Origin of the sequence: Bordetella flabilis (assembly GCF_001676725.1) — a bacterium.
Classification (GTDB): Bacteria; Pseudomonadota; Gammaproteobacteria; order Burkholderiales; family Burkholderiaceae_B; genus Bordetella_C; species Bordetella_C flabilis.
In genome coordinates this window covers 2,284,596-2,341,745 of record NZ_CP016172.1, presented here as the reverse complement: position 1 = coordinate 2,341,745, position 57,150 = coordinate 2,284,596, and the positions used below count along the sequence as shown (strand labels likewise).

The following is a 57,150-nucleotide window of genomic DNA, read 5'->3' as shown; positions in this document are numbered from 1 at the left end:
GGAACTGGTACACGAAACCGAGGCTGCGATTGCGCAGCTCGCTTTTGGCTGACTCGGCCAGGCCCGATGCCGGTACGCCGTCCACCACCACGGTGCCCTCGGTGGGCACGTCCAGCAGACCCAGGATATGCAGCAAAGTACTCTTGCCGGAACCGGACGCCCCGATAATGGCGAGCATTTCGCCGCGGTGTATCGAGACGCTGACGTCGCGCAAGACGTCGATCCGGGCGGGACCCTCGTCGTACACCTTGGTCAGGTTCTCCGCATGCAGCACGTAATCAGTCATGGCGCAACACCTGAGCCGGTTGCAGACGCGAAGCACGCCAGCTGGGATACAGGGTCGCCAGCAAGGACAGCACCAGCGAGGTCACGCCCACCGTGAGGATGTCGGTCATCTCGGGATCCGAGGGCAGTTCGCTGATGAAGTAAATCTGCCGAGGCAGGAAATGGATGCCCAGCAGGCGCTCGATGAAAGGCACGATGGTTTCGATGTTGTAGGCGATCAGCATGCCTCCCAGCACGCCGAGCAGCGTACCGACGATGCCGATCAGCGCTCCTTGCACCAGGAAGATCCGGGCGACCTCGCCCGGGCTCGCGCCCAGCGTGCGCAGAATAGCGATATCGGACTGCTTGTCCTTCACCGCCATCACCAGCGAAGAAAGCAGATTGAAGGCGGCCACGGCCACGATCAGGGCCAGGATCAGGAACATCATGCGCTTCTCGGTCTGCACGGCGGCAAACCACGTGCGATTGTTGCGCGTCCAGTCGCTGGCCATCACATAAGGTGGCAGTTCCCGGGATAAGGCCGCGGCGACCTGCGGGGCTCTCTGCATGTCCTCGATTCGCAGCCGTACTCCCGCCGTGCCGCTGTCGCGGAACACCTTGGCGGCATCCTCGTCGTCGACAAAGGCGAGCGAGGAGTCGTATTCGTAGTGGCCGGAGGAAAAGATGCCCACGACGGTGAACTGGCGCATGCGCGGGGCAAACCCGGCCGGGCTGATGGATGCCTGCGGCGCCAGCATCAAGGCGGTATCGCCCACCGACAAGCCCATATCCGACGCAAGGTCGCGACCCAGCACCACACCGAACGAACCGGCTTTCAGGTCGTCCAGCTTGCCGGCCACCATCTGCTTGGGAATGTCCGAGACACGGCCTTCCATTCGCGGGTCGATGCCGCGTACCTGGACGCCGCGCAGCGCCTCGCCGCGCACCAGCATCCCCTGGGCGGCGACGAACGGTGCGGCGGCTTGAACTTCCTTGTTCCGTTCGGCCGCTTTGGCCAGTTCCTGCCATTGCGAGAGGATGCGGTCGGGGTTGGCACCCGGCACGTACAGCTCGATATGAGGCAGCACGGACAGCATGCGGTCACGCACGTCCTTCTGGAAGCCGTTCATGACCGACAGCACGACAATCAGCGCGGCAACGCCCAGCGCGATGCCGGCCATCGAACTGGCGGCAATGAAGGAGATGAAACGGTCGCGGCGGCCGCGACGCTGGCGGATGCGGGCCATGCCCGCATAGCGGGCGCCGATCCAGAGTTCATAGGGTATTTTCAGCACCCGCGCATTATGGCATCAACGGCGCACAGCCATGCGCGCCCACCCCCCCGACGGGCGCCGGCGGCCCCGCACTACAATCCCGCCATGCAAATCGTCCTTCCCGGCGCCCTGCCCCCTGCCGAGCCCGTTGCTGCTGAACTGGCCAAGCGCCTGCCGACGGTCGCGCCCGCCTTGCACGCCCTGATGCGTCACGGCGTGGGCAAGCAATGGCCGTTCGATCCGCGGGAGCAGGGCTGTACCCCCTATGAAGGCTGGCAACTCGAGCAAGCCGGATTCCACCCAAACCCCGGCCAGCCTATGGGCGCCGGCCTGGGGCCGCTGCGTGCCGGCAACAGCGCGGCCGGAACGGAACGCGTCTGGGTCGCCGACCTGGCCCATGTGGCCCTGGGCACCGATCGCGCCAGCCTTGTTCCCGCCGAGGCGCTGGATCTGGAGCCGGCCGAAGGCCTGGCGCTGTACGAGGCCGTCCGCCCCCTCTTCGCCGACACCCCGTTCGAGGCCGAGACCCTTCAGCCTCATCGTTGGCGCGTGCGCCTGCCGCAGGACCTGGCCCCGCCAAGCGCCAGTCCGGCGGCGGTGATGGGTCAGCCGCTGAACACGTGGTGGACCCAGGACGCGGCCACGCGCCCCTGGCGGCGCCTGCTCAATGAAATCCAGATGGTCTGGTACGACCATCCGGTGAACGCGGAACGGTCGGCGCGCGGCCAGTTGCCGGTCAATGCCGTGTGGCTGTACGGCGGCGCTTCGGCCTGGCCCCGCGAGGCCGCCGTCACGCCCGGGCCGCAGGTACTGGAAGACCTGCACGCCCCTTTCATGGCCGAGGACTGGGCCGCCTGGCTACAGGCGATGGAACGGCTCGATGGCACGGCATTCAAGCCCTACATCGACGCGGCCGGACGCCCATCCCGGCGCTTGGGCCTGACACTGCTGGGGCGGGATCGCCGCGTCACGCTTACCGTCCAACCCCGCAGTCCGCTCCTGCGCTGGCTGCCCATACACGAAAACGCCTGGAGGACCTGGTGGTCTCCCCCCGTCTGACCATACGCAACGGCGATCCTGCCGTCTGCCGTGCACTCGAAGCCGCCGGCATCCACCCTCTGCTGGCGCGCCTGTGGGCGGCTCGCGGCGTCGTGCACCCCGACCAGACGCGTCTGGCATGGCCGTCCATGCTGCCGCCCGCCGGGCTGACGCGTTGCGGCCATGCCGCGGCCATCCTGGCTGATGCCATCGCACGCGGCTTGCGCCTGCTCGTTGTCGCCGACTACGACTGCGATGGCGCGACGGCGTGCGCAGTGGCGTTGCGCGCATTGAGGGCCATGGGCGCGGTGGTGGATTTCCTGGTGCCGAACCGCTTCGAGACCGGCTACGGACTCTCGCCAGCCGTCGTTGAACTGGCATGCAGCCACCACGCCGGCAAGCCGGACCTGATCGTCACCGTCGACAACGGCATCGCCAGCGTCGACGGTGTAGCCGCGGCCAACGCCGCCGGCATCGGGGTGGTGATCACGGATCACCACTTGCCGGGGGACCGCCTGCCCGACGCCCTGGCTATCGTCAACCCCAACCAGCCTGGCTGCGGCTTCCCGTCCAAGAACCTGGCCGGCGTCGGTGTCGTGTTCTACCTGATGCTGGCGTTGCGAGCCGAACTGCGGCGACGTGGCGTCTATGCCGCCGACGGCGGGCCCCGGCTGGATGCCTTAGCCGACCTCGTCGCCCTGGGCACGGTGGCCGATGTCGTCCGTCTCGATGCCAACAACCGGCTGCTGGTGACGCAGGGTTTGCAGCGCATCCGCACGGGCCGCATGCAGCCTGGCGTGCGTGCGCTGTTCGCCGTGGCGGCGCGAGAACCGCGCGCCGCCAGCGCCTTCGACCTCGGCTTCGCGCTCGGGCCACGCATCAACGCGGCGGGCCGCCTGTCCGACATGAGCCTGGGCATTGCATGCCTGACCACCGACGATGAGTCCCGTGCGCTGGAGATTGCCCGCGAATTGGATGCCATCAATCGCGACCGGCGCAGCATCGAGGCGACCATGCGCGAACAGGCCATGACGGCGATGGAAGATCCCGCCACCGTGGTCGGCGCAACCGTATGCGTGTACGAAGAGACCTGGCATCAAGGCGTGGTGGGACTTGTGGCGTCGCGCCTGAAGGACCGCTACTGGCGGCCCACCCTGGCGTTCGCGCCGGCCGGCGAGGAGGAACTACGGGGTTCCGGCCGCTCCATCCCGGACGTCCACCTGCGCGATGCGCTCGACCTCGTGTCCAAGCGCGACCCCACCCTGATCCGCAAATTCGGCGGCCATGCCATGGCCGCCGGGCTGACCGTCGGGCGCGCGGACTTCCCCCGTTTCGCCCCCGCTTTCGATGCGGCCGTGCGCGAGCTGACCGGCCGCGACAATTTCGAGCCGGTGCTGGAAACCGATGGATCGCTGGAATCGGGCTATGCCAACGCCGACGTCGCCGGCCTGCTGCAGCAGCAGGTATGGGGGGCAGGCTTCGCCGCCCCGCTCTTCCTGGACAGATTCCAGGTGCGTAGCCAGCGTCTGCTGGGCGACAAGCACCTGAAGCTGTCTCTGGAGCGCGGCCATCAGCGTTTCGATGCCATCTGGTTCGGACAGACGCGCCTGCTGCCCGAGACGGTGGACATGGCTTACCGGCTGGAACAGAACGTCTGGAATGGCCGCGTTTCGGTGCAACTGGTGGTGGAGCACGCCGGGTAGCACCCGGCGAGTGACGACAATGCGGACGACGGACGGCGCCTTACCGTTTCACCGCCTTTACCGGTTCACCAGTTTCGCGGGCTGCGCCAGCGCCACGAGCGCGCCCACGCACAGGCATGCGGCCAGCACGTAGATCCCGCTGCTGGTGGAGCCGGTCGTGTCCTTCAGCCAGCCGACCAGGTAAGGGCTGATAAAGCCGGCCAGGTTGCTGACCGAGTTGATCAGCGCGATGCCGGCCGCCGCCGCGGTACCGCCCAGCACGGCGGTAGGCAAGCTCCAGAACAAAGGCAGCACCGTGCATATCCCCACGTTCGCCACGGTGAGGGCGATCATCGCGATCCAGGTGTTGCCGCTCCACAAGGCCGACGCCACCAGGCCGGCCGCACCGATGAAGGCGGGAATGGCCAGATGCCACCGACGCTCGTGCCGGCGATCCGAGTTGCGAGCGATCAGGATCATGCCGATCACGGCGAACAGGTTCGGTATCGCGGTGAGCAAGCCGATGATCAGCGGATCCTGCACGCCGGTGTTGCGGATGAGCGTCGGCATCCAGAATCCCACGCCGTACAACCCCATCACGAAAGAGAAATAAATGCTGGCCATGGCCCAAACCCGCGGCTTGGTCATGGCCTGCCGCAAGGGCGGATCTTCCTTGGTCTTTTCTTCCGCCTCGATGTTGCGGGCAAGCGTGGCTCGCTCGCTTTCTGTCAGCCACTTCGCCCGGCTAACGCGGTCATCCAGCCACAGCAGCACGATCAGGCCGATGATGACCGAAGGCACACCTTCCAGGATGAACAGCCACTGCCAGCCCGCCATGCCGTGATCGCCATGGAAGGTGTGCATGATCCAGCCGGAGATCGGCCCGCCGATCAGGCCGGACAACGGCACGGCGGTCATGAAGAAGGTCGTGATGCGGCCGCGCCGGGCATGCGGGAACCAGTAGGTCAGGTACAGGATGATGCCCGGGAAGAACCCGGCCTCCGCCACGCCCAGGAGGAAACGCAGCAGGTAGAACATGCCGGGCGTGTTCACGAAGATCATGGCGGATGAGATCAATCCCCACGTAATCATGATGCGGGCGATCCAGCGCCGCGCACCCACCCGGTGCAGGATGATGTTGCTGGGCACCTCGAATATGAAATAACCCAGGAAGAAAATACCGGCACCCAGGCCATAGACCGTATCGCTGAAGTTCAGGTCCTGCAGCATCTGCAGCTTGGCAAAGCCGACATTGACGCGATCCAGATAGGCCACCACATAGCAAAGCACCAGAAACGGCACCAGGCGCAGGGTGACCTTGCGGTACAGCCGGTCTTCCTCGCTCGCGGATGACGCCGCGGCGTCCGGGATAATGACGTTTTCCATCTGTCTCCTCCAACGGGACGGTTTCCTGCCTGGCGGCAGCGTGTTTCGTCGCCCGCGCCGCGGGGCGGTGCGGGCCGCAGCCGCTTTCTGCGCCGGCTTGCGAAACCCGGAGGCTAGTCGCCCAAAACTGACTTAAACCTGAATCTCCGGCTCGCCATGGGTTGGCGGTGTGCCGGCCTCCCATGACGGGGGCGGGGGCCCCGCCCGCCGATGCACGGTAAAATGCCAGGTTTTCGAAAATCAGCCAGGACACGCCATGGAAGCCGAACGTCAGAACCAGCTCGCAGCCCGCCTCGCCGACTACGCGGAGCGCGAACAGGCTCTACGGAGGTATCTTTGACTACGATGCCAAAGCGGAACGCCTGCAAGTCGTAAATGCCGAGCTGGAAAACCCGGAAGTCTGGAACGATCCCAAGCACGCCCAGGACCTGGGTCGGGAAAAGAAAAGCCTTGAAGACGTCGTGGGGACGCTTTCCGCGCTGAGCAGCGGCGTGGCCGACGCCCGCGAACTGTTCGAGCTGGCCGCCGGCGACGAGGACGACGCCACGCTGTTCTCCATCGAGGGCGACGCCGACGAGTTCCAGAAGAAGCTCGAAGGGCTGGAGTTCCGGCGCATGTTTTCCAACCCCGCCGATCCGCTGAACTGCTTCCTGGACATCCAGGCGGGCGCCGGCGGTACCGAGGCCCAGGACTGGGCCTCCATGCTGCTGCGCCAGTACCTGAAGTACTGCGAACGCAAGGGCTTCAAGGCCGAAGTCCTGGAAGAATCCGAAGGCGAAGTCGCGGGCCTGAAGTCCGCCACCATCAAGATCGAAGGCGAATACGCCTTCGGCTACCTGCGCACGGAGACGGGGGTGCACCGCCTGGTACGCAAGAGTCCCTTCGACTCCTCCGGCGGCCGGCATACCTCATTTGCGAGCGTATTCGTCTACCCGGAGGTGGACGAGTCCTTTGAAATCGAGGTCAACCCGGCGGACCTGCGCGTGGACACCTACCGTGCCAGCGGCGCAGGCGGACAGCACATCAACAAAACCGACTCCGCGGTCCGCATCACGCACATTCCCACGGGCATCGTCGTGCAATGCCAGAACGACCGCTCCCAGCATCGCAACAGGGCCGAGGCCATGCAGATGCTGAAATCACGGCTGTACGAGCTGGAGATGCGCAACCGGATGGCCGAACAGCAGAAGCTGGAAGATTCGAAAACCGACGTGGGCTGGGGCCATCAGATCCGCTCCTATGTGCTCGACCAGAGCCGCATCAAGGACCTGCGCACCAACGTGGAAATCTCCAACACCCAGAAAGTCCTGGATGGCGACCTCGATCCCTTCATCGAAGCCAGCCTCAAACAGGGCGTCTGATCCATAGCGCTTGCCCTCTTACACGCTTTCGCACAAAGGCCCCACCATGACCCACACCGTAGTCGTCCTCACCGGCGCTTCCCGCGGTATCGGCGCAGCCCTGGCACGTCAGCTTGCCAAGCCCGGCACGCACCTGTTCACGCTGGCACGTCGGCAGGATCCCGAACTGGCTGCGCATGCCAGCGCCCAGGGCAGCACGCTGGAACAGATCGCGGTGGACCTGTCGGACCCCACGGCAGCCGCGCAAACCGCTGCCCGCGTCATGGGCGGATTGCCGCGCGACGCCAAACGCTATGTGCTGGTCAACAATGCCGGCACGGTAAGCCCGGTAGCGCCTGTGGACGGCCTGGATGACCCCGCCGCGATCAACCAGGCGCTGAATCTGAACGTCGTGGCCGTCATGCTGCTGACTTCGCGCTTCCTGGCCGCCACCCGTGGCCTGCAGGGCGATCGCCGCGTGCTGAACATTTCCTCCGGCGCGGGCCGCAACCCGACCGCGGGCTGGGGGGTCTATTGCGCGACCAAGGCCGCCCTGGACATGTACACCCGTGTCGCCATGCAGGAGCAGGACGCCCACGGCGCACGCTTCGTCTCCCTTGCACCTGGCGTAGTGGACACCGATATGCAATCGGCCATCCGTTCCAGCGATCCGGCCGCCTTCCCGGCCCTCTCGCGTTTCCAGGACCTGCACGCGAGCGGCAAGCTGGCCACGCCGCAGGGCGTGGCGGCCCGCATCGCCGCCTATCTCGAACGCGACGACTTCGGCACGACCGAGGTCGACGACATCCGCAATTACAACTGATCCATGATGACCGATACTTCGAGCGCCCCCCTCACGCAGGACGAGAACCGGCTGATCGCCGAACGGCGCGCCAAGCTGGCCAAGCTGCGGGAAAGCGGCATTGCTTACCCCAACGATTTCAGCCCGGACGCCCGCGCGGCCGACCTGCATGCCGAGCACGACGAGTCGGACCAGGACACGCTGGCGGCGCTGGGCAAGGTCGTCAAGGTCGCCGGCCGCATGATGCTCAAGCGCGTCATGGGCAAGGCCAGTTTCGCCACGCTGCAGGATGCCAGCGGACGCATCCAGATCTACCTGGATCGCGGAGTCCTGGGCGAAGACGCCTACACGGCCTTCAAGCAATGGGACATCGGCGACATCATCGGCGTCGAAGGAACGGTCTTCAAGACCAACAAGGGTGAACTGTCTGTCCATGCGACCCAGGCGCGGCTGCTGTCCAAGTCGCTGCGACCGCTGCCGGACAAGTTCCATGGCGTGGCGGACCAGGAGCTGCGCTATCGCCAGCGCTACGTCGATCTGATCATGACCGACGCTACGCGCCGCACCTTCGAGGCGCGCAGCAAGGCGGTCGGCGCGATCCGCCAGTACATGCTGGATGCGGGCTTCCTGGAAGTGGAAACGCCCATGCTGCACCCCATACCCGGGGGCGCGGCGGCCAAGCCTTTCGTCACACATCACAACGCGCTCGACATGGAAATGTTCCTGCGCATCGCGCCCGAGCTGTATCTGAAGCGCCTGATCGTGGGCGGCTTCGATCGCGTATTCGAGGTGAACCGGAATTTCCGCAACGAAGGGGTCAGTCCGCGGCACAATCCCGAATTCACGATGATGGAGTTCTACGCCGCGTACACGGACTACCGCTGGCTGATGGACTTTACCGAGCAGCTGCTTCGACAGGCCGCCATCGCCGCCACGGGCAGCGCGGTCCTCACCTACCAGGGGCGCGAGGTCGACCTATCCCGCCCCTTCGACCGCCTGACGATTTGCGATGCCATCCTGAAGTACGCGCCCCACTACACCCGTGAACAGCTGGAAGACACCGCGCTGCTGCGCGCGGAGCTGAAGAAGCTGGGCGTGGACGTCGATGCGCCGCCGCTTGCAAGGGCAGGCCGCGGCGCGCTGCAACTGGCGCTTTTCGAGGAAACGGCGGAAGCATTGTTGTGGGAGCCCACCTACATCGTCGATTACCCGGTAGAGGTATCGCCCCTGGCCCGCGCCTCCGACACCCGGACCGGCATTACGGAGCGATTCGAACTCTTCATCACCGGTCGCGAAATCGCCAACGGCTTCTCCGAACTCAATGATCCGGAAGACCAGGCGGAACGCTTTCGCGCACAGGTCGAAGCCAAGGACGCGGGCGACGAAGAAGCCATGTATTACGACGCGGACTACATCCGTGCGCTGGAATACGGCATGCCGCCCACCGGCGGCTGCGGCATCGGCATCGATCGACTGGTCATGTTGTTGACCGACAGTCCCAGCATCCGCGACGTCATCCTCTTCCCGCACCTGCGCCGCGAGGACTGACGCCTTTGGCCGGGGGCTTGCATTGCGGCTGCCCCCCGCTAACTGGCCGCCAATCGCGCAAGGTATGCAGCCATCCTTGTATGGCACGCCGGCATCCTTGCGTGGGGCGCCGAGGACTGGCTCAGTGTCGATCGCGCAAGACTGCGGCATTTGCCCAACGTCGCGCCACGGCCGGCGAAGTGGCGCAAGAGGCCGTGCGCGTCACGACGCGGACCGCCCGCTCCAGCAATTGGATATCCGCCTCGTGCTGCCGGGCGACGTGGGGATCTTCGAAGAAAATGACGCGCTGGCACTGGCGCTCGAGCACCAATTCCGCGATCTGGGCATCGCCGCCCAGCGGCCCGCTCAGATAGCGGTGCACCCAGGACTGGTCCTTGGGCCAGCCGCGCGACCACGCCAGCTCATTGAGCCGGCCGCCGGTCGTGCCCGTCGCCACGCGGCGCCGGAATCGCGACAGAACGTCGAAATGGGCGTCGGCAAACGCAACCATTTCGTCCTTCAGGGCGTCATGGGCAATCAGCGCCAGTGTCTGGCCGGAGAAGTCGAACATGCCCCCCAGGCCCGGATCGGGCGCCAGACCGGCATGCAGCCGCTCCACCTCTACCCATTCCAGCGCCCCAGCAAGCGTGGAAATGAAAGGCTTGCCGTGCGTCACGCACTGCCGCTTCAAAGCCAGCGCCTCGGGAAAGATTGAGGATGGGTCGACGGGGTCGATCAGGTAGATCGCGCCATCGAAAGGCGGCGTGCCGTCCCGCGCCTCCGTGATCCGGGCCACGAGCTTCATCAAACCGCCCTCGCGGCCGTACGGATATCGGATCAGCCCGGCATAGCCCTGCAGCATGCCTTCACGCGAAATCGCGTCATGCGTGCGGCCCACCGTGTACAGATGGATGCCAAGTTCGCGAATACTGCTTGAGCACGCCCGAAGCCAGTCGAACAACACCGCATCAGGCGTCTCGTGATGCATGCGATTGGCGGCCAAGCCGAAGCGCAGGATGGGGAGCGGCATGTCGATAGAGGTCGAGTGGCAACAACTGGCGATGATACTGCTACCGCCGGTATTGAAACGCGCCGTTATGCCGACAGGCAGGGCCTTCGGATGTGGTGGTGCGGCGTCATGCTGCCATGCCGGGCCAGCCGGACAGAAATGGCCGGTAAGGGACGAGCCATGCAGGATGGCCGCTGGGACTGGCCGGGGACGGAGCTCTGTCTCTAGGCCGCCTCGTCAATCCAGGCTTGCTGGATGGCTTCCAGGATTTTCTCGCCGCAGCGCTGCGGATCGTCATCGAAGTCCGGCAGCGCCAGCACCATCTCGCGCAGCGCCGTGAACCGCACCTGTGCCGGATCGATATCGGGATGCCGGTCCGCAAGGGCAGCGGCGATATCGTAAGTATCAGTCCACTTCATCAGTGGCTCTCCTTGGCGTGGTTGATGGTGTAGCGCGGAATTTCGACCGTCAGGTCCTCGTCCGCCACTTTGGCCTGGCAGGAGAGCCGGGACGTCGACGTCAGGCCCCACGCCTTGTCGAGCAGGTCCTCTTCCATGTCGCTGGCTTCGTCCAACGATTGAAAGCCTGCCCGCACGATGACATGGCACGTGGTACAGGCACATGACAGCTCGCAGGCATGCTCGATCTCGACGTGGTTGTCGAGCAGGATGCGGCAGATCGACACGCCGACGGGCGCGTCCTCGATCACTTTTCCCTCGGGACAGACGTCAGGGTGCGGCAATACGGTCAGTTTCGGCATGGTCTGTAAGGAGAGGAAATTGGCGACTGCTCAGGTCAAATCGTCCAGCTTGCGGCCAGACAGCGCGGTGCGGATGCTGCGGTCCATGCGGCGCGCGGCGAACGATGCCGTGGCGTCGGACAGCGCTTGCACCGCCGCCCGCACGGCCTCGACGTCCTCGCGGTGCTGGGCCGTATCGGCGGCCTGCAGCGCGCCATCGATCTCGGCACGTTCTCGTGGATCGAGCAAATCGGCATCGGCGGCCAGCGCTGCGCGCACCGACTCTACCAATTGCCGCGCCTCGACCTGCTGTTCGCGCAACATCCGGGCTCGCGCATCGGCATCGGCCTGGCTGATGCTGTCGGCGAGCATGCGGGTGATTTCGTCGTCGGACAGCCCATACGAGGGTTTGACGACCACCGAAGCCTCGATGCCGGAACTTTGCTCCCGAGCCGTCACGCCCAGCAGCCCATCGGCATCCACCTGGAAGGTTACGCGGATGCGCGCGGCGCCCGCCACCATCGGTGGAATCCCGCGCAGTTCGAATCGCGCGAGCGAACGGCAGGCGGAGACCAGCTCGCGCTCACCCTGCACCACGTGGATGCTCATGGCGCTCTGGCCATCCTTGAAGGTGGTGAACTCCTGCGCCCGCGCCACCGGAATAGTGCTATTGCGCGGGATGATGCGTTCCACCAGCCCGCCCATGGTCTCCAGGCCGAGCGACAACGGAATAACATCAAGCAGCAGCCAATCCTCGCCCGGAAGCCGGTTGCCGGCCAGCAGATTCGCCTGCAAGGCCGCGCCCAAAGCGACCACCTGGTCCGGATCGAGATCGGTCAACGGCGTCTGTCCGAACAGTTCGCCCACCGCTCGGCGCACGATGGGCATGCGCGTCGCGCCCCCCACCATCACGACTCCTTTGACGTCAGCAGGCTGCAGCGCGGCATCACGCAATGCGCGGCGCGCGCACGCCAGCGTACGTTCGATCAAGGGCTCGGCCAGTACTTCGAACTGGGCCCGGCTCAGCGGTGAATCCACCTGCGTGCCGTCCTGCAGTTGGAAGGTGATGGCGGTATGGGTCTCGGCCGACAGCCTTTCACGCGCCGCGCGGGCCGCGACCGTCAGCGCACGCCGGTCCTGGCGCGACCACCGGTCGGCGCCGGGCAGCGAGGCCGCTACGCGTTCAGCAATCAGCGCATCAAAATCGTCTCCGCCCAGGGCGGTATCGCCACCCGTGGCGATGACTTCGAAAACACCCTTGGTCAAGCGCAGGATCGATACATCGAAGGTGCCGCCGCCCAGGTCATACACGGCGTAGACGCCTTCGGCGGCGTTCTCCAGGCCGTAGGCAATGGCCGCAGCGGTAGGCTCGTTCAGGAGCCGCAACACGTTCAAGCCCGCCAGGCGGGCGGCATCGCGGGTGGCCTGGCGCTGCGCATCGTCAAAGTAAGCCGGCACTGTAATGACCGCGCCCACCAAATCGTCGCCCAAGGCGGCCGTGGCGCGCGCGCGCAGCTGAGCGAGGATATGCGACGAAACCTCGATCGGGCTGACCTCGCCTTGCACGGTCTGCAAGCGCACCATGCCCGGCGCGTCCACGAAGTCGTAGCGGGCGCCCGAAGCGCGCGCCTCGTCGGCCGTACGGCCCATGAAGCGCTTCACGGACACGATGGTATTGCTGGGATCTTCGGCCTGCGTGGCGAGGGCGTCGTACCCGACCACCATGGCGCCATCCGGCAGATAGCGCACCGCGGAAGGCAACAGGGCGCGACCCGTTTCGTCCAGCAGGACCTCGGGCACACTGCTGCGCACGGCCGCCACCAGCGAGTTGGTCGTACCCAAGTCGATACCGACCGCCAGCTTGCGCTCATGCGGCGCCGGCGACTCTCCCGGTTCTGAAATCTGCAATAAAGCCATGGTTGGAATCGTTATGGTTATGAGCGCCAGCGCTCGGGTCGGCGCGGCACGGGCGGCGCGGGCTAGTCGGCGGCGAGCGCCAGCTCCTGGCTCATTTTGCGCACGAACATCCACTCCCGGATCTTTGTGGCCGCGCTGACGGCATCGTCTTGGTCATCCAGCAATTCACCCACGGACCGCCGGAGGTCGGCTTCCGCGGCATCGAGCTGCGCGCGTAGCGTGTCAGCAGCCGGCCCGGTGCCGCCCTGCTCGCGAATGTCGTCCAGCATTTCGCGCCACGCCATCTGCTGCATCAGGAAATCGGTGTCCATGGACGTGTTGCTTTCGGTCTGCAGGTCCACCCCCGCCCGCTCGCACAGGTAGCGCGCACGCAGCAGCGGGTCTCGCAATTGACGATAAGCCTCGTTGGCCCTGGCAGACCACTGCATCGCCACCCGCCGTTCGGCGGGCGACGCCGTGGCATAGCGGTCCGGGTGGACCTGCGCCGCGACCGTCCGCCACGCCTGCTCCAGCCTGGATGCGTCGATATCGAAACGTGCCGGCAGCCCGAACAAGGCGAAATGATCGTCCGCAGCCAAAACTACACCGTGAAAGACTCGCCGCAGCCGCAGGTCGCCTTCTCGTTGGGGTTGTGGAACTTAAACCCTTCGTTGAGCCCTTCACGGGCGTAGTCCAGCTCCGTCCCGTCGATATAGGCCAGGCTCTTCGGATCCACGAACACCTTTACGCCATGGCTCTCGAAAACCTGATCCATGGCATCGGGTTCATCCACATATTCCAGCTTGTAGGCCATGCCCGAGCAGCCGGTGGTCCTGACGCCCAGGCGCAGGCCCACCCCTTTGCCGCGGCGCTGCAGGTAACGGCTGATGTGGTTCGCCGCTTGGGAAGTCAGTGTGACCGCCATATCTATCAGCTCCGCGTATGCTTTTCTTTGTAGTCCTGCACGGCCGCTTTGATGGCGTCTTCCGCCAGGATGGAACAGTGGATCTTGACCGGCGGCAACGCCAGTTCTTCGGCGATCTGCGTGTTGCGGATGGTCATCGCCTCGTCCAGCGTCTTGCCCTTGACCCATTCGGTGACAAGCGAGCTGGAGGCGATGGCCGAACCACAGCCATAGGTCTTGAAACGCGCGTCCTGGATGACGCCGTCCGGACCGACCTTGATCTGCAGCTTCATTACGTCACCACAGGCCGGCGCCCCCACCATGCCAGTGCCGATGGATTCGTCGCCCTTGTCGAAAGACCCGACGTTGCGGGGATTCTCGTAGTGATCCAGAACTTTTTCGCTGTATGCCATGATGTTTCTCCCCTTCGCTCGGCGAAGGCAATTCGGATTCGTTGATGTGGCGGTAGCTGCGCGGATCGGCCCCGCCGATCAGTGCGCAGCCCACTGCACGCTATTCAGGTCGATACCTTCCTTGGCCATTTCCCACAGCGGCGACATATCGCGCAGCTTGCCTACCCGCTTCTTCAGGAGGTCGACCGTGAAGTCGATTTCCTGCTCAGTGGTGAAGCGGCCGATGGTGAACCGGATGGAGCTATGCGCAAGCTCGTCGTTGCGGCCCAGGGCGCGCAGGACGTAGGAAGGCTCCAGGCTGGCGGAGGTACAGGCTGATCCACTGGACACCGCGAGTTCCTTCACCGCCATGATGAGCGACTCGCCTTCCACATAATTGAAGCTGACGTTCAAGTTGTGCGGGACACGGCGCTCCATATCGCCATTCAGGTAGACCTCTTCGATCTCTGACAAGCCCGCCCACAGGCGGTCGCGCAACATGCGGATGCGTTCGTTCTCCGTACCCATTTCCTCGCGCGCCAGGCGGAAGGCCTCGCCCATGCCGACGATCTGGTGGGTTGGCAGCGTGCCGGATCGGAACCCGCGCTCGTGGCCGCCACCATGCATTTGCGCCTCGATGCGGACCCGCGGCTTGCGGCGGACATACAAAGCGCCAATACCCTTGGGACCGTAGGTCTTGTGGGCGGAGAACGACATCAGGTCGACCTTCAGTTTTTGCAGGTCGATTTCGACCTTGCCGGTGGCCTGCGCCGCATCGACGTGGAAAATGATGTTCCGCTCGCGGCAGATTTCACCCAGCGCGGCAATGTCCTGGATGACACCGATCTCGTTGTTCACCATCATCACGGAAACCAGGACGGTGTCCGGCCGCAATGCCGCCTTGAACACGTCCAGATCCAGCAGGCCGTTTTCCTGCACATCCAGGTAGGTGACCTCGAAACCCTGGCGCTCCAGTTCCCGGGTTGTATCCAGGACGGCCTTGTGCTCGGTCTTCACGGTGATGACGTGCTTGCCGCGCTCGGCGTAGAAATTCGCCGCGCCCTTGATTGCCAGGTTGTCCGATTCGGTAGCGCCGGAGGTCCAGATGATTTCGCGCGGATCCGCATTGACCAGCTTGGCAACCTCTTCGCGCGCGCGTTCGACAGCGTCCTCCGCTTCCCAGCCGATGGCGTGGCTACGCGAAGCCGGATTACCGAAGTTCTCATACAGCCACGGCACCATTTTCTCTACCACGCGGGGATCGACAGGCGTCGTAGCGGAGTAGTCGAGATAAATAGGACGGGTAGTCATTCGTACAGCTCCTGAGTTCTTATGCGGTGGCGGACGCGCCAGTAGGCGCGGAAGCGGCGTTGGCGCAAGGGCTGGAAACCGCGGTGCCGTTGGTCACGCGGTTCACCCGCACCGTCCCATTCTGGGCTTGCTTGCTGGCTTCCTGAAGCTGCCGCACGCGTTGCTGGTCCACCAGATCCTGCAGGGAAACCGAATCCAGGTAATCCACCATTTTGCGGTTCAAGGTGGCCCACAGCTCGTGCGTCATGCACTTGCCGGACTTGCCATCCTTGCCGCTCGTACAGTCCTGCTTGCCTGCGCAACTGGTGGCATCCAATGGTTCGTCCACCGCGAAAATAATGTCCGCCACGGTGACATTGCGCGCCAGCCGGGCCAGCGAATAGCCGCCGCCCGGGCCACGAACGCTGTCAACCAGCTCGTGGCGCCGCAATTTGCCGAACAGTTGTTCGAGATAGGAAAGGGAAATGTTCTGGCGCTGGCTGATGGCCGCCAAGGTGACCGGGCCGCTATGCTGCCGCATAGCCAAGTCGATCATGGCAGTCACGGCAAAACGCCCTTTCGTGGTCAGCCGCATAGTCGGGTTCCTGTTTAGTCAGCAGGCCCGGCAAGCCGGGACCAATACCTGAGTAATTGCGTCAAGTATAGCCTATTCCCGACTAATTTGCTATGAAACCCTGCTGCCGATAGGGATGAGCAGGCTGCCATTAAAAAACCGCTAGTTAAGCGGTTGGGCAGTGAATACAGTCGATGAAGCGACGACCGCCGCACCATTGCGGATCAATGGGCGGCGGATCGCTCGATGCGGATGAAATGCCGTCAGGCAGCCTGATACTGGGTGGCGCGCTTGCGCACCAGCTCCAGTACGCCCTGACAGGCGTCCTCCAGGTAATCCAAGACCTTGCCGAACCCCTCCGGCCCGCCGTAATACGGATCGGGCACGGTGGCTTCTTCGAACTCATTGGCGAAGCGCATCAGCAGCATCAGCTTGTGCTGGTAGGCCTTGGGGCACTGCTGTTGCAATGCCGACAGGTTTTCCCAGTCCATGGCCAGGATCAGGTCGAACTCCCGGAAATCCTCCGGCGTAACCTGACGCGCCTCGCAGTGGGTGATCTCATAGCCGCGCTTGCGGGCGGCGGCCTGGGCCCGGGCGTCCGGCGCCTCGCCAATGTGAAAAGCGTGCGTACCGGCGGAGTCGATCCGAACGACATCCCCCAGACCGGCGTCATTGACCAGCCGGCGGAACACACCCTCTGCGCTCGGCGAGCGGCAGATGTTGCCCATGCAAACGAAAAGTACCTTGGTCATCATGGTTCGTAGTCTGCGGGAAAACCCGGAACTAGGCAAGCTTTTTTTGTACTCAAAGAGCTTGGGCCGGGCCTGGGGAACAGCGTCAAAAATCCCGACAAATTAGGGACTTATAGCGGATAGCTAACAAAACGATTGATGTTTTCTAAGCGGATTACGCGGCCGCTTCAACGGTCCGCGCGGCTGCGTTGCAACATACAAGCATGTCGCCGTTATGTCAGCCCGATTTCCGGCCGATGACTGCCGGTGGACAGGCAGTACAGTGGCCTAATCCCCGCACTGCACGCCTCGTCGATCCACCCTTTACCGCGCACCATCTAGCAGGACGCGTTCCTTCAGCGCATTCAAGGCGTCCCGGGCGGCAGCCGCCTGTTCGAACTCGAGATTGCGCGCGTGGTCCATCATGAGCTTCTCCAACCGGCGAATTTCCTTCGCCAGGGCCTTCTCATCCGTCAAGGCCTCAATGGGAACGGCGTCCTCGATAGTGGAATGGTGCGCTGGCGCCACCACTCCATCGATAAGTTCGCGCACCGCTTTGTGCACGCCTTTGGCGGTGATCCCGTGCTCCAGGTTGAAAGCTTCCTGTTTGGCGCGCCGGCGCTCGGTCTCGCCAATGGCGCGATGCATCGAATCGGTGATCCGGTCGGCATAGAGAATGGCGCGGCCATTCAGGTTGCGCGCCGCCCGCCCGATGGTCTGGATCAGGCTGCGCTCCGAGCGAAGAAACCCCTCCTTGTCTGCATCCAGGATGGCCACCAGGGAGACCTCCGGAATATCCAGTCCCTCGCGCAGGAGGTTGATCCCCACCAGGACATCGAAGGTGCCCAGACGCAAGTCCCGGATGATTTCCACACGTTCCACGGTGTCGATATCCGAATGGAGATAGCGCACGCGTATGCCGTGCTCGGCCAGATAGTCCGTCAAGTCTTCGGCCATGCGCTTGGTCAGCGTAGTGACCAGCACACGCTCGGCCTGCGCGACACGCAGCTTGATTTCCCCGAGCAGGTCGTCCACCTGGGTGCGAGCGGGCCGGACCTCCACAATGGGATCGACCAGTCCGGTGGGCCGCACCACCTGCTCCACGACGTTGTCGGAATGTTCGCGCTCGTAGGCGGACGGCGTGGCCGAGACAAACATGCACTGACGCATGCGCGCTTCGAATTCCTGCAATTGCAGGGGGCGGTTATCCAAAGCGGACGGTAGGCGGAAACCGTACTGGACCAAGGTTTCCTTGCGCGAACGATCACCCCGGTACATGCCGCTGAGCTGTCCGATCGTGACATGGCTCTCGTCGATGAACATCAACGCGTCGGCAGGCAGGTAATCGATCAATGTCGGCGGTGGCTCTCCCGGGGCCGCGCCAGACAGGTGGCGCGAGTAGTTTTCGATCCCTTTGCAGAACCCCAACTCCTGGAGCATCTCAAGGTCAAAACGGGTGCGCTGCTCCAGCCGCTGGGCTTCCACCAGCTTGCCTTCCGCGATGAACAGCTTGACCCGTTCCCGCAGTTCTTCCTTGATCGTTTCGATGGCGCGCAGCACGGTATCGCGCGGCGTAACGTAATGGGAGCCGGGATACACCGTGAAGCGCGGCACCTTGTGGCGCACCCGGCCCGTCAGCGGATCGAACAATTCGAGGGTTTCCACCTCGTCGTCGAACAGGGTCAGGCGCAATGCCAGCTCCGCGCTTTCCGCAGGAAAAATGTCGATGGTTTCGCCACGCACGCGAAACACGCCGCGGGTGAATTCCGCATCGTTGCGCGTGTATTGCATCGCCACCAGGCGCGCGAGGATTTCGCGGCGGGAGATGCGATCGCCCGCGCGCAGGATCAGCACCATGGCGTGATAGTCGCCGGGATTGCCGATACCGTAGATGCACGACACGGTGCCCACGATGACCGTGTCGCGACGCTCCAGCAGGCTTTTGGTGGCCGACAGCCGCATCTGTTCGATGTGCTCGTTGATCGACGAGTCCTTTTCGATGAAAAGGTCGCGCGTCGGCACATAGGCTTCGGGCTGGTAATAGTCGTAATAGGAAACGAAGTACTCGACGGCGTTCTTCGGGAAGAACTCGCGCATCTCCGCGTAAAGCTGGGCAGCGAGCGTCTTGTTGGGGGCCAGGACCAGCGCCGGGCGGCCCAGCCGCGCAATGACGTTGGCCATGGTGTACGTCTTGCCGGACCCTGTCACGCCCAGCAGTGTCTGGTACATCAGCCCATCGCGCACGCCATCCACCAGCGCGCCGATCGCGGCGGGCTGATCCCCGGCCGGTGGGTAAGGCTGGTAAAGCTGGAATGGGCTATCGGGAAACTCGACGAATCCAGGTGAGGTCATGCTAGACTGTCTCAGGGTAAACCCCCCATTATCCGCCGCATAAACGGCTGCGTCCACCCATCCCTTTCTCCGATCCGATGAGCACCCTCTTCCAGAACGTCGAGTTGGCCCCGCGCGACCCTATCCTCGGGCTGAATGACCAGTACAACGCCGATACCCGCCCGGGCAAGGTCAACCTGGGCGTGGGGGTGTACTACGACGACAACGGGCGCATTCCGCTCCTGGCCGCGGTCCGCAAGGCCGAAGTGGCTCGTATCGAGGCAGCTGCCGCGCGCGGCTATCTGCCCATCGAAGGAATTGCCGGTTACAACAAGGGTGCGCAGGCGTTGCTGCTGGGCGCGGATTCCCCCCTGACCGCGGCGGGACGCGTGCTGACCGCGCAGGCCCTGGGCGGCACCGGCGCGCTGAAGATCGGTGCCGATTTCCTGCGCCAGCTGCTGCCCCAGGCCAAGGCCTACATCAGCGACCCCAGTTGGGAGAACCACCGGGCGCTGTTCGAGCGAGCCGGCTTCCAGGTCGAGACCTACCCCTATTACGACGCCGCCACGCATGGCCTGAATTTCGACGGCATGCTGGCCAGCCTCAAGTCCATGCCGGCCAACAGCGTCGTGGTGCTGCACGCGTGCTGCCACAACCCGACGGGCGTCGACCCGACGCCGGAGCAATGGAAGCAGATCGCCAATGTCGTCAAGGAACGCGGCCTGGTGCCTTTCCTGGACATCGCGTACCAGGGCTTCGGTGCAGGGTTGCACGAAGATGCGGCCGTCGTACGCCTGTTCGCCGACATGGACATGACGATCTTCGTCAGCTCCTCTTTCTCCAAGTCGTTCTCGCTGTATGGGGAACGTGTCGGCGCGCTGACCATCATCGCAGGCAGCAAGGACGAATCCGCACGAGTACTCAGCCAGCTCAAGCGCGTGATTCGCACCAACTATTCCAACCCGCCCACGCACGGTGGCACGGTCGTGTCGACGGTGCTGAATACGCCGGAGCTCTTCGCGCTATGGGAACAGGAGTTGACCGGCATGCGCGACCGCATCCGCCTGATGCGGCGTGACCTCGTCGAGAAGATCAAGCAGCACGGCGCGCAACAAGACTTCAGCTTCGTGTTGGCGCAGCGTGGCATGTTCTCCTATTCGGGGCTGACCTCCGCCCAGGTGGACCGCCTGCGCGATGAACACGCCATCTACGCGATTTCCAGCGGCCGCATCTGCGTGGCCGCGCTCAACAGCCAGAACATCGACGCAGTGGCCAAAGGCATTGCGGCGGTACTGAAATGAGCAGCAATAAGCCGACGGAGTAAAGCCGCCCGAAGGCGCTGCCTGCAGCGCCTTTGCGCATCAACGGGGCCGCGGTGCCCCGTTTTTTTATGGTGGAATCCTCGCGTCGTCGACACGATGATGGCATTTCAACGCCTACGAGCGCTGCGGCCCCTTGCCTTTTGCCCGTACGTCCCCCAAAATTGCGACCTGTATATCCATACAGGATGCATCGGAAGGCGCCATGGCCAGCAAACTCACCGAACGCCAGCAGCAAATCCTCGACCTCATCCGCCAGGCAGTGGCAAGCACGGGCTTTCCTCCCACACGCGCCGAGATCGCACAGACCCTGGGCTTCCGTTCGCCCAATGCGGCGGAAGACCATCTCAAGGCCTTGGCCCGCAAGGGCGCGATCGAACTTACCGCAGGCGCGTCCCGCGGCATACGCCTGAAGGACGCCAGCAAGCAGCCGTCGCAGGCCATGTTGCCCATGCCGTCGATTGCCCAGTTGGTGCTGCCGCTGGTGGGCCGGGTCGCCGCGGGCAGCCCTATCCTCGCGGCTGAACATGTCGAACGCGATGTTGGCGTAGACCCGGCCCTTTTCGCTCAGCGTCCAGACTACCTCCTCAAGGTACGCGGCATGAGCATGCGGGACGTAGGCATCCTGGATGGCGACCTGCTGGCCGTCAAGAAGGCAAGCGATGCACGTGACGGGCAGATTGTCGTCGCGCGGATCGATGAAGACGTCACCGTCAAGCGGCTGCACCGCGTTGGCGGACGCATAGAGCTACTGGCGGAGAACCCGGATTTCGAACCCATTGTCGTGCAGCCCGGCCAGGAATTCGCGCTGGAAGGAATAGCGGTGGGCCTCATCCGGACACAGGCACTGCACTAGGCGGATCGGCAAAGGGCCAGGCCACAGGCTACGGGGCGACCCGCAAGCGGGGCGATGGCGGCCAGGTCACCCAGACAAAAGGGCCTGGAAGCTCACGCTTCCAGGCCCTGACTTTAACGGCGACAGGACGGCTCAGTGCTTGGTGATCGGGTCCACAGCCTCGGGCGCCGCGGCGGGCGCGACCATGGGCTTGTCCTTGGCCTCTTCCTCGGATATCGGATCCGGCATGCGTTCCAGGGCCCGTTCCAGCACCTTGTCGATCCAGCGAACCGGGACGACTTCAAGCTGGTTCTTCACGTTGTCCGGGATCTCGGCCAAGTCCTTGACATTCTCTTCCGGGATCAGGACGGTCTTGATGCCGCCGCGGTGTGCCGCGAGCAGCTTTTCCTTCAGACCTCCAATCGCCAGGACTTCACCACGCAGCGTGATTTCCCCCGTCATGGCAACGTCCGCGCGCACCGGGATGCCCGACAGCGCGGAAACCATCGCGGTCGTAATCGCGATACCTGCGGACGGCCCGTCCTTCGGTGTGGCGCCTTCCGGAACGTGGACGTGCATGTCCCGCTTTTCGAATACGCTGTCCGCGAATCCCAGCCGCCGCGCACGCGAGCGCACGACCGTACGAGCCGCTTCCACCGATTCCTTCATCACGTCGCCCAGAGAGCCGGTGCGCTGAATGGCGCCCTTGCCAGGCATATCCGCCACTTCGATCGTCAGGAATTCGCCACCCACTTCCGTCCACGCCAGACCATTCACCTGCCCGACCTGGTTTTCCTTTTCCGCCATACCAAAGTTGTAGCGGCGGACACCCAGGTAGTCGCTCAGGTTTTCGGAGGTGACTTCGATGGTCTTGCCAGCCGCCTGCGCAGCCTTGCCCTCACCCTGGGCATCGCGCTCGATGAGCAACTGCTTGACGACCTTCCGGCAAATCTTGCCGATTTCGCGCTCCAACGCCCGTACGCCGGCCTCGCGGGTGTAATAGCGCACGATATCGCGCAGGGCCGATTCATCGATCGCCAGCTCGGAATCCTTCAGCCCGTTGTTCTTCAACAGCTTGGGGATCAAGTGGTCACCGGCAATGTGGACTTTCTCGTCCTCGGTATAACCCGACAGGCGGATGACTTCCATCCGGTCCAACAAGGCCGGCGGGATATTCAGCGTGTTGCTCGTCGCCACGAACATGACGTCGGACAAGTCGAAGTCGACTTCGACGTAGTGATCCTGGAAGGTGTGGTTCTGTTCCGGATCCAGCACCTCCAGCAGCGCGGACGAGGGGTCGCCACGGAAATCCATACCCAACTTGTCGATTTCGTCGAGCAGGAACAGGGGATTGCGGACACCCGCCTTGCTCATGTTCTGCAAGATCTTGCCGGGCATGGAGCCGATATAGGTCCTACGGTGCCCACGGATTTCAGCTTCGTCGCGCACGCCGCCCAGCGCCATGCGGACGAACTTGCGGTTCGTCGCCTTGGCGATGGACTGACCCAGCGAGGTCTTGCCGACGCCGGGAGGGCCGACCAGGCACAGGATGGGCGCCTTCACCTTGTCGACGCGCTGCTGCACGGCCAGGTATTCCAGAATGCGTTCCTTGACCTTCTCCAGACCGTAGTGGTCGTCGTCCAGAACGCTCTCAGCGTTGCCGATCGAGTTATTGACCTTGCTCTTCTTGCGCCACGGCAGATTGATGAGCGTGTCGATATAGTTGCGCACCACAGTCGCCTCGGCGGACATCGGCGACATCAGCTTGAGCTTCTTCAGTTCCGCGTCGGCCTTCTTGCGCGCTTCCTTGGGCATGCGCGCAGCAACGATTTTCTTTTCGAGTTCCTCGATATCGGCGCCTTCTTCGCCCTCGCCCAGTTCCTTCTGGATGGCCTTTACCTGCTCGTTCAGGTAGTAGTCGCGCTGGCTCTTCTCCATCTGCTTCTTGACGCGACCGCGAATCCGCTTCTCGACCTGCAATATGTCGATCTCGGTTTCCAGTTGCGTAAGCAGACCTTCGAGACGCTCCGACGTACCGAAGATCTCGAGCATCTTCTGCTTCTGCTCCAGCTTCAGCGGCAGGTGCGCGGCGATGGTATCGGCCAGACGCCCGGCGTCGTCGATACCCGCCAGCGAGGTCAGGATCTCGGGCGGAATCTTCTTGTTGAGTTTCACGTACTGCTCGAACTGCGCGACGATGGCCCGGCGCAGGGCTTCCGTTTCGGAACCTTGCATCGCGTCCAGTTCAATCGGCACGACTTCGCAGGTGAAATGCGATTCCGCATCGTCCACCCGCGTGATACGTGCGCGCTGTGCGCCCTCGACCAGCACCTTGACGGTGCCGTCCGGCAGCTTCAGCATCTGCAGGATGCCGGCCACGCAACCGATTTCGTAAACGTCCTCGGGAGAGGGATCATCCTTGCCTGCTGACTTTTGCGCGACCAGCATGATGCTTTTGCCGGCCTCCATCGCCACTTCGAGCGCCCGGATGGAACGAGGACGGCCGACGAAAAGCGGGATGACCATATGCGGGAACACCACGACATCGCGCAATGGAAGGAGCGGCAGGTCGATGGGTTCGGAAGGCAGGGTCTGAGTACCAGACATAGAGGATTCCTTGGTGTGACTTGGCGTAGCGGCGATGCGGCGGAAAAACCGCGAGGTTTATCCAGTCGACCATCAGTTACGTCTGATATGGGAACAATAGCCGAAAAATCAAGACTTCGGCTGTATACCGCTAAAACCGTAAAAAACCCGTCTTGATGGACGGGTTTAGGCCTTCACGCCGCGGCGTCCCTGACTTCCCCCCGGTCCGGCTTGGACGACTGAGCAGCATCGTCCGCATAGATGAGCAGGGGCTGTCCATCACCTTCGATGACGTTTTCATCGAGCACGACACGGCTGACGTTGCCCAGCGAAGGCAACTCGTACATCGTATCCAGCAATGCCTGCTCGAGTATCGAACGCAGTCCGCGCGCCCCGGTCTTGCGCTTCAGCGCCTTGCGCGCGATGGCGCGGAGTGCCGCCGGACGTACGTCCAGTTCGGCGCCTTCCATCGCGAACAGCTTCTGGAACTGCTTGACCAGCGCGTTCTTGGGCTCGGTCAGGATTTGGACCATTGCGCCTTCGTCAAGTTCATCCAAGGTGGCAACGACCGGCAGACGGCCGACCAGTTCGGGAATCAGGCCGAACTTGATCAGATCTTCAGGCTCTGCTTCGCTGAAAAGCTCCCCGACGCCGCGCTCGGACTTCGCACGCACAGATGCCGAGAACCCGATACCGGATTTTTCCGTCCGATCGCGGATGACCTTCTCCAGACCGTCGAACGCACCGCCGACGATAAAAAGGATATTGGTCGTATCGACCTGGACGAAGTCCTGGTTAGGGTGCTTGCGGCCGCCCTGGGGAGGCACCGACGCCACCGTACCTTCGATCAGCTTCAGCAGGGCCTGCTGGACGCCCTCTCCCGACACGTCGCGCGTGATGGAAGGGTTATCGGACTTGCGAGAAATCTTGTCGATCTCGTCGATGTAGATGATGGCCCGCTGCGCCTTCTCGACTTCGTAATTGCAGTTCTGCAGCAGCTTCTGGATGATATTTTCGACGTCTTCGCCGACATAGCCGGCTTCGGTCAACGTCGTCGCATCGGCCATCACGAAAGGCACGTTGAGCATGCGCGCAAGCGTCTGGGCGAGTAGCGTCTTGCCGGAACCGGTCGGTCCGATCAGCAGGATATTGCTTTTGGAAAGCTCAACCTCGTCGCCCTTGAGCTCGCCGTGGCGAATGCGCTTGTAATGGTTGTAGACAGCCACCGCGAGCGTGCGCTTGGGGCTGTTCTGGCCAATGACGTACTGGTCCAGGAAAGTCTTGATCTCAGTCGGGGTGGGCAGCTCGGACCGTATGGCGGCACGCGCGGTGGCCTGCGCCTCTTCCCGAATGATGTCGTTGCAAAGATCGATGCATTCGTCGCAAATGAACACGGAAGGTCCCGCGATCAATTTGCGAACTTCGTGCTGGCTCTTATTGCAGAACGAGCAATGCAGCACCTTCGCGTCTGCCGATCCCTTTTTCTCAGGCATATATATCTCTGGTGACGATGGATGTCGCGCCTGCGCGCGCCACCCATCCTACGCTGGCTCGAAATTGCGGCGGATTGGAACCGGACCCGCGAGACGCCTCAACGATCCTCGGAGCGCGAGGCCAACACCTTGTCCACCAGGCCATACGATACCGCATCTTCCGCGGACATGAAGTTGTCGCGCTCCGTGTCCAGGGAGATGCGTTCTTCCGGCTGGCCGGTGTTCTCCGCCAGGATGCGGTTCAGCCGCTGGCGCAGATCCAGAATCTCGCGCGCCTGGATCTGGATATCGGTCGCCTGACCCTGCGCACCGCCCGAAGGCTGGTGAATCATGATGCGGGAATTCGGCAACGTGTAACGCTTGCCCTTTTTCCCGGCCGCCAGGAGGAAAGCGCCCATGCTGGCCGCCAGGCCGGTGCAGAGCGTGGACACATCGGGCTTCACGAAATTCATCGTGTCGTAGATGGCCATGCCGGCATATACCGAACCGCCGGGCGAATTGATATAGAAAGAAATGTCCTTGTCCGGGTTTTCGGACTCGAGGAACAGGAACTGAGCCACGACCAGGTTGGCCGAGTTGTCGTTCACCGGCCCCACGAGGAACACGACGCGTTCCCGCAACAGGCGGGAATAGATGTCATACGCCCGCTCGCCGCGGCCGGACTGCTCGATCACCATGGGGATATACCCCAAGGCGGTCGGCGTCACGGACTCGCCGCCGTACATGGACGCATAGAAATCGGTGAATCTATTCATCAAGCCATCCCCATCAACTGGTCGAAAGGCAGTTGCTCATCAGAGACCTTGGCCTTTTCGAGCACATAGGAAACCACATTGTCTTCCACCACCAGCGCCTCGATTTCGGCGCGGCGCTGACGGTCGGACAAATAGTAGCTGACCACCTGCGCGGGCTCTTCGTAATTCTGGGCGAACTCCTCGATGCGCGCGCGGACCTGTTCCGGCTTGGCCTGCAGTTGTGCCTGCTTGACCAGTTCGGACACCAGCAGCCCCAGGCGCACGCGGCGCTCGGATTCCGTCGTGAAGGCTTCCGGCGGGATGGGCACCGAATCGGCATTCGGCAACCCACGCTGCTTGAGCTCTTCACGAGCAGCGGCAACCCGGCTGCTCACATCGCTGTCGACCAGCGCGGCCGGCACATCGAACTTGGCGGCGTCAGCCAGGGCATCCATGACGCTATTCTTGGTACGTGCCAGAACCCGCATCTTCGCTTCGCGCTCGACATTCTTGCGGATGTCCGCTTTCAGCGCGTCCACGTCGCCTTCGGCCTGGCCCAGCGATTTGGCGAATTCGGCGTCGATGGCGGGCAGCACCGCTTCCGCCACTTCCTTGACGGTAATGGTGAACTCGGCCGTTTTGCCAGCCACTTCCTTGCCCTGGTAGTCCTCCGGGAAGGTCAGCGGGAAAACCTTGGTTTCACCAGCTGTCATGCCTTTGGCCGCCGCTTCGAATTCAGGCAACATGCGGCCCTGTCCCAGGACAAACGGGAAGCCTTCAGCCTTGCCACCTTCGAACGGCACGCCGTCGATGGTGCCGGCAAAATCCAGGGTTACGCGGTCGCCATCCTGGGCGGCACGGCCTTCGCGGGCTTCATACGTGGCGCGTTGCTTACGCAGCACCTCGAGAGTCTGGTCGACTTCGGCGTCCGTAACCGGCGTTGCATAACGCGTGACGGAGAGGCCGGCCAGATCCGGCACGGCGACCTCCGGATAGACTTCGAATGTCGCGGAAAAGGCCAGGATGTCATCGGGGACGTCCTCGGTCTTCGGCTCGATGGAAGGTGCACCCGCAATGCGCAGCTTGGACGAATCGAGCGCCTGCTCGAACGCGCGCCCCACTTGCGTGTTGATCACGTCGTAGCGAATGCCGGGGCCATGGCTGCGCTCCAGCATTGCCATGGGCACCTTGCCGGGACGGAAGCCGGGCACCTTTACGGTACGCGCGACGCGCTTCAATTGCGCCTGGACTTCTTGTTCGACCTCCGCCACGGACACGGACAGATCGACGCGGCGCTTCAGGCCGGAGAGGGTTTCAACCACAGGCTGCATTAGAAAAGACCTATTTGCGAGTGAATGGAAGGTGGAATCAACCGACCATTTTACCGGAAACTATCCCCCGCCCTCCCGCGGGTTGCCGACCGGCGCGAAGCGGAACCTTCTTCAAGCAATGGGGACAATGCGATCGGTCCGGGCGGGCGCCCGATGCGGCACTACGAGGCGACATAACGGTAGGTGCCAAACGGGCTTGATAGAATCCGACGGTCCCGGAATTTCATCGTCCAACTTTCTCCGTATGCAACAACGCAACCCTGGCCTTCCTCCTCAGCGGCTTAGCGCCCTGGCCGCGCTCATCTTCAGTTCGCGCTGGTTGCAGCTCCCGCTGTACCTGGGCCTGATCGTCGCCCAAGGCGTTTACGTGCTGCTCTTCCTTAAGGAACTCTGGCATCTCGTCAGCCATGCCACCTCCTTTGGCGAAATGGAAATCATGCTGATCGTCCTCGGGCTGATCGATGTGGTAATGATCTCCAACCTGCTGGTCATGGTGATCGTCGGCGGCTACGAGACCTTTGTCTCGCGTCTCCGGCTGGAGGGGCATCCCGACCAACCGGAATGGCTGAGCCACGTCAATGCGAGCGTCCTGAAGGTAAAGCTGGCGATGGCCATCATCGGCATTTCCTCCATCCACCTGCTGCGCACCTTCATCGAGGCGGGCGCACTGGGCACCGCAGGGGTGAAGTTCACGGAGACCGGGGTGATGTGGCAGACCATCATCCATTGCGTCTTCATTCTTTCCGCCATCGGCATCGCGTATGTCGACCGGCTTTTGATGCCGCCTGCGTTACCGCCCAAAGAGGCGCAATAGCGGAGACGGCCGGCAACCTTCGGCCCGGACATGACCTCTCTTTCAACAGCCGTGTCGTTGCCCCTCGACAACCAACGACCTGCCGTCGACGAGGCGGCCACTGTGTTCGCCTGAGCGAAGTGTTGGTGAGGGAAGCAGTGGGCGGGAGTGCCGAGGCAAGCGCCGAGGAAAGCGGCGAGAGAACGGGCGCAAGGCGAGGCCGCTGTACGAACCCGCCCCGCTGGCCGTCGTCAGGCGCGGCGCTTAGCTGATAACCTGGATATTCATCGCGGCCGGGCCCTTGGCGCCCTGCCCGACCTCATAACTGACCCGCTGGTTTTCCTCCAGCGTTTTGTACCCTTCGCTTCGGATCTGCGAGAAATGCGCGAACAGGTCCTTGCTGCCGTCGTCGGGAACGATGAATCCGTAGCCCTTTTCCGCGTTGAACCACTTGACGATACCCGTTGCCATATTCGCCACCACCTGTGCTGTGAGATGTGAAAGGATGCGCCAGATTATCAAGGAAGGGAAATCGGCAACTACAGTACCTATGACGGCGACAAATAGAATTAAGACCGCGTCGCTTGAACATCTCGCGAATGAAGTGTAAACGGGATTTTTTTGCCGGGTCAACCGCGGTTTGTCCGACTCTCGTGAAGAAGTGGCGCCGACGCGTGACCCTTGCCGATGGTACGCGAATCCGTACAAACTATGCGGCGCCACAGGTGCGCGGGCATGCCGGCGCCGAAGCAGCCGGCATGCCGACCTCAGGCCAGTTGTGCGCGCATCCAGTCCGTGAGCGCGGCCGTCAATTCCCGCAGGTCGGTCTGCAGCTTGACATAGCCCGGCCCCGGACGCAGGCTTACTTCATCCATATACAGCTTGCGGTTGACTTCGATCTGCAGGCTATGGCGGCCTTGCTCCGGACGGCCGAAGGCGCGCACGAGCTCCACGCCCTTGTAGGGGTCGTTTTCGGCCACGTCATAGCCCCGGCCCCGCAGCCAGGCGGCGACGAACTGACGAAAAGCCGGCGCCGCCGTCTTGCCGTCCAGGTCCCCCAGCACGAAGTCCGGATGGACCAGCCCCGGCTTGTCGGTGGCATAGGCGGCCGCCACGCTGGGCATGGAATGACAGTTGATGTGCCAGACCGCGCCGAACCGGCTGTGCGCGGCATCCAGCAACTGCGCCAGCCTCCGGTGGTAAGGCTTCCAGCACGCCTCGATGCGGTGGCGCACCTCGTCCACCGACAGCTTGCGGTCGTATAAAGGCGTGCCGTCATCCAGCATGCGCCAGATCAGGCCCTTGCCCAGTCTTACCTTGGAGGAAGGGACAAGAGGGTCGGGCCACTGCCCATCCAGCAATAGCGGGTCTATCTCGTCCGCAGCGCGGTTCGCGTCGATATAGCTGCGTGGAAATGTGGCGGCGATCAGGGGCACGCCAAGTTCAGGCGCACCGCCCCAGAGGTCGTCGACCCAGGTGTCCTCCGCGGTACGCAGCGCCGCAAGGTCGATGGCCGACGCGAAGTCCGGCGGATAGGTCGTGCCGCTATGCGGCGAATCGAGCACCAGCGGGGCGGCGCCGGCGCCGGACGGATAGTCCTCCGGCGCCAGCAGCCGAAATGAAAGAGGCTGGGTTTGCAACATAATCAGTACCATTCCTGAGCCCGATGGCCGGCACGCCGGCCATCGGGCAACGATCAATCGACTTTGATGTGCGCTTCGGCGGCAACGCGCTTGTTCTTGGCGATCTCGGCGGAGATCTGCTTGGCGAAGGCGTCCGGTGAATTGCCTACCGGCGTCGCGCCCAGCGCCGCAAGCCGGGCCTGCACATCCGGATCGGCTTCCGCCTTGACCACCGCCGCATTCAGCTTGTCCACGACGGCCTTGGGCAGCTTCGCGGGCCCGACCAATCCAAACCACGACGCGTCGTTAACCGGCGCCAAACCAACTTCGGCGAAAGTCGGCACGGTGGGCAAGGCCTTGACGCGCTCGGGCGCCGCCACGGCCAGCGCGATCAGCCGACCCGATTGCACATGCGGCAGGGACGACGGCAGGTTGTCGTACATGACGTCAACCTGACCGGCCAGCACATCGTTCAGGGCCGGCCCGACGCCGCGGTACGGCACGTGGACCAGATTGGTGCCTGAGGCCGACTTGAACAGCTCACCCATCATGTGCGACACGGAGCCATTGCCGGCGGATGCATACGTCAATTTGCCGGGTTCGGCTTTCGCCAGCTTGATGAAACCGGCCATATCCCTGACCCCGACCTTGGGGTTGATGGTCATGATGTTGGGCACGGCCGCCAGATTGGAGATCGGCGTGAAGTCCTTCTCCGCGTCGAAGGGCAAGGAGGGATATACGGCCGGATTGATGCCATGCGTGCTGACCGTCGCAATGCCCAGCGTGTATCCATCAGGGGCGGCGCTGGCAATGGCGCCGCTACCGATAGAGCCGCCCGCGCCACCGCGATTCTCGACGACGACGGTCTGTCCCAATTCCCGGCCCAGGCGGTCAGCGAAGAGACGGCCCACGATATCGGTGGTGCCGCCCGGTGGGAACGGCACGATCAGCCGGATTGCCTTGGCCGGGTATGCGTCCTCCGCCTGGGCGACGCCGGGCAATACGGCAGAGAGCGCCAGGACGGCCGCTGCGGCCAGGCCCGTGGAGTAGTAATGGATGTTTTTCATGGATTCCCCTATCGAGATGTATGCAGTGGGAGCGTGCGCGCCCGGGGGCCGATTCTTCGCCCGCGCCGTGATTTGCGCAAACGAAACATTCTCCTTACGCTATTACTTTTTTTCATGGCGAGAGGGCCTTGCTCATGCACTCGGGCTCCTATCCGGTTCTATTCGATGCGTCGCTTCTGCCCTTCCCTGACCGATCTCCAAGCGTTTGAGGTAGCTGCCCGCCATGGCAGCTTCACCCGCGCCGCCCAGGAGCTTTCGGTCACCCAAGGCGCTGTCAGCAAGCAGGTCAAGCAGTTGGAGCAATTCGTGGGGGTAGAACTATTCCTGCGACTCCGGCAAGGGCTGGTCCTGACCGAAGCCGGCCGCGCCTATCTTTCGAAAGTGCAGTCCGGGCTGGGACAGTTGGAAGCCGCAACGCTGGAGCTGATTTCGCATCAGGGCCGAGGCGGCATGCTACGGTTGACCAGCATGCCGACATTCGGAGCCCGCTGGCTGATTCCACGGCTGACCAGTTTCATGCGCATGCGACCGGATATTCACATCGAATTCATGCCGCATCGCCAGGGATATGACTTTTCGACCCCCGAACTGGATGCCGCCGTGCGCTTTGGCCAGGGCGTATGGCCCGGCAGCGGCGCTGACTATATCGTCGGGCGTGATGTGGTCCCGGTTGGAAGCCCCCGTATTTTCACCCGGCCATGCACCCGCCCAGAGGACCTCCTGGCGCATCCTCTCATGCACCACACGTCCGCGCTGGAAGGCTGGCATGACTGGTTCACCCAGGCAGGGTGCGATACCCGGCGCGCCCGTGACGGCGCGCGCTTCGACCAGTACGGCCTGTTGTCGCAGGCCGCGGCCGCCGGCTTTGGCATTGCGCTGATCCCGCGCTGCCTGATCGAGGATGAACTGCGCGACGGCAAACTGGCTGCCGCGATCGATATATCGCTGCCGGCCCGCCAGGGCTACTACTTGTGTTATCCGGAGCAGAAAGCCAGCCTGCCCACCTTGCAGGCGTTCCGGCACTGGCTGCTGGAATTATCGTTGGCGTCGGAACCCAGGCTTGCGGCGCCGAAACATGTCACCGTCGACATCGGGCCCTAGCCCGCCGGCTCTTGTACGCCGCCGTCCCGTGGGGACGGCTATGAAAATCCTGGTGCGAAGGAGGGGACTCGAACCCCTACACCTGTTACGGCGTCAGGACCTAAACCTGGTGCGTCTACCAATTTCGCCACCTTCGCAAGCCGAGCCCGCTATTGTAGCTTGCTTGTTAAAATTGCGCGCCATGAACCCCCGCCTCGACGCACTACACCCCTACCCCTTCGAAAAGCTGCGCCAGCTGATCGCCGATGCCGGCACTCCGCCGAGTGGGCTTGCGCCCATCAATCTGTCTATAGGCGAGCCCAAGCACGACACGCCGGCACGCATCGCTCAAGCCATGATCCAGGCCTTGCCTGGCGGCTTGGCAAGCTACCCTACCACCAAGGGTGAGCCACGCCTGCGCGAAGTCATTGCCCAGTGGCTGGGCAAGCGCTATGGCATCCCCGCGCCGGATCCCGATACGCAGGTCCTGCCGGTCCTGGGCTCGCGCGAGGCCTTGTTTTCCTTTACTCAGACCGTTCTCGACCCGGCTGGCGGCGATGTGGTCATTTGCCCCAACCCGTTCTACCAGATCTACGAAGGAGCGACGCTGCTCGCGGGCGGCCAGCCCTACTTCGTGAATGCCGATCCGACACGCGGCTTCGGTACCGACTGGAGCCAGGTATCGCAGGATGTCTGGCGCAAAACCCGCATGGTCTTCGTCTGCTCGCCTGGTAATCCGGCGGGAAACGTCATGTCGCTGGACGATTGGCGCGAGATTCTGGAATTGAGCGACCGTTATGGCTTCATCATCGCGTCCGATGAGTGCTATTCCGAAATCTATTTGAACGAATCGCAGCCGCCGCTGGGCGCACTGCAGGCGGCCCGCGCGCTGGGCCGGGACGATTACCGCAACCTGGTAGTCTTCTCCAGCCTGTCCAAGCGCTCCAACGTTCCAGGGATGCGCTCCGGCTTCGTCGCCGGCGACGCCGCCCTCATGGCGCGCTTCCTGCTTTATCGTACCTACCACGGCAGCGCGATGAGCCCCGTGGTAACGGCGGCCAGCATCGCCGCCTGGACCGATGAAACACATGTGCGGGACAATCGCCGGCTGTACCGCGAAAAATTCGAGGCCGTGGTTCCTATCCTGCAGCGCGGCCTGGATATTACGCGTCCGGCCGCCTCGTTCTACCTGTGGGTACCCACGCCGACGTCGGACACGGATTTCGCCCGGGACCTGTACGCCCATGCGGGCGTGACCGTGCTTCCGGGCAGTTTCCTCGCCCGTGACGCCCATGGCAGCAATCCCGGCCGCAACCGGGTCCGTCTGGCGCTGGTCGCACCCTTGGGCCAATGCGTCGATGCGGCCGAACGCATTGCCGATTTCGTCAAGCTTTCCGTTTAACCCTCAACCTCTACGATCATGACACTCGACCTTCAAAGCACCATCGAAAACGCCTGGGAAGCCAGGGCCTCCCTGACGCCAACCGATGCCAGCGCGGAAGTCCGCGAAGCGGTCGAGCACACCATCGATGCCCTCGACACCGGCCGTCTGCGGGTCGCGGACAAGTCCACCGGACAGTGGATCGTGCACCAATGGATCAAGAAAGCCGTCCTGCTGTCGTTCCGCCTGCAGGAAAACGCCGTGATGGGCGAGGCGCCGCTGCAGTTCTACGACAAGGTGCCGCTCAAGTTCGCCGAATTGGGCAACGCGGCATTCCAGCATGGCGGCTATCGCGTCGTGCCGCCCGCTGTCGCGCGCCGGGGTGCATTCATCGGCCGCAATGTGGTGCTGATGCCATCCTATGTAAACCTGGGCGCCTATGTCGATGAAGGCACCATGGTCGACACCTGGGCCACTGTCGGATCGTGCGCCCAGATCGGCAAGAACGTGCACTTGTCCGGCGGCGTTGGCATCGGCGGCGTGCTGGAACCCTTGCAGGCCAATCCCACCATCATCGAAGACAACTGCTTCATCGGTGCGCGTTCCGAGGTAGTTGAAGGCGTCATCGTGGAAGAAAACTCGGTCCTCGCCATGGGCGTGTTCCTGTCGCAAAGCACCAAGATCTACGACCGGGCAACCGGCAAGATCACCTACGGCCGTGTGCCGTCAGGGTCGGTGGTCGTGCCTGGTTCGCTGCCGGCCGCGGACGGTAGCCACAGCCTGAACTGCGCGGTCATTGTCAAGCGCGTGGATGCACAGACACGCGCCAAGACCAGCATCAATGACCTGTTGAGGGCCTGATGGGGGCGACCGCCGTACTCGACCTGGTCAAAGACCTGATCGCCCGCCCCTCGGTTACGCCGGAAGACGCCGATTGCCAGCAGATGCTGGCGACCCGGCTTGCGCGCGTGGGCTTCCAGTGCGAGACGATCGTCTGCAATGGCGTGACGAATCTGTGGGCACGCCGCGGGACCAGCGCGCCGTTGGTCGTCTTCGCGGGCCACACCGATGTAGTGCCACCCGGGCCACGCGACAAGTGGGAGAGCGATCCCTTCGTGCCCGTCGAGCGCGACGGTTTCCTGTACGGCCGCGGCGCGGCCGACATGAAAAGCTCCATCGCCGCCTTCGTGACGGCGACCGAGGAATTCGTGGGCGCGCACCCCGGCCACGCAGGCTCCATCGCCCTGCTGCTGACCTCCGACGAGGAAGGCCCATCGGTGGATGGCACGGTGCGCGTATGCGAACGCCTGCAGGCCCGTGGGGAAACCATGGATTACTGCATCGTCGGAGAACCGACGTCGACCGATCGCCTCGGCGATGTCTGCAAGAACGGCCGGCGCGGCTCCCTGTCGGGCAAGATGACGGTCAAGGGCGTCCAAGGCCACGTCGCCTATCCGCACCTTGCTCGCAACGCGGTCCATGAGCTGGCGCCGGCGCTTGCCGAAATCGTCGCCATCGAATGGGACCAGGGCAATGCGTATTTCCCTCCCACGACCTTCCAGATTTCCAATATGTCGGCGGGAACGGGAGCCACGAACGTCGTGCCGGGCGAAGCCACTGTCGTGTTCAACTTTCGTTTTGCGACGGCCAGCACGCCCGATTCCCTCAAGCAGCGCCTGACCGCCGTGCTGGACCGGCATGGCGTGCAGTACGACATCGCCTGGGAGCTGGGTGGCGAACCGTTCCTGACGCCACGCGGAATCCTCAGCGAGGCGCTGGCCCGGGCCATCAAGGAAGAAACCGCCCTGGACACCGAACTTTCCACCACGGGCGGCACCTCGGACGGACGCTTTCTGGCCAAGATCTGCCCGCAGGTTATCGAGTTTGGCCCGTGCAACGCCACCATCCACAAGGTGAACGAGCGCATCGCGCTCGACTCGCTGGTTCCCCTGAAGAACATCTATCGCCGCACGGTCGAGAACCTGCTGCTTACCCCTCGGCCCGCCTGATGACGCCCCACAACCGCCACGAACTGCATACCGTCCGCGATCTGATCCGCTACGGGGTCTCGCGCTTGAACGCCGCCAAGGTCAGCTTCGGCCACGGCAGCGACAATGCCTGGGACGAAGCGGTTTACCTGGTGCTGCACGCCTTGCACCTGCCACTGGATACGCTGGATCCGTTCCTGGACGCGCACGTACTGCCCGATGAACGCGAACAGGTACTGACGCTGTTGGATCGCCGGGTCCGGGAACGCGTCCCGGCGCCCTACCTGACCAACGAGGCCTGGCTGCGCGGACGCCGCTTCTACGTGGACAATCGCGTGATCGTGCCGCGCTCGCCCATTGCCGAACTCCTGGACGACAGCCTGTCGCCCTGGATCAGCGATCCCCAAACGGTCGAGTACGTGCTGGACATGTGCACGGGCTCGGGCTGCCTTGCCGTTCTTTCCGCCTTGGCTTTCCCGTTCGCACACGTGGACGGCGCCGATATCTCGGCCAGCGCACTGGAAGTCGCCATGCACAACGTCGGCGCCTATGGCCTGCACGATCGTGTGTTCCTGCACTGCAGCGACCTGTTCGAGAAGCTCGCGCCTCGCGAGTATGACGTGATCATCTGCAATCCACCGTACGTGAACGCGGGATCGATGGACGCGCTGCCCGCGGAATACCGGCACGAGCCGCAGGTCGCCCTGGCGGGCGGCGATGACGGCATGGACCTGGTGCGGCGTATCCTGAGGGATGCGCCCGCGTACATGAAGCCGTCCGGCCTCCTCGTGCTGGAGATCGGCCACGAACGAGCGCACTTCGAACGGGCATTCCCGGACATGGAGCCGGTCTGGCTGGATTCGGCCGAAGCGTCCGACCAGATCATGCTGTTCACTCGCGAGCAGCTGGCGCCGTGATACGTGGATCTGGCATCACCCTGCGCCGCGGAACCAAGGTTTTGCTGGATGGCGCCGACTTCGTCGTCAATCCGGGCGAACGCGTTGGAATCGTTGGCAAGAATGGCGCGGGCAAGTCTTCTCTGTTCGCCCTGCTTACCGGCACCCTGGACCTTGATGGCGGCAGCCTGAGCCTGCCGCCGGACTGGCGCATCGCTACGGTCCAGCAGGAGCTGCACGCCGACGAACGGCCGGCTCGTGAATTCGTCATCGATGGCGACACGCCGCTGCGCGACCTGCAGGCGCGGCGCAGCCGCCTTACCGACCAGCAGGGCACGGAAATCGCCGAAACGGAAGCGGCGTTGATCGAGGCTGGCGCCTGGAGCGCCTATTCCCGCGCCGAACAACTGCTGGCGGGCCTGGGATTCAAACCCGCCGAATGGACGCAGCCCGTGGCGAGCTTTTCCGGAGGCTGGCGCATGCGCCTGGCGCTGGCGCGCGCCCTGATGGCCCCATCGGACCTGCTATTGCTGGACGAACCCACCAACCACCTGGACCTCGACGCCATGCTGTGGCTGGAGAAATGGTTGGCGAGCTATCCCGGCACGGTCCTGCTGATCTCGCACGATACCGAGTTCCTGGACGCGGCAGCCAAGGCCATTCTGCACTTCGACCATGGCAAGCTCGTGCGCTACCGCGGCGGCTACCAGGACTTCCTGATGCAACGCGCCGAACGGCTGCGCCAGACCCAGGTCGCGTGGGAAAGACAGACGCGTGAAGCAACACGGCTGCAGCACTTCATCGACCGTTTCAAAGCCAAGGCTTCCAAAGCCAAGCAGGCGCAAAGCCGCGTCAAGGCCTTGGCGCGCATGCAGACGCTTGCCCCCTTGCAGGCGGAAGCAGGGATCGACATCCGCATCCCCTCGCCCGACCACATGCCGGATCCCTTGCTCACGCTGGAGCATCTGTCCGCCGGCTATACCGACCCTGCCGGCAAGGCCGCGTCCATCCTGCGCGACGTGACACTCATGGTCCGTGCAGGCAGCCGCATCGGCATCCTCGGTGCCAACGGGGCAGGCAAAAGTACGCTCATCAAGACCCTGGCCGAGACGCTGCCTGTACAGGAAGGCGAACGGCGTGCTTCGCGCGGGCTCTCCATCGGTTACTTCGCGCAGCACCAACTGGACATGCTGGATGTCGACGCGACGCCGCTCATGCACCTGTCTCGGATCGCCCCCGACGCGCGCGAACAGGAACTGCGCAACTACCTTGGCGGCTTCGGATTCTCCGGCGATGCCGTGACGAGCCGCGTGGGACCGATGTCGGGCGGGGAAAAGGCACGGCTTGCCCTTGCCCTCATCGTCTGGCAAAAGCCCAACCTGCTGTTGCTCGACGAGCCCAGCAACCACTTGGACGTGGAAACGCGGGAAGCCCTGGCTGCCGCGCTGGCCGAGTTCGCCGGCAGCATGCTACTCGTGTCGCACGACCGGCACCTGCTGCGCACGACCGTAGACAGCTTCTGGATCGTCGCAGACGGCAAGGTGCTGGAATTCGACGGCGATCTGGAGGACTACCGGGATTGGTTGTCGGCACGCAACGCCGGCGAGAAAGCCGATGCCGTCCGGGCGGCTGCCGCGGCGGGCACGGAAGCTGCCCCGGACCGCAAGCAGCAGCGGCGGCAGGAGGCCGAGCAACGCCAGCGTCTGGCGGCGGCGCGCAAGCCGCTGGAGGCCAAGCTGGGCAAGGTAGAGGCCGAAATGGAGAAAGCACGCTCACGCCTCGCCGCGCTGGACTTGCTGATCGCCGACGCGGACTTGTACTCGGACGCTAGGCGGACGGAACGCCAGCAGGTCATGGCCGAGCATGGTGAGCTGGCCAAACGCATGGGCGAGCTCGAAGAGCACTGGCTGACACTGCAGGAAGAAATCGAGGCGGTAGAAAAAAACGCCGCCACGCAGGCAGCGTCCTAGCGGCCGCAAGCAGGCCCGGCGCTCGCTGGCGCCCGGCCTGTCAACTTGCGATGACGTCCAGTTTGGCGATGCCCAATGCCAGGGTCTTGGCGCCGACGTCACGAAACTGGATCTGCGCCTGCGCGTCCTGCCCCGTGCCGCTCAGGCCAATGATGGTGCCATCACCGAAACGGGCGTGCCGCACGCCCTGCCCGATCCGGTAGTGGCGGTCTCCGACGGTCACGCCAGATGAGACGCCGCGCGGCTGGCGCGGTGCGACGGCACCCGTAGGCTTGCGGCCGAACGCATCGCGCGCCGCGCCGCTCCAGGCACCCGAGGCCGCGCCATAGCCGTCCGCAATACCGGTACGGGGCGTCAACCACTTCAGGTGCTGCTCCGGGATTTCAGAAAGAAAGCGCGACCGCATGGCATAGCGTGTCTGCCCGTGCAGCATACGGCTCTGGGCAAGGCTCAGATACAGGCGCTCTCGCGCCCGCGTAATGGCCACGTACATCAAGCGGCGCTCTTCCTCCAGCCCGGATTGCTCCAGCACACTGTTTTCGTGAGGAAACAGACCCTCTTCCAGGCCGGTGATGAAAACAGCATCGAACTCCAGCCCCTTGGCCGCGTGGACAGTCATCAACTGCACCGCGTCCTGCCCGGCCTGCGCCTGGTTGTCGCCGGCCTCCAGCGCAGCGTGCGACAGGAACGCCGCCAAGGGCGTGAGACCCTCGTCGGAGGGCGCGGCAGGCGTACCCGGCACTGCGTCGACGCTGGCGGCGGGATCGCGTTGCGCCGTAACTCCAGCGGGCAAACCGTCGAAATTCTCCTCGGTGGAGAAAACGGCGGCCGCCGTCACGAGTTCGTTCAGGTTCTCGATCCGTTCAGCACCCTCTCGTTCACCACGGTAATGCTCCAGCAGACCACTGGCTTCCAGCACATGCTCGACCATTTCGGGCAAAGGCAATTCGCGCGTGTCGTCGGCCATGCGGCCGATCAACGTCGCGAACTGCGCCAGATTGGAGCCGCCCTTGCCTGCGACGCGAGCCACTGCGCCGTAGAGACTGGTGTCGTGCGCACGCGCGGCATCGGCCAGTTGCTCCAGCGTACGGGCACCGATGCCCCGTGCCGGGAAATTGACCACGCGCATCCACGAGGTATCGTCATGCGGGTTTGCGATCAAACGCAGGTAGGCCAGCGCATGCTTGATTTCCTGGCGCTCGAAAAAACGCAGACCGCCATAGACCTTGTACGCGATGCCCGCAGAGAACAGCGCATGCTCCAGCACCCGGGATTGCGCGTTACTGCGGTAGAGCACCGCGATCTCGCGGCGTAGCCGGCCATCGTTGACCAGCGCGCGGATCTCGTCGACCACCCAGTGCGCTTCCATGCCATCGGACGGCTGTTCAATGACGCGAACCGGCTCGCCTTCACCCTGCTCCGTCCAGAGGTTCTTGCCCAGGCGTCCGCTGTTATGGCCGATCAGGGCGTTGGCTGCATCCAGGATATGGCCATAGGACCGGTAATTCTGCTCCAGCCGTATGACGGTGCCGTGCGCATAGTCGCGTTCGAAGTCGGCCATGTTGCCCACATTCGCGCCACGGAATGCATATATGGACTGGTCGTCGTCCCCCACCGCAAAGATAAAGGCCCCGCCACCCGCCAACAGGCGCAGCCATTTGTATTGCAGCGTGTTGGTATCCTGGAACTCGTCCACCAGGATATGACGGAACCGGCGCTGGTAATGTTCGCGCACCGGGGCGTTGCGCGAAAGCAGTTCATAGGCACGCAGGAGCAGTTCGGGGAAGTCCACCACCCCTTCGCGTTGGCACTGCGTCTCGTAGAGCTGGTAGATCTCGATCAGGCGCCGGCGGTGGCTGTCCCAGGCTTCAACGTCGGCGGGACGCTGGCCTTCTTCTTTCGCCCCGTTGATGAAGCGCTGCACATCGCGTGGCGGATACTTCTCGTCGTCAACGCCATTGGCCTTGAGCAGGCGCTTGATGGCGGCGAGTTGATCGGCGGTATCCAGGATCTGGAACGCTTGCGGCAAGCCGGCGTCGCGATGGTGCGCGCGCAGCAGTCTGTTGCAAAGCCCGTGAAAGGTGCCCACCCAAAGGCCGCGGGTATCGATCGGCAGTATGGCGGAGATGCGTGTGAGCATCTCGCGGGCGGCCTTGTTCGTGAAGGTGACCGCAAGGAGCCCGTAGGGACTGGCCAAGCCATTCTGGATCAGCCAGGCCATGCGCGTGGTGAGCACGCGGGTCTTGCCGCTGCCCGCCCCGGCCAGGACCAGGGCGTGCTGCGGTTCAAGCGTAACGGCGGCGCGTTGTTCCGGGTTTAACTTGTCGATCATGCCGCATAGCGGCGGAGTCGGTCGGCGAACTGCTCCAGCCCTTCAATGCCACTTTGCTGCGCGCGCTGGCACCAGGCCTGCAAATGGCTCAACAACTGCTCGCTGCTGGCGCTCGAGCTCTCCCACAGGCGGCCGAGTTCACGGCGCATCTGTACCAGGGTGGACAACGACTGGTTGCCCGCGATGGCCTTATCCACCTGCGCCACTTGCTCGGGCTGCAGGACGTCCTCGGACCGGTGCAGCCAGCGGCGCACATGACGCAAAGTAGTCCAGCTGCAGTCGGCCGCGTCGGGACGTCGTGAGGACTTGAGCTTGTTCATTTCCTCGCGGGCCGCGGTCTTGACGATATCCGCGTAGCGGGCCATGACTTCATAGCGGTGCGTGATGACACCCTGCAAGGTGCTCTGATCGACCATAGGCTTGGTCGGATCCAGCTTGAGCTTGGGAGCGACCTTCTTGATCTTGGCCAGACCCAGGAACTGCAGAATGCGGATATAGCCCCAACCGATATCGAACTCGTACCACTTGGCCGAAAACTTGGCCGAGGTGCCGTAGGCGTGGTGATTGTTGTGCAATTCTTCGCCACCGATGATGATGCCCCACGGGAACACGTTGGTGCTGGTGTCCGGGCTGGCGTAGTTGCGATAGCCCCAGTAGTGGCCGATGCCGTTCACGACGCCGGCGGCCCAGAACGGAATCCAGGCCATCTGGACAGCCCACACCGTGACGCCGAGCGCGCCGAACATGGCGATATCGATGCCCAGCATGATCATCACGCCCAGCAGGCTGTGGCGAGCATAGACATTGCGCTCGAGCCAGTCGTCCGGCGTGCCGTGACCGAACTTGGCGGTGGTTTCGGCGTTGGTGGCTTCCTGCCGATAGAGCTCGGCGCCACGGAACAGCACCTTCCATATGCCGAACAGCATGGGCGAGTGAGGATCGCCGTCGCGTTCGCACTTGGCGTGGTGTTTCCGGTGTATGGCGACCCATTCTTTGGTCACCATGCCGGTCGTCATCCAAAGCCAGAAGCGGAAGAAGTGCATCACCGCTGGGTGAAGATCGAGACCACGATGCGCTTGGCTGCGATGCAGGAACACCGTGACCGCGACAATCGTGATGTGTGTGGCCAGCAAGGTGAAGGCAACGATCTGCCACCAGGAGGCCTGGAGAAAACCGCCGGAGACAAAAGAAAAGACGTAATCCATATCAGGTGTGGAAACCTCGGAAATTGCGTGTTTTTGAGTGTAGCGTACCTTGCGGTGTTATGACAGCGCGCACCGCAAATAAAAACGTGGCCAATGTTCGGTAAAATCCTCCAAACGACATGCTTCCTGTGCTCATCTTGTCCGCTTTTTCAACGACAACCTCTCCGCCAGACCGCTTTGGCCCCGTGAAGTCAGCTTATGCTGCTTCCAGCCGGCCTGCGAAGCCGCGACGCGGACACCCCCGCAGCCGTTACTTTTATGCCACAAGCATTGCTGTCTGGCTGCTTCTTTCGCCTAGCAAGGGCCATGCCGCGGACGAACAGCGCCAGCCATGGCAGGTCGTCGCGGGGACGCCCATGGTGCTGGCAAGGTACTACGAAATACAGGGCAGCGACTGCCGGGCGATGCGCGCACCGCCGGTGGCCATCACGACGCGACCGCTGCTGGGCAAACTGGTGGTAAATACGATATCCGAGTTGGCCACGCAGCCCGCCAAATGCCGGCACGTCAAGGTGCCGGTCACCCAGGTGGTGTACCACCCGGATGCCCAGCGTGGCCAGGACGTGGTCGCCTGGCGCGTATATTTCCAATCGCGCGAGCTGGGCACCCGCTCGGTGCAGGGTACCGTCACCGTTGTCCCTGGGAAGCCGGTCCGGGCGATGCCAGCCCGCTAGCGGGCTGACCACCGCGTCCCGCCACTTACGATGGGCGCTTCGACGACCCCGACTTGCGCTTCCCCGGCACGGCGGCGGTTCCACTATTCGCGGGAAGGTCTGCGCCGGTGGCTATTGCGCTTGCCCCGGTGGCCGCCCCGGTTCCCGCGCTTCCCCCCGTCTCATCTACGACGGCCGTTGCCCCCGTTCGTACCGTCTCAGCCGTCTCAGCGGCTTCAACAATTTCGGCACTCTCCGCTAATCGGGCAGGCTCAGCAGTCTCGGGCGCCCCGACAGGCTCGGCCAGTTCGGCAGCCGCGGCCGCCGGCTCAGTCAAGGCTACAGTCTTGCGCTTCTCGAACACGGCCGCGAAAAAGCCATCGGTGCCGTGCGCATCGGGCCGCAGTTGCATATAAGGCCCCGTCAGGTTCAACCCCTCGCACCGGGAGCCTAGCAGCGCGGCGGCGTCGACGCGTTCGAATTCGGGATGCGCGGCTAGGAAAATCTCGGCCTGGATCTCATTCTCCTCCGGAAGCAGGCTGCATGTCGCATACACCAGACGCCCACCCGGCGCGACACAGCGCGCGGCGGACGCCAGGATGCGCGACTGCAGCGCGCCGAGGTTCTGCAGCGCTTCCGGATGTTGGCGCCACTTCAGGTCGGGATTGCGGCGCAAGGTCCCGATTCCGCTGCAGGGCGCGTCGACCAGTACACGCTGGGCCTTGCCCGCCAAGCGCTTGACGCGCGCGTCGTTTTCACCGTCCAGCACCACGGGGACCACGTTCGACAAGCCGCTGCGGGCGAAGCGCGGCTTGGCACGGGCCAGGCGAGCCGCCGACACGTCGAAGGCGTACAGCCGCCCCGTGGAGCGCATCAGCGCGCCCAGCAGCAGGGTCTTGCCGCCAGCGCCTGCGCAGAAGTCGATCACCATTTCGCCGCGGCGCGGCGCCACCAGCAGGGCCAGCAGCTGACTGCCTTCATCCTGCACTTCGATGTCCCCCGCCTCGAACTGGGGCCAGCGATTGACCGGCGGGCGGCCCTGCAGCCGTATGCCCCAGGGGGAATACGGCGTCGGCCGGGGCTCGTAGCGCCCTCCCGGCCCGTCCCGCAAGCCGCGCAGGATGGCGTCGCGATCCGCCTTCAGCGGATTGACCCGGATGTCCAGGGGGGCAGGACGATTGAGAGCGTCGATGAGCGCGTCGGCATTCTCCATGGCGCCCAGCCGTTCTTCCAGCCAATCGGGCAGGCTGGCGCGGACCGCACGCGGCAAGGTAGCGGGATCGATGCGCGAGGTATGGTGCAGCCAATCGCTTTCCTCGGGCGTGAGCGCCTCACGCAACGCCTCCGGTCCCAGAGTGGCCGCAAGGCCCTGGATGGCCAGCCGCCGGGCGGCCGGCCCGGTGCCGCTCTCCCCCAGGCGACGGTAACGGCGCAGGTTGCGCAACACGTCATAGGCGGCTTCCGACACTTCTGCACGGTCGCGGCTGCCCAGGCCGGGGTGGGCGCGCAGCCAACGGGTCAGCGTGGCGTCGGCCGGCATCGACCACTGCAGCATTTCGCCAAGTACCTTCTGGACCTGGTCCAGCCGTATCGCGGCGAAAGACGGACGGGGCCGATCGGCCGCGCCGGGGCGCGATGCGGGGGCTCTGCCTGCCGCGTTGTGCGGTTTCTTCATTACGATTCCCTGACGGGCGCGAGGCCCGTCGATGTCATTCATTATGGTTCGGCGAGTCCGGGGCGGACCAGACGAAAAGGCGCTGCGGGTTGCCCTGCACGTCGACGCGATGATCCGGTGCCAGCCGGACTCGCCCCTCTGCCAGCCAGCGCACGGCGGCGGGGAAAACGCGGTGCTCCATATCCAGGACGCGTCCGGCCAGGCTGTCCGGCGTGTCGCCCGGCAGGACCGGCACGCAGCCCTGGGCGACGATGGGTCCGTGATCGAGCAAGGGCGTCACGAAGTGGACAGTGCAGCCATGCGCCTGCACACCCGTGGCCAGGGCCTGCGCGTGAGTATGCAGGCCGGGAAAGGCGGGCAACAACGATGGGTGGATATTGACCAGCCGCTCGGCGTATCGGTTCACGAAGCCGGCCGTGAGCACGCGCATAAAGCCCGCCAGGATGACATAGTCGGGGGCATGGCGGTCGATTTCCCGTGCCAACGCCGCGTCGAAGGCTTCCCGGCTGGCAAAGTCGCGATGGTAGACGCTGGCGGTAGGTATGCCGGCCTCGGATGCCCATTGCAGGCCGGGCGCGTCCGGGCGGCTCGATATGACGGCGCATACGTCCGCCGGCCAGTTCTCCTGCCGGCACGCCTGCACCAGCGCGCGCATATTGCTGCCGCGGCCCGAAATAAGAATAACGAGCCGCCGCCGGCCCGAGGATATAGCTGCCAAGGTATCAGGTTCCACACGAAATAAAGAGCACGCCGGCAAAATTGTAAACTCTCGTCCGTGAAACCCACGCTGCACATCTTCCGCTCCCTTCCCCCGCCCGGTGCCCGCCGCCCCTGCGCCCTGACGATAGGCAACTTCGACGGCGTCCATCGGGGCCACCAGGCCATGCTGGCGCGCGTGCGCGCCACGGCGCGCGCGCGTGGGCTGGCGCCGGCCGTGATGACCTTCGAACCCCATCCCCGCGAGTACTTCGCAGCGCTGAACCAACGGCCGGAACTCGCGCCAACCCGGATCAGCGGGCTGCGCGACAAACTGGATGCCCTGGCGCGATGCGGGATCGAACAGGTGGTGGTCGAACGCTTCAATGGGCACCTGGCCGACATGTCGCCCAGCGCCTTCATCGAGCAGCTCCTGGTGCATGGCCTGGGGGTACGCTGGATACTCGTAGGCCCCGATTTCCGGTTCGGCCGCAAGCGCAGCGGCGATATCGGCCTGTTGCGCGAAGCCGGCCAGCATCATGGCTTCGAGGTGGAAACGCTGGAAGACATCACGGACGCCCATGGCCATCGCATTTCGAGCTCCGAAGTGCGGACCGCCTTGGCGGTAGGCGACCTCGCCCGGGCGCAGGATCTGCTGGGCCATGCCTATCACTTGAGCGGCCATGTGATCCACGGTCGCAAGCTCGGCCGCACGCTGGGCTTTCCAACCCTGAACCTGAGGGTGACGCCGCGCTGCGCCGCAAGGTCCGGCATCTATGTGGTGCGCGTGCATGGACTGGGGCCGAGCCCAATGCCGGCAGTCGCCAGCCTGGGAGTGCGTCCCACCGTCGAAGACCATGGCCGGGTCCTGCTGGAAGCGCATGTGCTGGACGCCGCCGGGCTGGACGCTTACGGTAAACTCGTGCGAGTCGAGTTCCTGCAACAGCTGCGGGACGAAGAAAAGTTCCCCGATCTCCCTTCCCTGACTGCCGCCATCGCCGAAGACGCGCGAAACGCGCGCGCCTACTTTGCCGTTCATGGACTATAAAAAGACACTCAACCTGCCCGACACCCCCTTTCCGATGCGGGGCGACCTAGCCAGGCGCGAACCCGCCTGGGTCGCCGAATGGGAGGAAAACCATGTGTATCAGGCCATCCGCGCCGCCAGCAAAGGTCGGCCGCGCTTCGTGCTGCACGACGGCCCGCCCTATGCGAACGGCGACATTCACATCGGGCATGCGGTCAACAAGATCCTGAAGGACATGATCGTCAAGAGCCGGAACATGGCCGGCTATGACGCGCACTATGTACCCGGTTGGGACTGCCACGGCATGCCCATCGAAATCCAGATCGAGAAAAAGTACGGCAAGAATCTGCCCGTGGCGGAAATGCAATCCAAGGCGCGCGCCTACGCGCTGGAGCAAATCGAGCGCCAGAAAAAAGACTTCAAGCGGTTGGGCGTGCTGGGTCAGTGGGATCGCCCTTACCTGACAATGAACCATCGCAACGAGGCCAATGAGATCCGGGCCTTGAAGCGTATCCTCGAAAAAGGCTATGTATTCCGCGGCCTGAAGCCCGTGAACTGGTGCTTTGACTGCGGCTCGGCCCTGGCCGAAGCAGAGGTCGAATACGCGGACCGGGTGGACCCCGCCGTCGACGTCGCGTTTCCCTTCGCCGACAAACCGGCCTTGGCCCGTGCGTTCGGCCTGCCTTCGGTGGACGATGGCGCCATCGTCATCTGGACGACCACGCCCTGGACCATACCTTCGAACCAGGCCCTGAACCTGCATCCGGAAATCCAGTACGCGCTGGTGCGCGTTACGCCTGCGCTGCCCACGGGTCCGCTGCTGCTGGTGGCGGCCGAGCGCGTGCAGGCCTGCATGGACCAATGGGGCTTGCAGGGCGAGATCGTCGCGACCACGGCGGGCGAAGCCTTGGCAGGCATCGCCTTCCATCACCCGCTGGCGCGCATCGACGCGGCCTATGACCGTCTGTCGCCCGTCTACCTGGGCGACTACGTGACCCTGGACACGGGGACCGGTGTCGTGCATTCCGCGCCAGCCTACGGTATCGAAGACTTCGTATCGTGCAAGGCGCATGGCCTGCCCGATGCCGACATCCTGAGCCCCGTGATGGGCGACGGCCGCTTCGCGTCGACGCTGGCTTTGTTCGGCGGACTCAGCATCTGGGATGCCAATCCCAAGATTGTCGAAACCCTGCGCGAAGCGGGCACGCTGCTGCACAGCGAAAAGCACAAGCACAGCTACATGCATTGTTGGCGGCACAAGACCGCCATCATCTACCGCGCCACAAACCAATGGTTCGCCGGCATGGACGTCGCGCCGAACGACGGCGGACCGACGCTGCGGGAATCCGCGCTGGCCGGTATCGAGGCCACGCGCTTCTATCCCGCCTGGGGCCGTGCCCGCCTGCACGCCATGATTGCGAATCGGCCGGACTGGACGCTATCGCGGCAACGCCAATGGGGCGTGCCGATGGCATTTTTCGTCCACAAGGAAACCGGTGCGCTGCACCCACGCACCGTCGACCTGCTGGAGCAGATCGCGCAGCGCGTCGAACAGGGCGGCATCGAAACCTGGCAGTCGCTCGACCCACGGGAACTGCTGGGGGACGAAGCGCACATGTACGAGAAAAGCCGCGACACGCTGGATGTGTGGTTCGATTCAGGTACCACGCATTTCACTGTCCTGGGGGGCAAGGATGCGACGCAGTCCGGATCGCACGGCGAAGAGCTGGCATGGCCGGCGGACCTCTATCTGGAGGGTTCGGACCAGCACCGCGGCTGGTTCCATTCCTCGTTGCTGACCGGATGCATGCTGTACGGACGGCCTCCGTACAACGCGCTGCTCACCCATGGCTTTGTCGTGGACGGCCAGGGCCGCAAAATGAGCAAGTCCGTGGGCAACGTGATCGCGCCGCAGAAGGTTTCGGACTCCCTCGGCGCCGAAATCCTGCGCCTGTGGGTCGCGTCCACCGACTACTCCGGGGAACTGTCCATCTCGGATGAGATCCTGAAGCGGGTCGTCGAAAGTTATCGCCGCATCCGCAATACGCTGCGTTTCCTGCTGGCCAATCTGGCGGACTTCGATGCGGTCTCGATGACGGTCCCCTATGGCGAGCGCTTCGAGATCGACCGCTACGCGCTGGCCATGACGGCACAGATGCAGCAGGAAATCCTGACCCACTACGAGAAGTACGACTTCCATCCCGCGGTGGCGCGTCTGCAGACCTTCTGTTCCGAAGACCTGGGCGCGTTCTACCTGGATATCCTGAAAGACCGCCTGTACACCACCGGGGCGGCGAGCCTGGCGCGCCGGTCGGCCCAGAGCACCCTGCTGGAGATCACCCAGACGCTGGTGAAACTAATGGCGCCCATGCTGTCGTTCACCGCCGAAGAAGCGTGGAAAGAGCTTGCGGGCACGGCGCTCACGCACCAGGCCGACATATCCCGAGCGACCGTCTTCGCCGAGGTGTTCCAGGTCCTCCCGCCCCTGGCGGAAGGAGATCCCCTGCCGACGCGCTGGGCCAGGTTGCGGACGATCCGCGCCGAAGTCATGCGCAAGTTGGAGGAAGTGCGCAGCGCCGGCGCCATCGGCTCGTCGCTGCAGGCGGAAATCGACATCACGGCATCCGGCGACGACCTGGCTGCCCTGCGCGGCCTGGGCGACGACCTGCGCTTCGTCCTCATCGTTTCGCGCGCGACGGTCCACGAGGGCTCCGGCGAACTGCAGATCGCCATCACGCCGTCGGCGCAGAAGAAATGCGAGCGTTGCTGGCACTGGCGCATGGATGTCGGCACGGATCCGGAACACCCGGAAATCTGCGGACGCTGCGTCAGCAACCTGTTCGGCAGCGGCGAGGCGCGCAGCCATGCTTGAGAGCGAACGGATGGTGGGGCCAGGGACCGCCACGCCCGCCGCCGGCCGTCGCGGCCTGGCGTTCTGGCTGCTGCTGGCCGCAGTGGTCATCGTACTGGACCAGGCCGCCAAGCTGTACTTCAACGGCGCCTTCACCTATGGGCAGCGCGTCCCCGTGCTGCCCATATTCGATCTGACGCTGGTCTACAACCGTGGCGCCGCGTTCAGCTTCCTGGCGACGGAAGCGGGATGGCAGCGCTGGTTCTTTACGGTGCTGGGCATCGGCGCTGCCGTGGTCATCACCATTATCCTGCGGCGCCACGGCCCCCGGGCGCACCCCCGCTTTGCGCTTGCGCTGGCCTTGATCATGGGCGGTGCGCTGGGCAATGTGATCGACCGCGTAGCCTATGGGCACGTCGTCGATTTCCTGCTGTTCTACTGGAAGGATTGGTACTACCCCGCGTTCAACATCGCGGACGTCGCGATCACCTGCGGCGCCATCCTGCTGGTCCTCGACGAACTGCTGCGCATGCGCAAAGCGCCGTCGAATTGAGGATCTCGAAACCGGTCGCCGCACCTGGGCCGGATCTTTTGCCGCATAATGGTCCGGTTTCCTGAACCGCGGCTTTCTTCCATGCTCGATCTCGCCCGCAAACGCATCGTCCTTGGCATGACGGGAGGCGTCGCCTGCTACAAAATCGCCGAGCTCGTGCGGCGCATTTCGGAGCAAGGCGCCGCCGTGGACGTCGTCATGACCGATGCGGCCACCCATTTCATCACGCCGGTCACCATGCAGGCCTTGTCAGGCCGCCCGGTATTTGTCAGCCAGTGGGATGCGCGCATCGGCAACAACATGCCGCACATCGATCTGACGCGCGGCGCAGATGCGGTACTCATCGCCCCGGCCAGTACGGACTTCATGGCCAAACTGGCGCACGGCTTGGCCGACGACCTGCTTTCGACCTTATGCCTGGCGCGCAACTGCCCCCTGTTGGTCGTCCCGGCCATGAATCGCGAAATGTGGGCGAACCGGGCCACGCAGCGCAACGCGATGCAATTGCGCGAGGACGGCATCGAGATCCTCGGGCCGGCCGCGGGCGATCAGGCTTGCGGCGAAACCGGCGATGGCCGCATGCTGGAACCGCACGAAATCCTGTCCGACCTCATCGCCTTCTTCCAGCCCAAGCCGCTCGCGGGCAAGCATGTGCTGCTGACTGCCGGACCGACGGTTGAACCTATCGATCCGGTCCGCATGATCAGCAACCGCTCGTCCGGCAAGACCGGCTACGCCATTGCCCGGGCAGCGCGCGAAGCAGGCGCGCGTGTCACGATGGTTACCGGGCCGACCGCCCTGCCCATCCCCCGCGGCGTCGATGCGTACCCTGTCCAGACTGCCCGGCAAATGCATGACGCTGTCATGGCACAGGCGCGCCAGGCGGACGTGTTCATCGCCGTGGCCGCGGTCGCCGATTGGCATGTGAAAAACGCCAGTACCCAGAAACTCAAGAAAGACGCCACCGGCGGAGGTGCCCCAGCCCTCGAATTCGCGCCCAACCCCGACATCCTGGCCGAGGTGGCGGCGCTACAGGACGGGCCGTGGTGCGTCGGCTTCGCGGCGGAAACCGAAGACTTGCCACGGCATGCGCAAGCCAAACGGGTACGCAAGGGCATCCCCTTGCTCGTCGGCAACCTGGCGCACAAAGTCATGGAACTGGACACGACCGAACTGGTGTTGTTCGACGAGAACGGCATGCATGCCTTGCCGGCGGCTGCCAAACTGGACGCGGCGCGGCGCCTTATTGCCGAGATCGCCGCACGCCTGCCCGCTTGAGCCTGTTGGTGGTGGTGAACTAAGACCCGCCGCCTTTGGTCTCCACCGCCGTCGTACGCCGCGCCCACACATCCAGCGGCAGCGGCGGTTGCGGCTCGGCGATACGCCGCAGGATCTGCCGGAATTGCTCCCAGTCACCGCGCGCGCTGGGCCAGCGCTCCGGAACCACGAGCTGCCAGCCCGATGCAGGATCCTGTCGCGCCATTACGAATCGGAACGTATAGTGGCCTGGCATGCCCATGCGCAGGTCTGTGACGACTAGATTGCCGTCGATGGCGTCATAGCGCAGCCAGCCGTGCGTGAACCAATCCAGCCTGGCAAGCAGCGGCGCCGGCGGCAAGGCGTCGCGCAAGGCACGATTCATGGGCTGCGATAATTGCTCTGGCGCGCCGGCGTCGAAGACGCTTGAAACGGTCTCGTAATAGGTATCGCCCGGCCCAGGGGCAACCACGCGCCACAACAGGCTGTTCAGCGGCATCGGCGCGGAAAACAATGCGGGCGCGGAAACTCCCTGGGCCGACAATGCGGTGCGGACGTGGTCCTCCACGATCGCTTTCGCCACGACCGTCCAGACCAGGTAAAAGGCGGAGAAACCAAGCGCCGCCGCGCGTAGACGCCGGACCCGCTCGCCCCACGCCAGGTTGGCCAGCAAGGCCACCAGCAGGGGAAGGGTGAATATGGGGTCGATGATGAAGATGCTGGACACGCTGACCGGCGCCACCGGCACGGGCCAGAACAGCTGGGTGCCGTAGGTGGTCATGGCGTCCAGAAGCGGATGGGTGATCAGGACCAGCCACATTGTCATGAAGAGGCGTCCGGCGCCGTACGGGGCGTTGGGCCACCGTTTTCGTATCAGCCACGCCAACAGGGCCGCCAGCGCCGTCAGCACGAACACCGAATGGGAAAACCCACGGTGATAGGTCATCAGGGAAACGGGGTCCGGGTACGGTACGAAGACATCGAGATCCGGCAATGTGGCCAGGACTGCCCCGTATAGCAGTGCCTTGCGCCCTTGTGACCGGCCCAGGAGCGCCGCCTGTATGCCGGCCCCCAAGGCGATGTGCGTGAGTGTATCCATCCTAGACATCATCCATACGGCTGAGTGCCGGAATGCCGCCCCGCGCGGCGCCCGGCGCACGCGGTAAGATACCGCATTCAGATGGCGAGGCACCGGGCATGGACCAATTCGTCAACCAGATACGCGTATTCATCGAGAACAACCAGGATTGGGCGGGCCCCGTCACGGCCGTATTGACCATGGCGGAATCGCTGGTCATCGTTGGGCTGTTCGTCCCGGCCACCGCGCTGCTGCTTATTACGGGAGGCCTGGTGGGCAGTGGTACGCTGGACGGTGCCTCCATACTGGTGTGGGGCATGGCGGGCGCCATCGTGGGCGATGCGCTGTCCTATTGGCTGGGCCGCGGCGTCGGCCCGAAGGTACTTCGGCGCTGGCCGCTCAGCCAGCACCGTACCGCGGTGGCCCGCGCGCGCCTGTTCTTTTCACGCTACGGTTTCGCGTCCGTGCTGGCCGGCCGCTTCATGGGCCCCATACGGAGCACCATCCCGACCGTCGCTGGCGTCATGGGAATGGGACACGCGCGGTTCCAGACCGCCAACGTACTGTCCGCTGCCTTGTGGATGCCCGTTATGCTGGCGCCCGGCTACCTGACGATGCGCAACATGGACGACATCGGTGCGGCCAGCCAGATCGGGATGCTGGTAGGCACCGGCATTTCCGTCGTGCTGGGCGTATGGCTGCTGTTCATGGTAATGCGCAAACGGCGCGTCGCCGTCCCCACGCGGCGGACCCGTCGCTAGGGCCGGCTATGGTCCAAGGACGCAACATGGCTATCGACGGCGAGCCACGTAACGGCGATTACGCGCGTTATATCGATGAGCTGATCCACCGTGGCCAGCCCTCCCCCGGCCAGGTGTCTCCTCAAACCGGAACCGCGCGTCCGGCTTCCCCCACGCCATCGCCGGGCGAGGTCACGGCGCCGGAGCCCCGGGGCATCGCCATGCCGGACATCCGGAAAATGCTGACCGCACGCAGCAGGACGAACGCCGCCAAGCCCTCAACGGCCGACGCGCCAGCGGCCGATACCACGCTCGCGGCGAAGGCGGCACAACGCCGGGGCGCGCTGGCGACCGCCATCGTCGCGCTGGCGATCGTGTGGCAAGCCATCCGCATGCTCGTCGCTGCGCTCGAACGGCCTCAGGTCGACTGGAACGACATGGTCCCCGTGGCGTTTCTCCTCGTTTTTGCCGGCATGTTGTGGCGGGCATCCCGAAGCCAGCGCAAGCGGGCGAAGCAGGCGCCGACGCGCCTGCCGCCATTGACGACAGCCACGCCCCCGCCCGCAAGCGGCACGCTGACGGGAAGGGAACCGTTCGGCGGTTCCCAGGCCTGAGCTCCATCCCTGCCTTGCACGCGCCGATTGCGTTCCTGCGCAAGACGCCACGCCCCTGCGCCGACGCTCGCCATTTGGTACGCTTCGGCCTGCCTGCGCTCACAGCGCTCCTTGCCGCGACCCCACGCCGGCCGCGCCCCATCCCCAAGCAGAAACGATGAAATCCGTTGCCCTCAAGATACTCGACGACCGTATGCGCGAATTCCTGCCGTCCTATGCCACGCCAGGTGCTGCGGGGCTGGACCTGCGCGCCTGCCTGCAGGCGCCAATGATGGTCGAACCGGGCGCCACCGTGCTGATCCCGACGGGCCTGGCCATCCATATCGGCGATCCCGGTTACGCGGCCATGATCCTTCCCCGCTCCGGGCTGGGACACAAGCATGGCATCGTGCTGGGCAATCTGGTCGGCCTGATCGATTCGGACTATCAGGGCCAATTGATGGTATCCACATGGAATCGTGGCGACACCCCGTTCACGCTGGAACCCATGGACCGCCTGGCGCAAATGGTGATCGTGCCAGTCGCCCAGGTGGCTTTCGAAGTCGTGACGGAATTCCAGGCCTCCGACCGCGGTGCGGGCGGGTTCGGCAGTACCGGGCGCGGCTAGGGGCCGCACCCGGGCAAATAGGCGTCAACGCTGGCCGAAGCTGGCTTGCGCGAACAAAGCCTTGATCTCATGGGGCGGCGAGCGCCAGTATTGCCTGGGCGCCTGAACCTGCTGGCCCAAGTGGGCGGCCGCATGCCAGGGCCAGCGCGGGTTGTAGAGCATCCCGCGCGCCAGGGACACCATATCGGCCTGCCCCTGGGCAACGATGGCGTCCGCATGTTCGGGCTCGGTGATGAGTCCCACGGCCATCGTGGTGATTCCGGTTTCGCGCTTGATGCGTTCGGCGAAGGGCACCTGGTAGCCGGGCGACAGTGGAATTTTCTGGGCCGGCGACATCCCGCCGGACGATACATCGATGTAGTCGCAGCCCCTTGCCTTCAGGGCCTGGGCGAAGGCCACGGTCTGGTCCGCATCCCACCCGCCATCGACCCAATCAGTGGCGGATACCCGAACCCCCACCGGCTTGTCGGCATTGAAGGCCGCGCGCACGGCGTCGAAAACCTCCAGCGGAAAACGCATACGGTTCTCCAGGCTGCCGCCGTACTGGTCGGTGCGCCGATTCGCCAACGGGGACAGGAATTGGTGCATCAGATAACCATGGGCGGCATGTAGCTCGACAGTGTCGAAACCCAGGCGATCGGCACGGCGCGCCGCGGCCACGAAGGCGTTGCGCACGCGCTCCAGGCCTGCCGCATCGAGCGCCCGCGGTGCTTCCTCGCCGTCCTTGTAGGGTACCGCCGAGGGAGCGTCGCACAGCCATCCCCCTTCAGCCTGGGGCAACTGGTTGCCGCCTTCCCATGGCGCGCGGCTGGAAGCCTTGCGGCCGGCGTGGGCCAGTTGCACGCCCATCCGGATGGGCGAATAGCGCCGTATTGCCTGCATCACTTTTGCGATGGAGTGTTCGGTATCGTCATCCCACAGGCCCAGATCGGCCGGCGTGATACGTCCGCCCGGCTCGACCGCGGTAGCTTCGACGAACAGCAGGCCGGCACCGGAAAGCGCGAGGTGGCCCAGATGGATCATGTGCCAATCCGTCGCTCTGCCGTTATCGGCGGAGTATTCGCACATGGGGGAGATGACGATGCGGTTCGCCAAGGGCAGCTTGCCGAGGTCGATGGCAGAAAACAGGGAGGTCATGCGGACTCCGGGTATAGAAGATACACGGTTGTTATACCGCAGCGCTTCCCGCGCGAACCTGAATCCCCTACTCCGCTCATGTCGGCAAGCGCGCGGCCTCGTAGACGAGCGCGGCCGCCGTGAGGTCCTCGAGCGCACTACCCACCGCCTTGAAGATCGTGATCTCGCTATCGTCCCTGCGTCCCGGCAGCGTGCCATCGGCCAACTGATGCAAGGTGCCGCGTATATCGGCCCGCGCAAGCGTTCCGGCTTCCAGCGCGCGCAGCAGGTCGCCCGCCTTGGTAGCCGCTTCGTCGGTGTCAACATAGACCGAAGCCTTGGCGAAACAATCGGGATGGGCCTCGATCATCTCGGGTTTGAAGCTGCCGATAAGATCCAGGTGCGTTCCCGGCTGCAGCCATGCCGCCTGGATCAGCGGCTCCGTGGATAGCGTCGCGCAACTGACGATATCCGACTGCTCCACAGCCTGCTGCAGATCCGTGACGGCCTGGGCAGGGATGCCCTGGTCACGCAAGGCGGCGGCCAACGCCTCCGCGCCCGCCGGACGCAGGTTCCAGACCCGTACCGTCTCGATGGGGCGCACGGCGCGCATGGCCTGCGCGACCAGCGCGGCGATACGGCCGGATCCCACGATGGTCAGCGCGCGCGCGTCGGACCTGGCCAGGTACGACGCGCCGAGCGCCGCTGCGGCCGCCGTGCGATAGACCGTGATGACGTCGCCGTCCAGGCTGGCCAGGGGCACACCGGTCTGCGCGCTGTACAGCGTGTAGGTCGCATGCAGGCCCGGCAGGCCCACGGCGCCATTATCGGGGAAGATATTGATGACCTTGACGCCGAAGTAGCCGTCGTCATTCCACGCCGGCATGATCAGCGATACACCATGCCGTCCGCCGGATTCGATGGCATGGGTGTGCCGGGTCGGCACCGAGGCGCCTTGCGCGAACGCCGACCGCAACGCGGGTATCAGCGTCGGAAATGACAGGGCGGCGCGGGTGCGCGCGGCATCGATTGTGAGCATCGGGATATCCTCCAGAAGCGCAATTATGCCGCGCGCGGGCGCGCTTTTCCGCTAGGCCTGCGTAACGCGTACCGATGTGCCGATAGGCAGCGTACGGATACGCGTGCCAACGGCGTCATGGATGGCATTGGCCAGCGCCGGCGCCAAGGGCGGCACGCCGGGCTCGCCCACACCGGTGGGCGCCTCGGCCGACGGCACAAGATGCACTTCGATCACAGGCATCTCGTTGATCCGCAGCACCGGGTAATCGTTGAAATTGCCTTGCTCGACTGCGCCGTCCTTCAGCGTGATCGCGCCATGCAGCGCGGCGGCCAGCGCGAACCCGATCCCGCCTTCCATCTGTGCCTTCACCACGTCGGGGTTGACCACGACGCCGCAGTCGACCGCGCATACCACGCGGTCCACCTTGAGCGTGCCGTCCTTGGCCACGGTGACCTCCACCACTTCCGCAACGCGTGTATTGAAGGATTCGTGCAGCGCCACGCCGCGGCCGCGGCGAGCGCCGTCGGCCGCCGGCGCCAGCGGGGTGCCCCACTGTGCCTTCTCGGCGGCAAGCTTCAGCACCTGCTGATGGCGCGGGAACTTATCGAGCATGGCCAGGCGATACGCGACCGGATCCTTGTTCGCCAGACGCGCGGCTTCGTCGATCAGGCTCTCCGCCGAAAACGCGGTGTGGGTATGGCCTACCGAGCGGAACCACAGGACCGGCACGGGGACGTCGGTCGGGGTATGCAGTTCGACCTGCAGGTTCGGTACGGCATACGGCAGGTCCGCCTGCCCTTCCACCGAGGTTGCATCGATGCCGTTCTTTACCATGAACGGTTCCAGCGTCGTGCCGCGCATGATCGATTGGCCGACGATGCGCACATGCCACGCCTGCAGGTTGCCCTGGTCATCCAGGCCGACACGGGCGCGGTGCAGGTTCATCGGACGGTAGTAGCCGCCACGCGTGTCGTCCTCGCGCGTCCACACCATCTTGACGGGGGCATGGATGCCCTGGTCGCGGGCAGCCTTCGCAATCGCCACCGCCTCCAGCACATAGTCGGATTGCGAACTGGCGCGGCGTCCGAAGCTGCCACCCGAATAGAGCTGCGTGATCTTGATCTGCTCCGGCTTCATGCCCAGCAAGGCCGCGACCAGGTTCTGGTCCACGGTCTGGAACTGCTCGCCGTTCCATATCTCGCATTGGGCAGCGTCCAGCCGCACCAGGCAGTTCAGCGGCTCCATGGCGGCATGCGCCAGATAAGGGAATTCGAAATCGGCTTCGATGCGTTTGGCCGCCTTGGACAGCGCGCCATCGACGTCACCGGACTTCGCGGCGACAGCGCCGGGCGTGCCCGCAGCGTCGCGATACTGCGCGAGCAGTTCCGGCGTGCTTTTGCGATAAGCCTTGCTCTCGTCCCATTGGATCTGCAAGGCATCGCGCCCCGCGC

Annotated in this window: 50 protein-coding genes, 1 tRNA gene and 1 pseudogene (2 of these 52 running past the window's edge); 22 read left to right on the top strand and 30 right to left on the bottom strand. The window is 64.2% G+C overall.

All coding sequences use genetic code 11. The features are described from left to right. Positions 1-286 carry the beginning of an ABC transporter ATP-binding protein gene (locus tag BAU07_RS10215; RefSeq protein WP_066656977.1) on the bottom strand. It extends 389 nt beyond the left edge of the window, so 286 of the gene's 675 nt are visible here — the first part of the coding sequence; the start codon lies at positions 284-286; the stop codon falls past the left edge of the window. Then, on the bottom strand, positions 279-1,511 hold the full coding sequence (locus BAU07_RS10210) for a lipoprotein-releasing ABC transporter permease subunit (RefSeq protein WP_066665242.1): 1,233 nt from the start codon (positions 1,509-1,511) through the stop codon (positions 279-281). The genes BAU07_RS10215 and BAU07_RS10210 overlap by 8 nt, the downstream gene beginning before the upstream one ends. Before the next feature lie 132 nt (positions 1,512-1,643). On the opposite strand from BAU07_RS10210, the gene BAU07_RS10205 reads away from it, so the two are divergent. After that, positions 1,644-2,597, top strand: coding sequence for a hypothetical protein (locus BAU07_RS10205; protein WP_066656974.1), 954 nt, complete (start codon positions 1,644-1,646; stop codon positions 2,595-2,597). Beyond that, entirely contained in the window at positions 2,579-4,279 is a 1,701-nt protein-coding gene (recJ, locus tag BAU07_RS10200; RefSeq protein WP_066656971.1) for a single-stranded-DNA-specific exonuclease RecJ, read from the top strand. The genes BAU07_RS10205 and recJ overlap by 19 nt, the downstream gene beginning before the upstream one ends. A gap of 57 nt (positions 4,280-4,336) precedes the next feature. Here the strand turns inward: recJ and BAU07_RS10195 are convergent, their stop codons facing one another. Then, positions 4,337-5,644, bottom strand: coding sequence for an MFS transporter (locus tag BAU07_RS10195; protein ID WP_066656969.1), 1,308 nt, complete (start codon positions 5,642-5,644; stop codon positions 4,337-4,339). A gap of 256 nt (positions 5,645-5,900) precedes the next feature. Here BAU07_RS10195 and prfB point away from each other — a divergent pair. The 3 genes from prfB (at position 5,901) to lysS (ending at position 9,334) form a co-directional block, all read left to right on the top strand. Then, positions 5,901-7,005 (top strand): peptide chain release factor 2 gene (prfB, locus tag BAU07_RS10190; protein ID WP_157122168.1). Its coding sequence is split into 2 segments (ribosomal slippage): positions 5,901-5,981 and positions 5,983-7,005, totalling 1,104 coding nucleotides; the frame shifts between segments, so codons are not numbered across the junction. Between the two features lie 46 nt (positions 7,006-7,051). Next, the gene (locus tag BAU07_RS10185; protein WP_066656964.1) at positions 7,052-7,807 is read left to right on the top strand and encodes an SDR family oxidoreductase; all 756 of its coding nucleotides are present in this window, start codon (positions 7,052-7,054) and stop codon (positions 7,805-7,807) included. A 6-nt stretch (positions 7,808-7,813) separates the two neighbouring features. Beyond that, on the top strand, positions 7,814-9,334 hold the full coding sequence (lysS, locus tag BAU07_RS10180; RefSeq protein WP_066656961.1) for a lysine--tRNA ligase: 1,521 nt from the start codon (positions 7,814-7,816) through the stop codon (positions 9,332-9,334). Between the two features lie 121 nt (positions 9,335-9,455). Here lysS and BAU07_RS10175 read toward each other — a convergent pair whose 3' ends face one another. The 11 genes from BAU07_RS10175 to uvrB all read right to left on the bottom strand — a co-directional run bounded on the left by BAU07_RS10175 (position 9,456) and on the right by uvrB (position 19,200). Continuing rightward, the gene (locus BAU07_RS10175; protein ID WP_066656959.1) at positions 9,456-10,343 is read right to left on the bottom strand and encodes a methylglyoxal synthase; all 888 of its coding nucleotides are present in this window, start codon (positions 10,341-10,343) and stop codon (positions 9,456-9,458) included. A gap of 203 nt (positions 10,344-10,546) precedes the next feature. Beyond that, positions 10,547-10,741, bottom strand: a complete 195-nt coding sequence (gene iscX / locus BAU07_RS10170) for a Fe-S cluster assembly protein IscX (protein ID WP_066656956.1) — start codon at positions 10,739-10,741, stop codon at positions 10,547-10,549. Then, complete coding sequence (gene fdx / locus BAU07_RS10165; protein WP_066656953.1) at positions 10,741-11,082, bottom strand: ISC system 2Fe-2S type ferredoxin; 342 nt, start codon at positions 11,080-11,082, stop codon at positions 10,741-10,743. The genes iscX and fdx overlap by 1 nt, the downstream gene beginning before the upstream one ends. Positions 11,083-11,112: 30 nt before the next feature. Continuing rightward, positions 11,113-12,978: a Fe-S protein assembly chaperone HscA gene (gene hscA / locus BAU07_RS10160; RefSeq protein WP_066656951.1), complete on the bottom strand. Its 1,866-nt coding sequence runs from the start codon at positions 12,976-12,978 to the stop codon at positions 11,113-11,115. A 62-nt stretch (positions 12,979-13,040) separates the two neighbouring features. After that, positions 13,041-13,556, bottom strand: coding sequence for a Fe-S protein assembly co-chaperone HscB (gene hscB, locus BAU07_RS10155; protein WP_066656950.1), 516 nt, complete (start codon positions 13,554-13,556; stop codon positions 13,041-13,043). A 2-nt stretch (positions 13,557-13,558) separates the two neighbouring features. After that, positions 13,559-13,882, bottom strand: coding sequence for an iron-sulfur cluster assembly protein IscA (gene iscA, locus BAU07_RS10150; protein WP_066656947.1), 324 nt, complete (start codon positions 13,880-13,882; stop codon positions 13,559-13,561). Between the two features lie 5 nt (positions 13,883-13,887). Beyond that, positions 13,888-14,274, bottom strand: a complete 387-nt coding sequence (iscU, locus tag BAU07_RS10145; protein WP_066656945.1) for a Fe-S cluster assembly scaffold IscU — start codon at positions 14,272-14,274, stop codon at positions 13,888-13,890. A gap of 78 nt (positions 14,275-14,352) precedes the next feature. Continuing rightward, complete coding sequence (locus BAU07_RS10140) at positions 14,353-15,564, bottom strand: IscS subfamily cysteine desulfurase (protein WP_066656943.1); 1,212 nt, start codon at positions 15,562-15,564, stop codon at positions 14,353-14,355. 19 nt (positions 15,565-15,583) lie between these two features. Then, positions 15,584-16,138, bottom strand: a complete 555-nt coding sequence (gene iscR / locus BAU07_RS10135) for a Fe-S cluster assembly transcriptional regulator IscR (protein ID WP_066656940.1) — start codon at positions 16,136-16,138, stop codon at positions 15,584-15,586. A 242-nt stretch (positions 16,139-16,380) separates the two neighbouring features. Beyond that, positions 16,381-16,872, bottom strand: a complete 492-nt coding sequence (locus tag BAU07_RS10130) for a low molecular weight protein-tyrosine-phosphatase (RefSeq protein WP_066656939.1) — start codon at positions 16,870-16,872, stop codon at positions 16,381-16,383. A gap of 300 nt (positions 16,873-17,172) precedes the next feature. Continuing rightward, a complete protein-coding gene (gene uvrB / locus BAU07_RS10125; protein ID WP_066656932.1) occupies positions 17,173-19,200 on the bottom strand; it encodes an excinuclease ABC subunit UvrB in 2,028 nt (675 codons plus the stop codon). A gap of 77 nt (positions 19,201-19,277) precedes the next feature. On the opposite strand from uvrB, the gene BAU07_RS10120 reads away from it, so the two are divergent. Both BAU07_RS10120 and lexA read left to right on the top strand, forming a co-directional pair. Next, positions 19,278-20,480 (top strand): amino acid aminotransferase, encoded by a 1,203-nt coding sequence (locus tag BAU07_RS10120; RefSeq protein WP_066656930.1) that lies wholly within the window; start codon positions 19,278-19,280, stop codon positions 20,478-20,480. A 223-nt stretch (positions 20,481-20,703) separates the two neighbouring features. After that, the gene (gene lexA / locus BAU07_RS10115; RefSeq protein WP_066656929.1) at positions 20,704-21,354 is read left to right on the top strand and encodes a transcriptional repressor LexA; all 651 of its coding nucleotides are present in this window, start codon (positions 20,704-20,706) and stop codon (positions 21,352-21,354) included. A gap of 132 nt (positions 21,355-21,486) precedes the next feature. On the opposite strand, the gene lon is transcribed toward lexA, so the two are convergent. The 4 genes from lon to tig form a co-directional block, all read right to left on the bottom strand. Continuing rightward, positions 21,487-23,940 carry an endopeptidase La gene (lon, locus tag BAU07_RS10110; protein WP_066656927.1) on the bottom strand — a complete coding sequence of 818 codons (2,454 nt, stop codon included), beginning with the start codon at positions 23,938-23,940 and terminating at the stop codon, positions 21,487-21,489. Between the two features lie 173 nt (positions 23,941-24,113). Then, positions 24,114-25,412 (bottom strand): ATP-dependent Clp protease ATP-binding subunit ClpX, encoded by a 1,299-nt coding sequence (gene clpX / locus BAU07_RS10105; RefSeq protein WP_066656925.1) that lies wholly within the window; start codon positions 25,410-25,412, stop codon positions 24,114-24,116. A 98-nt stretch (positions 25,413-25,510) separates the two neighbouring features. Then, positions 25,511-26,167, bottom strand: coding sequence for an ATP-dependent Clp endopeptidase proteolytic subunit ClpP (gene clpP / locus BAU07_RS10100; RefSeq protein ID WP_066656916.1), 657 nt, complete (start codon positions 26,165-26,167; stop codon positions 25,511-25,513). Continuing rightward, the gene (gene tig / locus BAU07_RS10095) at positions 26,167-27,477 is read right to left on the bottom strand and encodes a trigger factor (protein WP_066656905.1); all 1,311 of its coding nucleotides are present in this window, start codon (positions 27,475-27,477) and stop codon (positions 26,167-26,169) included. The genes clpP and tig overlap by 1 nt, the downstream gene beginning before the upstream one ends. 244 nt (positions 27,478-27,721) lie before the next feature. Here tig and BAU07_RS10090 point away from each other — a divergent pair, with 244 nt between their 5' ends. Then, complete coding sequence (locus BAU07_RS10090) at positions 27,722-28,291, top strand: TIGR00645 family protein (RefSeq protein WP_066656903.1); 570 nt, start codon at positions 27,722-27,724, stop codon at positions 28,289-28,291. A gap of 243 nt (positions 28,292-28,534) precedes the next feature. On the opposite strand, the gene BAU07_RS10085 is transcribed toward BAU07_RS10090, so the two are convergent. From BAU07_RS10085 to BAU07_RS10075, 3 genes are all read right to left on the bottom strand, one after another. Beyond that, entirely contained in the window at positions 28,535-28,741 is a 207-nt protein-coding gene (locus BAU07_RS10085) for a cold-shock protein (protein WP_066656901.1), read from the bottom strand. Between the two features lie 296 nt (positions 28,742-29,037). After that, positions 29,038-29,913, bottom strand: a complete 876-nt coding sequence (locus BAU07_RS10080) for an N-formylglutamate amidohydrolase (protein ID WP_066656899.1) — start codon at positions 29,911-29,913, stop codon at positions 29,038-29,040. A gap of 53 nt (positions 29,914-29,966) precedes the next feature. Continuing rightward, on the bottom strand, positions 29,967-30,959 hold the full coding sequence (locus tag BAU07_RS10075) for a tripartite tricarboxylate transporter substrate binding protein BugE (RefSeq protein ID WP_066656898.1): 993 nt from the start codon (positions 30,957-30,959) through the stop codon (positions 29,967-29,969). A gap of 165 nt (positions 30,960-31,124) precedes the next feature. Here BAU07_RS10075 and BAU07_RS10070 point away from each other — a divergent pair, with 165 nt between their 5' ends. Then, positions 31,125-32,060, top strand: a complete 936-nt coding sequence (locus BAU07_RS10070) for a LysR substrate-binding domain-containing protein (RefSeq protein ID WP_066656895.1) — start codon at positions 31,125-31,127, stop codon at positions 32,058-32,060. Positions 32,061-32,110: 50 nt separating this feature from the next. Here the strand turns inward: BAU07_RS10070 and BAU07_RS10065 are convergent. Then, positions 32,111-32,197: transfer RNA gene (locus BAU07_RS10065), tRNA-Leu, on the bottom strand. A 44-nt stretch (positions 32,198-32,241) separates the two neighbouring features. Here BAU07_RS10065 and dapC point away from each other — a divergent pair. The 5 genes from dapC to BAU07_RS10040 are packed head-to-tail and all read left to right on the top strand — an operon-like array spanning position 32,242 to position 38,274. Beyond that, positions 32,242-33,441 (top strand): succinyldiaminopimelate transaminase, encoded by a 1,200-nt coding sequence (dapC, locus tag BAU07_RS10060; protein ID WP_066656893.1) that lies wholly within the window; start codon positions 32,242-32,244, stop codon positions 33,439-33,441. 18 nt (positions 33,442-33,459) lie between these two features. Beyond that, positions 33,460-34,281: a 2,3,4,5-tetrahydropyridine-2,6-dicarboxylate N-succinyltransferase gene (gene dapD, locus BAU07_RS10055; RefSeq protein WP_066656891.1), complete on the top strand. Its 822-nt coding sequence runs from the start codon at positions 33,460-33,462 to the stop codon at positions 34,279-34,281. Beyond that, positions 34,281-35,429: a succinyl-diaminopimelate desuccinylase gene (gene dapE, locus BAU07_RS10050; RefSeq protein WP_066656889.1), complete on the top strand. Its 1,149-nt coding sequence runs from the start codon at positions 34,281-34,283 to the stop codon at positions 35,427-35,429. The genes dapD and dapE overlap by 1 nt, the downstream gene beginning before the upstream one ends. Further along, complete coding sequence (gene prmB, locus BAU07_RS10045) at positions 35,429-36,325, top strand: 50S ribosomal protein L3 N(5)-glutamine methyltransferase (protein ID WP_066656884.1); 897 nt, start codon at positions 35,429-35,431, stop codon at positions 36,323-36,325. Before dapE ends, prmB begins: the two co-directional genes overlap by 1 nt. Beyond that, the gene (locus tag BAU07_RS10040) at positions 36,322-38,274 is read left to right on the top strand and encodes an ABC-F family ATP-binding cassette domain-containing protein (protein WP_157122167.1); all 1,953 of its coding nucleotides are present in this window, start codon (positions 36,322-36,324) and stop codon (positions 38,272-38,274) included. Before prmB ends, BAU07_RS10040 begins: the two co-directional genes overlap by 4 nt. A gap of 40 nt (positions 38,275-38,314) precedes the next feature. Here the strand turns inward: BAU07_RS10040 and BAU07_RS10035 are convergent, their stop codons facing one another. Together BAU07_RS10035 and BAU07_RS10030 are read right to left on the bottom strand one after the other, a co-directional pair. Beyond that, positions 38,315-40,606: a UvrD-helicase domain-containing protein gene (locus tag BAU07_RS10035; RefSeq protein WP_066656873.1), complete on the bottom strand. Its 2,292-nt coding sequence runs from the start codon at positions 40,604-40,606 to the stop codon at positions 38,315-38,317. Next, entirely contained in the window at positions 40,603-41,811 is a 1,209-nt protein-coding gene (locus BAU07_RS10030) for a DesA family fatty acid desaturase (protein ID WP_066656871.1), read from the bottom strand. The genes BAU07_RS10035 and BAU07_RS10030 overlap by 4 nt, the downstream gene beginning before the upstream one ends. Before the next feature lie 356 nt (positions 41,812-42,167). On the opposite strand from BAU07_RS10030, the gene BAU07_RS10025 reads away from it, so the two are divergent. Continuing rightward, a complete protein-coding gene (locus BAU07_RS10025) occupies positions 42,168-42,485 on the top strand; it encodes a hypothetical protein (protein WP_066656868.1) in 318 nt (105 codons plus the stop codon). 253 nt (positions 42,486-42,738) lie between these two features. Here BAU07_RS10025 and BAU07_RS10020 read toward each other — a convergent pair. Further along, positions 42,739-44,019: pseudogene (locus tag BAU07_RS10020) on the bottom strand (RsmB/NOP family class I SAM-dependent RNA methyltransferase); the annotation flags it as partial. 154 nt (positions 44,020-44,173) lie between these two features. Next, the gene (gene purN / locus BAU07_RS10015) at positions 44,174-44,848 is read right to left on the bottom strand and encodes a phosphoribosylglycinamide formyltransferase (RefSeq protein WP_066665237.1); all 675 of its coding nucleotides are present in this window, start codon (positions 44,846-44,848) and stop codon (positions 44,174-44,176) included. A 66-nt stretch (positions 44,849-44,914) separates the two neighbouring features. Between purN and BAU07_RS10010 the strand changes: the two genes are divergently transcribed. The 4 genes from BAU07_RS10010 to coaBC all read left to right on the top strand — a co-directional run bounded on the left by BAU07_RS10010 (position 44,915) and on the right by coaBC (position 50,544). Further along, entirely contained in the window at positions 44,915-45,883 is a 969-nt protein-coding gene (locus BAU07_RS10010; protein ID WP_066656865.1) for a bifunctional riboflavin kinase/FAD synthetase, read from the top strand. Next, a complete protein-coding gene (gene ileS, locus BAU07_RS10005) occupies positions 45,873-48,734 on the top strand; it encodes an isoleucine--tRNA ligase (protein WP_066656862.1) in 2,862 nt (953 codons plus the stop codon). Before BAU07_RS10010 ends, ileS begins: the two co-directional genes overlap by 11 nt. 10 nt (positions 48,735-48,744) lie before the next feature. After that, a complete protein-coding gene (gene lspA, locus BAU07_RS10000; protein WP_066656859.1) occupies positions 48,745-49,266 on the top strand; it encodes a signal peptidase II in 522 nt (173 codons plus the stop codon). Positions 49,267-49,347: 81 nt separating this feature from the next. Then, the gene (coaBC, locus tag BAU07_RS09995) at positions 49,348-50,544 is read left to right on the top strand and encodes a bifunctional phosphopantothenoylcysteine decarboxylase/phosphopantothenate--cysteine ligase CoaBC (RefSeq protein ID WP_066656856.1); all 1,197 of its coding nucleotides are present in this window, start codon (positions 49,348-49,350) and stop codon (positions 50,542-50,544) included. Positions 50,545-50,563: 19 nt separating this feature from the next. Here coaBC and BAU07_RS09990 read toward each other — a convergent pair whose 3' ends face one another. After that, positions 50,564-51,622: a metal-dependent hydrolase gene (locus BAU07_RS09990; protein WP_066656844.1), complete on the bottom strand. Its 1,059-nt coding sequence runs from the start codon at positions 51,620-51,622 to the stop codon at positions 50,564-50,566. Positions 51,623-51,720: 98 nt separating this feature from the next. Between BAU07_RS09990 and BAU07_RS09985 the strand changes: the two genes are divergently transcribed. The 3 genes from BAU07_RS09985 to dut all read left to right on the top strand — a co-directional run bounded on the left by BAU07_RS09985 (position 51,721) and on the right by dut (position 53,562). Next, entirely contained in the window at positions 51,721-52,362 is a 642-nt protein-coding gene (locus BAU07_RS09985) for a DedA family protein (protein ID WP_066656835.1), read from the top strand. A gap of 26 nt (positions 52,363-52,388) precedes the next feature. Further along, the gene (locus BAU07_RS09980) at positions 52,389-52,955 is read left to right on the top strand and encodes a hypothetical protein (protein ID WP_157122163.1); all 567 of its coding nucleotides are present in this window, start codon (positions 52,389-52,391) and stop codon (positions 52,953-52,955) included. A gap of 157 nt (positions 52,956-53,112) precedes the next feature. Next, the gene (gene dut, locus BAU07_RS09975) at positions 53,113-53,562 is read left to right on the top strand and encodes a dUTP diphosphatase (RefSeq protein WP_066656815.1); all 450 of its coding nucleotides are present in this window, start codon (positions 53,113-53,115) and stop codon (positions 53,560-53,562) included. 24 nt (positions 53,563-53,586) lie between these two features. Here the strand turns inward: dut and BAU07_RS09970 are convergent, their stop codons facing one another. The 3 genes from BAU07_RS09970 to BAU07_RS09960 form a co-directional block, all read right to left on the bottom strand. Further along, positions 53,587-54,699, bottom strand: a complete 1,113-nt coding sequence (locus tag BAU07_RS09970) for an NADH:flavin oxidoreductase/NADH oxidase (RefSeq protein ID WP_066656813.1) — start codon at positions 54,697-54,699, stop codon at positions 53,587-53,589. 76 nt (positions 54,700-54,775) lie between these two features. After that, complete coding sequence (gene lhpI, locus BAU07_RS09965; protein WP_066656810.1) at positions 54,776-55,717, bottom strand: bifunctional Delta(1)-pyrroline-2-carboxylate/Delta(1)-piperideine-2-carboxylate reductase; 942 nt, start codon at positions 55,715-55,717, stop codon at positions 54,776-54,778. Between the two features lie 51 nt (positions 55,718-55,768). After that, positions 55,769-57,150 carry the 3' portion of a xanthine dehydrogenase family protein molybdopterin-binding subunit gene (locus BAU07_RS09960; protein ID WP_084026039.1) on the bottom strand. The gene runs 880 nt beyond the window's last position, so the window shows 1,382 of its 2,262 coding nt (coding positions 881-2,262); its start codon lies beyond the right edge, outside the window; its stop codon occupies positions 55,769-55,771.

Excerpts from the sequence above, each read along its gene's own strand:
- BAU07_RS10205 (WP_066656974.1), top strand. The coding sequence starts at position 1,644 with ATGCAAATCGTCCTTCCCGGCGCCCTGCCCCCTGCCGAGCCCGTTGCT.
- iscX (WP_066656956.1), bottom strand. The coding sequence starts at position 10,741 with ATGAAGTGGACTGATACTTACGATATCGCCGCTGCCCTTGCGGACCGG.
- dapC (WP_066656893.1), top strand. The coding sequence starts at position 32,242 with ATGAACCCCCGCCTCGACGCACTACACCCCTACCCCTTCGAAAAGCTG.
- tig (WP_066656905.1), bottom strand. The coding sequence starts at position 27,477 with ATGCAGCCTGTGGTTGAAACCCTCTCCGGCCTGAAGCGCCGCGTCGAT.
- BAU07_RS09990 (WP_066656844.1), bottom strand. The coding sequence starts at position 51,622 with ATGGATACACTCACGCACATCGCCTTGGGGGCCGGCATACAGGCGGCG.
- lexA (WP_066656929.1), top strand. The coding sequence starts at position 20,704 with ATGGCCAGCAAACTCACCGAACGCCAGCAGCAAATCCTCGACCTCATC.
- BAU07_RS10035 (WP_066656873.1), bottom strand. The coding sequence starts at position 40,606 with ATGATCGACAAGTTAAACCCGGAACAACGCGCCGCCGTTACGCTTGAA.
- BAU07_RS10090 (WP_066656903.1), top strand. The coding sequence starts at position 27,722 with ATGCAACAACGCAACCCTGGCCTTCCTCCTCAGCGGCTTAGCGCCCTG.
- ileS (WP_066656862.1), top strand. The coding sequence starts at position 45,873 with ATGGACTATAAAAAGACACTCAACCTGCCCGACACCCCCTTTCCGATG.
- hscA (WP_066656951.1), bottom strand. The coding sequence starts at position 12,978 with ATGGCTTTATTGCAGATTTCAGAACCGGGAGAGTCGCCGGCGCCGCAT.
- lysS (WP_066656961.1), top strand. The coding sequence starts at position 7,814 with ATGACCGATACTTCGAGCGCCCCCCTCACGCAGGACGAGAACCGGCTG.
- BAU07_RS10085 (WP_066656901.1), bottom strand. The coding sequence starts at position 28,741 with ATGGCAACGGGTATCGTCAAGTGGTTCAACGCGGAAAAGGGCTACGGA.
- BAU07_RS10070 (WP_066656895.1), top strand. The coding sequence starts at position 31,125 with ATGCGTCGCTTCTGCCCTTCCCTGACCGATCTCCAAGCGTTTGAGGTA.
- BAU07_RS09985 (WP_066656835.1), top strand. The coding sequence starts at position 51,721 with ATGGACCAATTCGTCAACCAGATACGCGTATTCATCGAGAACAACCAG.
- BAU07_RS10195 (WP_066656969.1), bottom strand. The coding sequence starts at position 5,644 with ATGGAAAACGTCATTATCCCGGACGCCGCGGCGTCATCCGCGAGCGAG.
- BAU07_RS10075 (WP_066656898.1), bottom strand. The coding sequence starts at position 30,959 with ATGAAAAACATCCATTACTACTCCACGGGCCTGGCCGCAGCGGCCGTC.
- BAU07_RS10030 (WP_066656871.1), bottom strand. The coding sequence starts at position 41,811 with ATGGATTACGTCTTTTCTTTTGTCTCCGGCGGTTTTCTCCAGGCCTCC.
- clpX (WP_066656925.1), bottom strand. The coding sequence starts at position 25,412 with ATGCCTGAGAAAAAGGGATCGGCAGACGCGAAGGTGCTGCATTGCTCG.
- BAU07_RS10185 (WP_066656964.1), top strand. The coding sequence starts at position 7,052 with ATGACCCACACCGTAGTCGTCCTCACCGGCGCTTCCCGCGGTATCGGC.
- lspA (WP_066656859.1), top strand. The coding sequence starts at position 48,745 with ATGGTGGGGCCAGGGACCGCCACGCCCGCCGCCGGCCGTCGCGGCCTG.
- prmB (WP_066656884.1), top strand. The coding sequence starts at position 35,429 with ATGACGCCCCACAACCGCCACGAACTGCATACCGTCCGCGATCTGATC.
- dapD (WP_066656891.1), top strand. The coding sequence starts at position 33,460 with ATGACACTCGACCTTCAAAGCACCATCGAAAACGCCTGGGAAGCCAGG.
- iscR (WP_066656940.1), bottom strand. The coding sequence starts at position 16,138 with ATGCGGCTGACCACGAAAGGGCGTTTTGCCGTGACTGCCATGATCGAC.
- BAU07_RS10175 (WP_066656959.1), bottom strand. The coding sequence starts at position 10,343 with ATGCCGCTCCCCATCCTGCGCTTCGGCTTGGCCGCCAATCGCATGCAT.
- BAU07_RS10080 (WP_066656899.1), bottom strand. The coding sequence starts at position 29,913 with ATGTTGCAAACCCAGCCTCTTTCATTTCGGCTGCTGGCGCCGGAGGAC.
- BAU07_RS10140 (WP_066656943.1), bottom strand. The coding sequence starts at position 15,564 with ATGACTACCCGTCCTATTTATCTCGACTACTCCGCTACGACGCCTGTC.
- lhpI (WP_066656810.1), bottom strand. The coding sequence starts at position 55,717 with ATGCTCACAATCGATGCCGCGCGCACCCGCGCCGCCCTGTCATTTCCG.
- iscU (WP_066656945.1), bottom strand. The coding sequence starts at position 14,274 with ATGGCATACAGCGAAAAAGTTCTGGATCACTACGAGAATCCCCGCAAC.
- uvrB (WP_066656932.1), bottom strand. The coding sequence starts at position 19,200 with ATGACCTCACCTGGATTCGTCGAGTTTCCCGATAGCCCATTCCAGCTT.
- dut (WP_066656815.1), top strand. The coding sequence starts at position 53,113 with ATGAAATCCGTTGCCCTCAAGATACTCGACGACCGTATGCGCGAATTC.
- BAU07_RS10025 (WP_066656868.1), top strand. The coding sequence starts at position 42,168 with ATGGTGCTGGCAAGGTACTACGAAATACAGGGCAGCGACTGCCGGGCG.
- clpP (WP_066656916.1), bottom strand. The coding sequence starts at position 26,167 with ATGAATAGATTCACCGATTTCTATGCGTCCATGTACGGCGGCGAGTCC.
- BAU07_RS10210 (WP_066665242.1), bottom strand. The coding sequence starts at position 1,511 with ATGGCCCGCATCCGCCAGCGTCGCGGCCGCCGCGACCGTTTCATCTCC.
- iscA (WP_066656947.1), bottom strand. The coding sequence starts at position 13,882 with ATGGCGGTCACACTGACTTCCCAAGCGGCGAACCACATCAGCCGTTAC.
- BAU07_RS10120 (WP_066656930.1), top strand. The coding sequence starts at position 19,278 with ATGAGCACCCTCTTCCAGAACGTCGAGTTGGCCCCGCGCGACCCTATC.
- BAU07_RS09970 (WP_066656813.1), bottom strand. The coding sequence starts at position 54,699 with ATGACCTCCCTGTTTTCTGCCATCGACCTCGGCAAGCTGCCCTTGGCG.
- BAU07_RS10130 (WP_066656939.1), bottom strand. The coding sequence starts at position 16,872 with ATGATGACCAAGGTACTTTTCGTTTGCATGGGCAACATCTGCCGCTCG.
- BAU07_RS09980 (WP_157122163.1), top strand. The coding sequence starts at position 52,389 with ATGGCTATCGACGGCGAGCCACGTAACGGCGATTACGCGCGTTATATC.
- coaBC (WP_066656856.1), top strand. The coding sequence starts at position 49,348 with ATGCTCGATCTCGCCCGCAAACGCATCGTCCTTGGCATGACGGGAGGC.
- lon (WP_066656927.1), bottom strand. The coding sequence starts at position 23,940 with ATGTCTGGTACTCAGACCCTGCCTTCCGAACCCATCGACCTGCCGCTC.
- fdx (WP_066656953.1), bottom strand. The coding sequence starts at position 11,082 with ATGCCGAAACTGACCGTATTGCCGCACCCTGACGTCTGTCCCGAGGGA.
- dapE (WP_066656889.1), top strand. The coding sequence starts at position 34,281 with ATGGGGGCGACCGCCGTACTCGACCTGGTCAAAGACCTGATCGCCCGC.